The sequence below is a fragment of the Lachnoclostridium sp. Marseille-P6806 genome (assembly GCF_964238185.1).
Lineage (GTDB): Bacteria > Bacillota > Clostridia > Lachnospirales > Lachnospiraceae > Brotaphodocola.
This window is the reverse complement of the sequence record NZ_CAXSLG010000011.1, coordinates 1-57671: the sequence shown is the minus strand read 5'-3', so window position 1 is coordinate 57671 and position 57671 is coordinate 1. Positions and strand designations below refer to the sequence as shown.

The 57671-nt window shown below is 46.5% G+C and carries 49 protein-coding genes and 1 pseudogene; 41 read left to right on the top strand and 9 right to left on the bottom strand.

Features of this window, described 5'->3' with window-relative positions; translation table 11 throughout:
* Nucleotides 1-93 precede the first annotated feature (93 nt).
* The gene (gene cysK / locus ACESON_RS13770; protein WP_373110488.1) at nt 94-1026 is read left to right on the top strand and encodes a cysteine synthase A; all 933 of its coding nucleotides are present in this window, start codon (nt 94-96) and stop codon (nt 1024-1026) included.
* 14 nt (nt 1027-1040) lie between these two features.
* Nucleotides 1041-1571 carry a methylated-DNA--[protein]-cysteine S-methyltransferase gene (locus ACESON_RS13765; RefSeq protein ID WP_177959687.1) on the top strand — a complete coding sequence of 177 codons (531 nt, stop codon included), beginning with the start codon at nt 1041-1043 and terminating at the stop codon, nt 1569-1571.
* Here ACESON_RS13765 and ACESON_RS13760 read toward each other — a convergent pair.
* Complete coding sequence (locus ACESON_RS13760; RefSeq protein ID WP_373110486.1) at nt 1568-2419, bottom strand: AraC family transcriptional regulator; 852 nt, start codon at nt 2417-2419, stop codon at nt 1568-1570. The two genes, ACESON_RS13765 and ACESON_RS13760, sit on opposite strands and share 4 nt — an antisense overlap.
* 325 nt (nt 2420-2744) lie before the next feature.
* On the opposite strand from ACESON_RS13760, the gene ACESON_RS13755 reads away from it, so the two are divergent.
* From ACESON_RS13755 to ACESON_RS13705, 11 genes and pseudogenes are all read left to right on the top strand, one after another.
* Nucleotides 2745-4019, top strand: coding sequence for a sugar ABC transporter substrate-binding protein (locus tag ACESON_RS13755; protein WP_373110531.1), 1275 nt, complete (start codon nt 2745-2747; stop codon nt 4017-4019).
* A gap of 14 nt (nt 4020-4033) precedes the next feature.
* Nucleotides 4034-4915, top strand: a complete 882-nt coding sequence (locus ACESON_RS13750; RefSeq protein ID WP_373110484.1) for a carbohydrate ABC transporter permease — start codon at nt 4034-4036, stop codon at nt 4913-4915.
* Nucleotides 4916-4929: 14 nt separating this feature from the next.
* Nucleotides 4930-5763, top strand: coding sequence for an ABC transporter permease subunit (locus tag ACESON_RS13745; protein ID WP_177958611.1), 834 nt, complete (start codon nt 4930-4932; stop codon nt 5761-5763).
* A gap of 12 nt (nt 5764-5775) precedes the next feature.
* Nucleotides 5776-8013 (top strand): alpha-galactosidase, encoded by a 2238-nt coding sequence (locus ACESON_RS13740; RefSeq protein ID WP_373110483.1) that lies wholly within the window; start codon nt 5776-5778, stop codon nt 8011-8013.
* Nucleotides 8010-9848 (top strand): amylosucrase, encoded by a 1839-nt coding sequence (locus ACESON_RS13735; protein ID WP_373110481.1) that lies wholly within the window; start codon nt 8010-8012, stop codon nt 9846-9848. Before ACESON_RS13740 ends, ACESON_RS13735 begins: the two co-directional genes overlap by 4 nt.
* Nucleotides 9849-10093: 245 nt before the next feature.
* A pseudogene (gene glnA / locus ACESON_RS13730) lies at nt 10094-10546 on the top strand (glutamine synthetase); the annotation flags it as partial.
* A gap of 144 nt (nt 10547-10690) precedes the next feature.
* On the top strand, nt 10691-10927 hold the full coding sequence (locus ACESON_RS13725) for a hypothetical protein (protein ID WP_373110479.1): 237 nt from the start codon (nt 10691-10693) through the stop codon (nt 10925-10927).
* A gap of 641 nt (nt 10928-11568) precedes the next feature.
* Nucleotides 11569-12474 carry a quinolinate synthase NadA gene (gene nadA / locus ACESON_RS13720; protein ID WP_373110477.1) on the top strand — a complete coding sequence of 302 codons (906 nt, stop codon included), beginning with the start codon at nt 11569-11571 and terminating at the stop codon, nt 12472-12474.
* 6 nt (nt 12475-12480) lie between these two features.
* Nucleotides 12481-13764 (top strand): L-aspartate oxidase, encoded by a 1284-nt coding sequence (locus ACESON_RS13715; RefSeq protein ID WP_373110529.1) that lies wholly within the window; start codon nt 12481-12483, stop codon nt 13762-13764.
* Between the two features lie 188 nt (nt 13765-13952).
* Nucleotides 13953-14807 (top strand): carboxylating nicotinate-nucleotide diphosphorylase, encoded by an 855-nt coding sequence (gene nadC / locus ACESON_RS13710; protein WP_373110475.1) that lies wholly within the window; start codon nt 13953-13955, stop codon nt 14805-14807.
* A 43-nt stretch (nt 14808-14850) separates the two neighbouring features.
* Entirely contained in the window at nt 14851-15396 is a 546-nt protein-coding gene (locus ACESON_RS13705; RefSeq protein WP_373110473.1) for a transcription repressor NadR, read from the top strand.
* Nucleotides 15397-15413: 17 nt separating this feature from the next.
* On the opposite strand, the gene ACESON_RS13700 is transcribed toward ACESON_RS13705, so the two are convergent.
* A complete protein-coding gene (locus ACESON_RS13700; protein ID WP_373110472.1) occupies nt 15414-16376 on the bottom strand; it encodes a helix-turn-helix domain-containing protein in 963 nt (320 codons plus the stop codon).
* 231 nt (nt 16377-16607) lie between these two features.
* Here ACESON_RS13700 and ACESON_RS13695 point away from each other — a divergent pair, with 231 nt between their 5' ends.
* From ACESON_RS13695 to uvrB, 10 genes are all read left to right on the top strand, one after another.
* Nucleotides 16608-17993 carry an MFS transporter gene (locus ACESON_RS13695; protein WP_373110470.1) on the top strand — a complete coding sequence of 462 codons (1386 nt, stop codon included), beginning with the start codon at nt 16608-16610 and terminating at the stop codon, nt 17991-17993.
* 75 nt (nt 17994-18068) lie between these two features.
* Complete coding sequence (locus ACESON_RS13690; protein WP_373110469.1) at nt 18069-18938, top strand: amidohydrolase family protein; 870 nt, start codon at nt 18069-18071, stop codon at nt 18936-18938.
* A 39-nt stretch (nt 18939-18977) separates the two neighbouring features.
* Complete coding sequence (locus ACESON_RS13685) at nt 18978-19820, top strand: creatininase family protein (RefSeq protein ID WP_373110467.1); 843 nt, start codon at nt 18978-18980, stop codon at nt 19818-19820.
* A gap of 597 nt (nt 19821-20417) precedes the next feature.
* Nucleotides 20418-21857, top strand: a complete 1440-nt coding sequence (locus ACESON_RS13680; protein ID WP_373110466.1) for an ABC transporter substrate-binding protein — start codon at nt 20418-20420, stop codon at nt 21855-21857.
* 110 nt (nt 21858-21967) lie between these two features.
* The gene (locus tag ACESON_RS13675) at nt 21968-22903 is read left to right on the top strand and encodes an ABC transporter permease subunit (RefSeq protein WP_177275978.1); all 936 of its coding nucleotides are present in this window, start codon (nt 21968-21970) and stop codon (nt 22901-22903) included.
* Between the two features lie 12 nt (nt 22904-22915).
* On the top strand, nt 22916-23785 hold the full coding sequence (locus ACESON_RS13670; protein ID WP_373110464.1) for a carbohydrate ABC transporter permease: 870 nt from the start codon (nt 22916-22918) through the stop codon (nt 23783-23785).
* Nucleotides 23786-23867: 82 nt separating this feature from the next.
* On the top strand, nt 23868-25700 hold the full coding sequence (locus ACESON_RS13665; RefSeq protein WP_373110462.1) for a sensor histidine kinase: 1833 nt from the start codon (nt 23868-23870) through the stop codon (nt 25698-25700).
* Nucleotides 25693-27315 (top strand): response regulator, encoded by a 1623-nt coding sequence (locus ACESON_RS13660; protein ID WP_373110460.1) that lies wholly within the window; start codon nt 25693-25695, stop codon nt 27313-27315. Before ACESON_RS13665 ends, ACESON_RS13660 begins: the two co-directional genes overlap by 8 nt.
* 13 nt (nt 27316-27328) lie before the next feature.
* Nucleotides 27329-29326: a heparinase II/III family protein gene (locus ACESON_RS13655; protein ID WP_373110458.1), complete on the top strand. Its 1998-nt coding sequence runs from the start codon at nt 27329-27331 to the stop codon at nt 29324-29326.
* Between the two features lie 316 nt (nt 29327-29642).
* Nucleotides 29643-31652, top strand: coding sequence for an excinuclease ABC subunit UvrB (gene uvrB / locus ACESON_RS13650; protein ID WP_373110456.1), 2010 nt, complete (start codon nt 29643-29645; stop codon nt 31650-31652).
* Nucleotides 31653-31660: 8 nt separating this feature from the next.
* Here uvrB and ACESON_RS13645 read toward each other — a convergent pair whose 3' ends face one another.
* Nucleotides 31661-32623: a DUF5688 family protein gene (locus tag ACESON_RS13645; RefSeq protein WP_373110454.1), complete on the bottom strand. Its 963-nt coding sequence runs from the start codon at nt 32621-32623 to the stop codon at nt 31661-31663.
* 460 nt (nt 32624-33083) lie between these two features.
* Here ACESON_RS13645 and ACESON_RS13640 point away from each other — a divergent pair, with 460 nt between their 5' ends.
* The 4 genes from ACESON_RS13640 (at nt 33084) to ACESON_RS13625 (ending at nt 38032) form a co-directional block, all read left to right on the top strand.
* On the top strand, nt 33084-35558 hold the full coding sequence (locus tag ACESON_RS13640) for a hypothetical protein (RefSeq protein ID WP_177958243.1): 2475 nt from the start codon (nt 33084-33086) through the stop codon (nt 35556-35558).
* A 270-nt stretch (nt 35559-35828) separates the two neighbouring features.
* A complete protein-coding gene (locus tag ACESON_RS13635; RefSeq protein ID WP_177958242.1) occupies nt 35829-37121 on the top strand; it encodes a UDP-N-acetylglucosamine 1-carboxyvinyltransferase in 1293 nt (430 codons plus the stop codon).
* Between the two features lie 238 nt (nt 37122-37359).
* Nucleotides 37360-37737 (top strand): TnpV protein, encoded by a 378-nt coding sequence (locus ACESON_RS13630; RefSeq protein WP_004845313.1) that lies wholly within the window; start codon nt 37360-37362, stop codon nt 37735-37737.
* 13 nt (nt 37738-37750) lie between these two features.
* A complete protein-coding gene (locus ACESON_RS13625; RefSeq protein ID WP_004845314.1) occupies nt 37751-38032 on the top strand; it encodes a DUF6809 family protein in 282 nt (93 codons plus the stop codon).
* 518 nt (nt 38033-38550) lie between these two features.
* On the opposite strand, the gene ACESON_RS13620 is transcribed toward ACESON_RS13625, so the two are convergent.
* The gene (locus ACESON_RS13620) at nt 38551-39348 is read right to left on the bottom strand and encodes a helix-turn-helix domain-containing protein (RefSeq protein ID WP_373110451.1); all 798 of its coding nucleotides are present in this window, start codon (nt 39346-39348) and stop codon (nt 38551-38553) included.
* A 362-nt stretch (nt 39349-39710) separates the two neighbouring features.
* Here ACESON_RS13620 and ACESON_RS13615 point away from each other — a divergent pair, with 362 nt between their 5' ends.
* The 8 genes from ACESON_RS13615 (at nt 39711) to ACESON_RS13580 (ending at nt 46181) form a co-directional block, all read left to right on the top strand.
* A complete protein-coding gene (locus ACESON_RS13615; protein WP_009243218.1) occupies nt 39711-40004 on the top strand; it encodes a hypothetical protein in 294 nt (97 codons plus the stop codon).
* Complete coding sequence (locus ACESON_RS13610) at nt 39988-40293, top strand: hypothetical protein (RefSeq protein WP_004845318.1); 306 nt, start codon at nt 39988-39990, stop codon at nt 40291-40293. Before ACESON_RS13615 ends, ACESON_RS13610 begins: the two co-directional genes overlap by 17 nt.
* 101 nt (nt 40294-40394) lie before the next feature.
* A complete protein-coding gene (locus tag ACESON_RS13605) occupies nt 40395-40583 on the top strand; it encodes a hypothetical protein (protein WP_373110449.1) in 189 nt (62 codons plus the stop codon).
* A gap of 171 nt (nt 40584-40754) precedes the next feature.
* Nucleotides 40755-41999, top strand: a complete 1245-nt coding sequence (locus ACESON_RS13600; RefSeq protein ID WP_177959441.1) for a serine/arginine repetitive matrix protein 2 — start codon at nt 40755-40757, stop codon at nt 41997-41999.
* A gap of 48 nt (nt 42000-42047) precedes the next feature.
* The gene (locus tag ACESON_RS13595) at nt 42048-42704 is read left to right on the top strand and encodes a CHC2 zinc finger domain-containing protein (RefSeq protein WP_177959442.1); all 657 of its coding nucleotides are present in this window, start codon (nt 42048-42050) and stop codon (nt 42702-42704) included.
* Nucleotides 42661-44019, top strand: a complete 1359-nt coding sequence (locus tag ACESON_RS13590; RefSeq protein ID WP_009243215.1) for a virulence-associated E family protein — start codon at nt 42661-42663, stop codon at nt 44017-44019. Before ACESON_RS13595 ends, ACESON_RS13590 begins: the two co-directional genes overlap by 44 nt.
* Nucleotides 44020-44288: 269 nt before the next feature.
* Complete coding sequence (locus tag ACESON_RS13585) at nt 44289-44456, top strand: hypothetical protein (protein ID WP_164468434.1); 168 nt, start codon at nt 44289-44291, stop codon at nt 44454-44456.
* 72 nt (nt 44457-44528) lie between these two features.
* Entirely contained in the window at nt 44529-46181 is a 1653-nt protein-coding gene (locus ACESON_RS13580) for a recombinase family protein (RefSeq protein ID WP_004845326.1), read from the top strand.
* A gap of 81 nt (nt 46182-46262) precedes the next feature.
* On the opposite strand, the gene ACESON_RS13575 is transcribed toward ACESON_RS13580, so the two are convergent.
* A complete protein-coding gene (locus ACESON_RS13575) occupies nt 46263-47159 on the bottom strand; it encodes a LysR substrate-binding domain-containing protein (RefSeq protein ID WP_177959444.1) in 897 nt (298 codons plus the stop codon).
* Between the two features lie 125 nt (nt 47160-47284).
* Here ACESON_RS13575 and ACESON_RS13570 point away from each other — a divergent pair, with 125 nt between their 5' ends.
* The 6 genes from ACESON_RS13570 to ACESON_RS13545 all read left to right on the top strand — a co-directional run bounded on the left by ACESON_RS13570 (nt 47285) and on the right by ACESON_RS13545 (nt 52469).
* Nucleotides 47285-48520, top strand: a complete 1236-nt coding sequence (locus ACESON_RS13570) for an argininosuccinate synthase (RefSeq protein ID WP_087018074.1) — start codon at nt 47285-47287, stop codon at nt 48518-48520.
* Nucleotides 48514-49815, top strand: a complete 1302-nt coding sequence (locus ACESON_RS13565) for an adenylosuccinate synthase (RefSeq protein WP_177959445.1) — start codon at nt 48514-48516, stop codon at nt 49813-49815. Before ACESON_RS13570 ends, ACESON_RS13565 begins: the two co-directional genes overlap by 7 nt.
* Nucleotides 49812-50759, top strand: a complete 948-nt coding sequence (gene pyrB / locus ACESON_RS13560; protein WP_009243212.1) for an aspartate carbamoyltransferase — start codon at nt 49812-49814, stop codon at nt 50757-50759. Before ACESON_RS13565 ends, pyrB begins: the two co-directional genes overlap by 4 nt.
* A complete protein-coding gene (locus ACESON_RS13555) occupies nt 50753-51178 on the top strand; it encodes an aspartate carbamoyltransferase regulatory subunit (protein ID WP_004845331.1) in 426 nt (141 codons plus the stop codon). The genes pyrB and ACESON_RS13555 overlap by 7 nt, the downstream gene beginning before the upstream one ends.
* A 6-nt stretch (nt 51179-51184) precedes the next feature.
* Nucleotides 51185-51577 (top strand): PaaI family thioesterase, encoded by a 393-nt coding sequence (locus tag ACESON_RS13550; protein WP_004845332.1) that lies wholly within the window; start codon nt 51185-51187, stop codon nt 51575-51577.
* A gap of 106 nt (nt 51578-51683) precedes the next feature.
* Nucleotides 51684-52469, top strand: coding sequence for a DUF1275 family protein (locus ACESON_RS13545; RefSeq protein WP_177959338.1), 786 nt, complete (start codon nt 51684-51686; stop codon nt 52467-52469).
* A 60-nt stretch (nt 52470-52529) separates the two neighbouring features.
* Here the strand turns inward: ACESON_RS13545 and ACESON_RS13540 are convergent, their stop codons facing one another.
* The 4 genes from ACESON_RS13540 to ACESON_RS13525 form a co-directional block, all read right to left on the bottom strand.
* Entirely contained in the window at nt 52530-53648 is a 1119-nt protein-coding gene (locus tag ACESON_RS13540) for a 5-methyltetrahydropteroyltriglutamate--homocysteine S-methyltransferase (RefSeq protein WP_009243209.1), read from the bottom strand.
* 1 nt (nt 53649) lies between these two features.
* Entirely contained in the window at nt 53650-55932 is a 2283-nt protein-coding gene (gene metE / locus ACESON_RS13535) for a 5-methyltetrahydropteroyltriglutamate--homocysteine S-methyltransferase (RefSeq protein ID WP_009243208.1), read from the bottom strand.
* A 125-nt stretch (nt 55933-56057) separates the two neighbouring features.
* The gene (locus ACESON_RS13530) at nt 56058-56966 is read right to left on the bottom strand and encodes a LysR family transcriptional regulator (RefSeq protein ID WP_009243207.1); all 909 of its coding nucleotides are present in this window, start codon (nt 56964-56966) and stop codon (nt 56058-56060) included.
* On the bottom strand, nt 56963-57259 hold the full coding sequence (locus ACESON_RS13525) for a cysteine-rich small domain-containing protein (protein WP_173019868.1): 297 nt from the start codon (nt 57257-57259) through the stop codon (nt 56963-56965). The genes ACESON_RS13530 and ACESON_RS13525 overlap by 4 nt, the downstream gene beginning before the upstream one ends.
* Between the last annotated feature and the right edge of the window lie 412 nt (nt 57260-57671).

Sequence of the window (57671 nt, the reverse complement as noted above, 5' to 3'; positions counted from 1 at the left end):
CCGAAATATAATACCACCAAAGCAGGAAATGCCTGAAGAAAAATCCAGGGCAGAGAATTCTTGAACAAAAAAGAAAACAGGAGGATTTTGAAAATGGCAGATATTTATACATCCGTAGATCAGCTGGTGGGAAAAACACCGCTTCTGGAGCTGACAAATCTGGAGCGGCAGTTTGGCTTAAAGGCAAGACTTCTGGCAAAGCTGGAATATCTTAATCCGGCCGGTTCTGCAAAGGATCGGGTTGCAAAATACATTTTGAATGATGCAGAAGAAAAGGGAATTCTGACAAAGGATTCTGTGATCGTTGAGCCGACCTCCGGAAATACAGGAATTGGCCTGGCTGCAATCGCAGCGGCCAGAGGATACCGTGTGATAATTGTGATGCCAGATTCCATGTCAGCGGAGAGACGTCTTCTGATGACTGCTTACGGTGCAGAGCTGGTTCTGACTGAAGGAGCAAAGGGAATGGGGGGAGCGATTGCAAAGGCAGAGGAGCTGGCAAAGGAAATCCCAGGAGCTTTTCTGGCAGGGCAGTTTGTGAACCCGGCTAATCCCAGGGCTCATTTTGAGACAACAGGGCCGGAAATCTGGGAGGATACAGACGGAGAAGTGGATTTCTTTGTGGCAGGAGTAGGAACCGGAGGAACCATAACGGGAACAGGAAGTTATTTAAAATCTAAGAAGCCCCAGGTTCAGATTGTGGCAGTGGAGCCGTCGGATTCCCCAGTTCTTTCCCAGGGAAAGGCAGGCGCTCACAAGCTTCAGGGCATAGGAGCTGGTTTTATACCGGAGATTCTGGATACCACGGTTTATGATGAGGTGATTCCAGTGACCTCTGAGGATGCCTTTGAGACCGGGCGGATGCTGGGAAAAAGAGAAGGTGTTCTCGTCGGAATTTCTTCCGGCGCAGCGCTCTGGGCTGCCATAGAAGTGGCAAAGCGACCGGAAAATGAGGGAAAAACCGTGGTTGTACTGCTTCCGGATACGGGAGACCGGTATCTGTCTACAGAAATGTACGCAGAATAAGAAAGGAAAAGAGAATGAACGCTGTCAGCACCTATCAATCGCCGCTGGGGGAGCTTCTTCTGGCGGCAGATGAGGAAGGCTTAACCGGGATGTGGTTTCAGGGACAGAAGTATTTTGCAGCAGGGCTGGGAGAAGAAACGGAACCCCGGGGGCTTCCTGTTTTTGAGGAGGCAAAGCGATGGCTGGATCTGTATTTTCAGGGAAAGCAGCCGGATTTTTTTCCTGCGCTGCATATGCAGGGAACACCATTTCAGAAGCTGGTATGGGAGCTTCTTCTGCAGATTCCTTATGGGGAAACCATAACCTATGGGGAGCTTGCCGGACAGATCGCAGCGCAGCTGGGCAGAACCTCCATGTCTGCTCAGGCAGTAGGCGGCGCCGTGGGACATAATAAGATTTCTATTCTGATTCCCTGCCATCGCGTGGTTGGCAGGGATCAAAGCCTGACTGGATATGCCGGAGGGCTGGAACGAAAGAAATGGCTGCTGGAGCTGGAGAAGGGAAAACATCCGGTTTTTCCCTGGAACTGCAAGGGGCTCAGCTAGCGGCCGGTTTTATTTTCGGCTCTCCACTGACGGGGAGAGATACCGTAGACACTGCGGAAGGCCCTGGAAAAATGAAGCTGATTCGGGTAGCCCACAGCATTTCCGATATCGCCAATGGAAAGCTCTGTCAGCTTCAGCAGCTCCGTTGCTCTTGTCATACGGTAGCTGATTAGAAATTCCTGGGGGCTTTTTCCTACGGCTTCCCGAAAAATTCTTCCGAAATAGCTGCGGTTCAGATTGCAGAAAGCAGCAATATCTTCTACAGAAATATCATTCTGAAAATTTTGTTCAATAAAAGAAGTCGCTTCTCTGATATAAAAATCCCGGAGTGTTCCTGTTTTTGGAGGCTTTCTGCTGGAAGAAGAGCGAGTGATGCAGTCTAAAAGCAGATAGAGCTTTCCTATCAGATGCAGAGGCGGCATTTCCGGATGCTGGGCGATATAAAGAATCAGCTGCTTCAGCTCTGCAGAAATATCTCTGGCATTGGAATGATAGATGGGATGATCTGGAGAGAGGCCAGCTAAATCAAGAGCCTCCTTTACACGAAGTCCGTCAAATTCTACCCACGCATATTCCCAGGGGTGCTCCTGATCGGCGCAGTAGGTGGTAACCTGATGGGGAAAAATCAGAAAACCTTCTCCGCTTCGTACAGGATAGCTTCGGGAAATACCGCCGGAATCCTCGGCAGTAAGTACTCCTGTGCCGGATATCACATAGTGAAAAAGATAGTGATTGCGTATGTGAGGCCCGTAGGAGTGAAGCGGACAGCAGGCTTCCCAACCATATTGGTATAAACCAAGATCAACAAAGTTTTCATTGGGAAAGACGGAAAAGAGATAATCGGACATAACTGGGATCTTCCTTTCTGAAAAAAGTAAAACATCACAAAAATAAGGGCATCAGCTCCGAAAGATTGACGAATTTGTCATGAATCGGAGCTTTTTTTGTTGGAAAAATATGGATTAATCTTATTATATACCAAAATACGACTAGACATCAAGCAGAGAAGAAAAAAGTTGTATTTTGATATAAAAGTAGTAAAATCCCTGTATTTACGTCTGAGAGCGGGTCAGGTATCATAGATGGTAGAAAGAACGCGCGGATATTTCTCAATAATACGAATCAGACCACACTTACAGGGGGTATATGATGCATAAGAGAGCAAAAAAAGGAATGAGATTTTGTGCAGTCGTGCTGCTGGCACTCCTTTCTCTGACCGGATGTGGCAGCAAAGAAACTGCGGACGGAAAAGTAAAGCTGTCTTTTCAGATATGGGATACGGCTCAGAGAGCAGGAATGCAGGCAGTGATTGATGAATATGAGAAGACACATCCGAATGTAACGATTGATCTTCAGGTGACCAGCTGGGATGAATATTGGACAAAGCTGGATGCGGCAGCAGAATCCAACCAGCTTCCGGATATTTTCTGGATGCATACGAATCAGATTTTGAAATATGCAGACTATGGAATGCTGGCTGATGTGACTGAGCTTTATGACGATGAGGATCCAGAGTATTATGAGAAGCATTTTTCTGAAATTTCTCTGGGAAATGCCAGAGGCTCTGATGGCAGACTTTACGGAGTTCCCAAGGATAAGGATACCGTGGGACTGGTATACAACAGAGCGCTTTTTGATCAGGCAGGCGTAGCTTATCCAGATGAAACATGGACCTGGGACACACTTTGTGAAGCCTCTGCCCAGATCTATGAAAAGACCGGAAAATACGGCTACATGGCATACGCAGATGAGCAGCTGGGATACTGGAATTTTGTTTATCAGGCAGGCGGCTGTATTTTAAATGAGGACAAGACAAAGGCAGGTTTTCTGGAACTGGCAACCAGAAAAGCCATGGAATTCTATGTGAATCTTCAGAAGGAGCCATGGTGTCCGGACCAGAATTATTTTGCAGAAACAGCTCCGGGAAATGCCTTCTTTTCTGAACAGGGAGCGATGTATCTGGAAGGAAACTGGAATCTGATGTCTCTTCGTGAGAATAATGCAGAAATGGAAGGAAAGTGGGATGTTGCTGTGCTTCCAAAATGTCCGGATCCGGAAAAAGGCGACGGAAGAGCCACGATTTCCAATGGGCTTTCCTATGCAACAGGAGCTCATGGCAAAAAGCTTTCTCATGCCCTTGATTTTTTGAAATTCTGTGGTTCTGAGGAGGGACAGAGAGTGCAGGGACTGTCCGGTGCGGCGATTCCGGCCTATGAGGGGCTGGAGGATACCTGGATCAGCGCATTTGACAAATTTGATTATAAAATGAACGTAGAGAAATGCACAGAGATGTTTGCATATGGTGTTCAGAGCGTGAATAATGCATCCAGACCGAACTGGAAGACACAGGTGAATGATACGCTTTTGAAGATTTACAGCGGCAGTCTGACCCTGGATGAGGGACTGGCAAGGATGCAGCAGCTGGTAGATGAAGCGGCAGAGCCGTAAAGGAGGAAGGAAGCATGGGAAGAAAAAGAGGTTTAAGCGATGAGGCAAAATGGGGGTATCTGCTGGTAGCGCCCACAATCATCGGTCTGATCGTTCTGAATGTATATCCGTTTATTCAGACCCTGATTTTAAGCTTTTCCACCACCCATCCATTTGGATTTTATGAGATCAGCGGAATTGGAAATTATGTAAAAATGTTTTCCAGCCAGGAGTTCTGGAAAGCAACCTGGAACTCTGTCTATTTCTGTATTTTAACGGTGCCGGTAGGGATTTTTCTGGCTCTGGTAACAGCAGTGCTGCTGAATGCGAAGATTGCAGGAAAGACTGCCTTCCGCGCCATCTATTTTCTGCCGATGGTAGTTGCGCCGGCAGCAGTGGCTATGGTTTGGAAATGGATTTTTAATGCAGAATACGGTATTATCAATCAGATTCTGGGAAGCCGGGTGAATTGGCTGACCAATCCGAAGCTGGTGCTTCCGGCAACGGCAGCTGTGGCAGTGTGGAGCTCTGTAGGCTACGATGCAGTGCTGCTTTTATCCGGAATCCAGAATATTTCCAAAAGCTATTATGAGGCAGCTGATTTGGACGGAGCTACGAAAATTCAGCAGTTTTTTTCCATCACCCTTCCTATGGTTTCACCTACCCTGTTCGTGGTTTTAATTATGCGGTTGATGGCTTCATTGAAGGTATATGATTTAATTTATATGATGGTTGATCAGACCAATCCTGCACTGACCAGTGCGCAGTCCCTGATGTATCTGTTCTACCGGGAGTCCTTTGTAGCAGGCAATCGCGGATATGCATCTGCAATTGTAATCTGGACTGTGCTTTTAATCGGTATTGTAACGGCAGTTCAGTTTTGGGGACAGAAAAAATGGGTAAATTATGAAGTATAAAAGGAGGCAGCAGCATGGATTCCCTGCAGAAAAAGTACCGCAGAAATAAAATAATGATATATGGTGCCCTTACCCTGGGCGCAGTTCTGATGATCTTTCCGTTTATCTGGATGCTTCTTACCAGTTTTAAATCACCGGCAGAAAGCGTACAGATTCCGCCGACGATTCTTCCGTCCCGGTGGCTGGCGGAAAACTACACAAAGGCCCTGACCAGCCTTCCTTTTGTGAAACTGTATCTGAATACGATGCTTTTGATTGTATTTCGTGTAATTTGCGCTGTGGCCTTTTCTTCCGCAGCGGGTTTTGCCTTTGCCAAGCTTCGGTTTAAGGGGAAAAATCTTCTGTTTTCTATTGTTCTGGTGCAGATGATGCTTCCGTCTCAGATTTTTATTATTCCCCAGTACCAGATGCTGGCAAAGATGGGACTGACAAACACGATGTTTGCTCTGGTTTTTCCGGGACTTGTCAGTGCCTTTGGAACCTTCTTTCTCCGGCAGTCCTACATGGGAATTCCTGATGAGATTGGAGAGGCAGCCTGTCTGGACGGATGCAGCCAGTGGCAGACCTTTACAAAGGTTATGATGCCTTTGACAAAGGCTTCCATGGCGGCGCTGACAATTTTTACGGCAGTATTTGCCTATGGAGATCTGATGTGGCCCTTGATTGCCAATACGGATTTGGGAAAAATGACCCTGTCAGCAGGCTTGTCCACACTGCGGGGACAATTTACAACCAATTATCCGGTTCTTATGGCCGGTTCTATGCTGGCTATGATTCCCATGATTATTTTGTATCTGCTGTTCCAGAAACAGTTTATTGAAGGAATTGCCATGACAGGCGGAAAATAGGAGGAGAAAAAAATGGCGATTGTTGCAGAGAAAAATCTGTTTACCTTACATACGGATCATTCTACTTATCAGATGAAAGCAGACGATTTGGGTTATCTGCTGCATCTGTATTATGGGGAACGGGCAGAGGGCTCTATGGAGTATCTGCTTCACTATGGAGACAGGGGATTTTCCGGAAATCCCTATGATGCAGGAAGTGACAGAACCTATTCTCTGGATGCCTTACCTCAGGAATATCCAGTAAGAGGAAATGGTGATTTCCGTATGCCAGCTTTGATCGTGCGCCGTGAAAACGGCGCCGTAAGCTCAGATTTACGGTATGCCGGATATCGGATTCTGGACGGAAAGTATGAGCTTTCAGGACTTCCAGCAGTTTATGAGGCAGAACAGGATCAGGATGTACAGACGCTGGAGGTAGATTTAAAGGATATGGAAACCGGCCTTCTGGTTACTCTTTTATATGGGGTATTTCCTAAAAAGGATGTGATAACCAGGGCAGTCCGTCTTCAGAATGAGGGACAGGAGCTTTTGACTCTGGAATCTGTACAAAGCGCCAGTCTGGATTTGATTTACGGCGATTATGACTGGATCCAGTTTTACGGACGCCATGCCATGGAGAGGAATGTGCAGAGGATTCCTGCGGCCCACGGCGCTCATGTAATTGGAAGCAGACGAGGAACCTCAAGCCACCAGTATAACCCCTTTGTAATTCTGGCGGAAAAAGAGACAACAGAGGATTTTGGAGCCTGTTATGGAATGTCCTTTGTTTACAGCGGAGGATTTCAGGCCTTTGCAGAACGGGATCAGTATGATCAGACCAGGATGGGCATGGGAATTTCGCCGGAGGGATTTTCCTGGAGTTTGAAGCCAGGAGAGAGCTTTACAGCGCCGGAGGTAATCCTTTCTTATACAGGAAAAGGACTGGGAGAGCTGTCTCGCCAGTATCACAGGATTCTGCGCCATAATGTGTGCAGAGGAATGTACAAGGAGGTCAGACGGCCGATTCTCATCAACAACTGGGAAGCCACTTATTTTGACTTTAACGGAAATAAAATTTATGAGATTGCGAAACAGGCAGCAGAGCTGGGCGTGGAGATGCTGGTTTTAGATGACGGCTGGTTTGGAAAACGGGATTCTGATGATTCCGGGCTGGGAGACTGGCAGGTAAATGAAAAAAAACTGGGCGGCACCCTTGGAGACTTGTCAGAGCGAATTCACAGCCTTGGAATGAAATTCGGACTTTGGATTGAACCGGAAATGGTATCGGAGGACAGTGATTTATACCGGGCACACCCGGACTGGGCGCTGGCTGTGCCCGGAAAGAAGCCGGTTCGGAGCCGGTACCAGCTTGTACTGGATTTTTCCAGAAAAGAGGTGGTGGATTACATTTACGGGCAGATCAGCAGCCTTCTGGATACGGTTCCCATTGAATATTTAAAGTGGGATATGAACAGAAGCATTGCCGACGTATATTCCAATGGGGCGAAGCCAGAAGAACAGGGAAAGGTACTGCATCAGTATGTACTGGGACTGTATGATTTTCTGGAGCGGCTCCACAGAAATTATCCTCAGGTACTGATTGAGGGATGCAGCGGCGGAGGAGGCCGGTTTGATGCAGGAATGCTGTATTACACACCACAGATCTGGTGCAGTGATAATACAGACGCCATTGATCGGGTCTGCATTCAGTATGGCACATCCTTCGGGTATCCGGTATCTGCGGTGGGAGCACATGTTTCCGCAGTGCCGAATCATCAGAATGGAAGAACCACGCCTTTGAAAACCCGTGCCAATCTTGCAATGGCAGGAAGCTTTGGATATGAGCTGGATCTGAATCGGCTTTCTGAGGAGGATAAACGGCAGATTTCCATCTATAACCAGGAGTTCAAGGAGCTGTGGCCTTTGATCCACAGCGGAGACTATTACCGGCTGTCGAATCCGTTCTGTATGAAGCAGGATCAGGAGACTGCGGCCTGGATGCACGTCAGTGAGGATCAGAGAGAGGCTCTGGTATTTGCAGTTCTTTTAAATGCCCATGGAAATCCGTCAGTTCCAAGGGTACGGCTTAAGGGGCTGAAAGCAGACCGGATGTACTGCAGCAGAGAGACAGGTACTGTGTATTCCGGAGCAGCTCTAATGAGCGCAGGAATTGTGCTTTCTGATTTGAAGCAGGAATACGGCAGTATCCGGATTCATCTGACTGAGATGAAGCAGGAGAATGGGCAGAGCAGGGAAGGGGAAATACAATGACACGGGATATGGACGAATTTCTGAACCGCCTGAACCGGCATCTGGATGAACTGAGATGGCTTTATATGGAGCTTTATGACAATGGTTCCATGTTTGCAGAGCTTTGCAGCCAGATGGAGGCCTTTTACAAAGAGAGAGGGACGGAACTGAAAAAACGTGACAGAGAAAAGCTGGAGACACCAGAATGGTTTCAGAAGCAGGATATGCTTGGCATGATGCTGTATATTGACAATTTTGCAGAGGATTTAAAGGGAGTGAAGAAAAAGCTTTCCTATCTTCAGAAGTGCGGCGTAACCTGCCTTCATCTGATGCCGTTTCTCGATACGCCGGAGGGACGTTCAGACGGCGGATATGCAGTTTCTGATTTCCGAAAGGTTCGTCCGGATTTGGGAACTATGGAGGATCTGGAGGCTCTTTCCCGGGCCTGTCATAAGAAGGGGATCAATCTCTGTATGGATTTTGTAATGAACCACACATCGGAGGATCATGAGTGGGCGAAAAGGGCCAGACAGGGAGACGGCGAGTATATGAGCCGCTATTTTTTCTATGACAATGGGGAAATACCGGCTCGGTATGAGCAGACGGTTCCTCAGGTGTTTCCTACTACGGCTCCGGGAAATTTCACCTGGGTCGAGGAGGCAGGGCATTACGTTTTAACTACATTTTACCCCTATCAGTGGGATTTGAATTATAAAAATCCCCGGGTGTTTAATGAAATGATGTATCATTTCCTGTATCTGGCCAACCGGGGACTTGATATTATCCGGATTGATGCGGTTCCCTATATCTGGAAGGAGCTGGGAACCAGCTGCAGAAATCTGCCCCAGGTTCATACAATTGTGCGGATGATGCGTATAATTGGAGAAATTGTTTGTCCTTCAGTGGCGCTGCTGGGGGAGGTTGTTATGGAGCCCCAGAAGGTAGTTCCCTATTTTGGAACTACGGAAAAACCGGAATGTCATCTGCTTTATAATGTGACAACCATGGCAACCATCTGGCATACCGTGGCCTCTCAGAATACGGAGCTTTTAAAGCGTCAGCTTTCCGCTGTTTACAGTCTTCCGGATGTCTATACCTTTTTGAATTATCTCAGATGTCATGATGATATTGGCTGGGGTCTGGATTATGATTTTCTGAAACAGCAGGGAATGAGAGAAATTCCTCATAAGCGATTTCTCAATGAATATTTTTTGGGAATTTATGGGGAAAGCAGGAGCAGAGGAGAGCTTTACAATGATGATCCGGTGACGATGGATGCCCGTTTCTGCGGAACCACTGCTTCTATGTGCGGTATGGAAGCCGCAGCAGAGGAAAATAGCCGGGAGGAAATGGAAAAGGCACTGCGGTTGGATTTGATGCTTCATGCCCTGATGCTCTGGCAGCCGGGAATTCCCATGCTTTACAGCGGAGATGAGGTGGGGCAGCTGAATGATCCTTCTTATAAACAGGATCCCAAAAAGGCCGGGGACTCCAGATATCTTCATCGGGGACGCTTCCCCTGGAAGCTGGCAGAGGAGGCACAGAAAAACAAAGACAGCATTCCTGGACGTCTGTTTGACGGACTGCGGCACCTGGAGGAATTTCGCAGTCAGGAGGCGGTTATGGCCAAGGATGCCCGGTGCCGTGTTCTGGAAATAGAAAATCCTCATATTCTTTGTCTTCAGCGGGAAAAAGACGGACAGAAGTTGACGGGAGTGTTTAATTTTTCCAGTGACAGCCAGATGGTTTTCCGAAAGGATCTGGAAGGAAGCACGGACTGCTTTGGCAGAGGGAAAGAAACGGCGGAGGAAATATGGATGGAGCCTTACGGCTTTCGGATTGTAAAGCAGATCTGACAGCTGAAAGGGAGAGATTTACCTTCAGAAGGTAAATCAGAGAGGGAAGGGTAAGTCTTTCCGGCAGCTGTAAAGGGTGGATCGCTCTGTATCTGCTGAACGGATATTTTGTATTTTGGAGAGAGCTGTATCAGGCCTGTTTTACGCAGACAGGCTTTTGATATGGCTCTTGTTTTTATGGCTACGCCATGGTAGAAAACAGTGACATGGTATTTATCCCGGATATTGCCACGGCAGTGGTAGATCCCTTTATTGAGGCGCCGGTAACCATAGGCTACGCCATGGCAAACCGCAGCGCTGTTGTTCGGATCCCGGCCTATGTAAAATCCCCGGACAAGAAGCGGTTTGAGCTGCGCAATCCGGATGCAACCTGCAATCCCTATTATGCCTATGCCGCAATTTTGATGGCAGGTCTGGACGGCATTCGGAGAAAAATCGATCCGGCAGGTCAAAACTGGGGACCCTTTGACTTTAACCTGTTTGAGCTTTCTGAAGAGGAAAAGGCAAAGCTGGGTCATCTGCCTGCCAGTCTGGATGAGGTTCTGGATGCGCTGGAGGCAGATCACGAGTATCTGACAGAAGGCGGCGTTTTCCCAGAAAGCCTGATCAAGAACTGGATTCGAACCATGAGGGCAGACAGCAGGGAAATCAGCAGAATTCCTCATCCGGCAGAATTTGTCCGGTATTATGATTTATAGGAGGGAGAAGGATGCGAGGGTCTCGTTTGTCAGATAGGATCAGTTTGAAATCGTAGATATATACTGCGCGCAGGGGAAATGGCTGCTGATGCAGCCACGCTCCGGCGCAGGAAAATAGTTACGAATATTGGCTGAAAAAGTAGAATGGAGGGATTCTTTCTTGCACTTAGAAGTGTTTTAAAGAGTAAATCTGCAAGGATAATTATTTTGATTGCGTTTCTGGCAGTTTCTTTTTATTCACTTATTACAATTAGTGCGCATATATTATCAATTAAAAAAATTGTTGAGAACGATAAAAATAGAAAAACAGAGATTACACAGACTTATCCTGTAAGCACAGATGATATCGAAGGCGTGATAGAGGATGTGAAGCTTACATGATCTGTTGACAGAGAAAAGCTCTATTCTGAAGAGGAGCCGGAGCTTGTTTCGCTTTTGAAAAGGTATGACGCCACGCTATGAGCAAGTGGCTGTTTGAGCGGGGACAGCAGATAACAAATATTTATATATTTCCTGACAACCCTATTCTCTTTGTGACGCGTATCCGCCAGTTTTGCATGAAAGGCCGTTTTCGAAGAAAAATGCAAAATACACATTTATATAAAAAGCAGCGCTGCTCCATAGATGATTTCTCATCTAATTTGCAGCGTTGCTTTTTCCCTTTTTAAGGTTTTTGCTCTGTCTGACTGACTATACACCAATGATGCTGACACCGGGATTGGCACGACAGCTCCCCTTTTTTGCATCAAAAGAAGACAGAAAGATTTATAACTGTCTTGTCACATGACAAAACAAGTGGTATAATGCCAGATGTTGCGAAATTGTAACTGTTCAGGACGGGGCATCTTCTTGTCCGGCAAAGCCGAACAAGAAGTATCGGGGATTCCTCCGATGTGAGAACTGGCGAGAAAAGCCGCTTACAGGCAAGCCTGATACGGCTTTTCCCGCCAGTTCTCCCGCCGTCCTGAATAGTTACGCAAAATTGTAAATATTTCAGGGAAATGGGCATTATGGAGGGACTCATGTCAGTAATAGAAGAAATCAGGCGTTTGAAGGAAGAAAAAAATGCAGTGATTCTGGCTCATTATTATGTGCCGGATGAGGTGCAGGAAATAGCAGATTATATTGGAGATTCTTATTATTTAAGCAAGGCGGCTCAGAAAACAGATGCAGATATCATCGTGTTCTGCGGTGTAAAGTTTATGGGAGAAAGCGCCGCAATTCTGAATCCGGAAAAGAAGGTTCTGATGCCGGATATGGCGGCAGACTGCGCGATGGCTCATATGGTGCAGCTGGAAAAAATCCGTGAAATGAGAGAGAAGTACGAGGATTTGGCGGTGGTATGCTATATCAATTCCACAGCAGAGATTAAAACCTGCTCTGATGTGTGCGTGACCTCAGCGAATGCGGTCAAGATTGTAAAGAATCTGCCGAATCAGAATATTTTCTTTATTCCGGACGGAAATCTGGGACGATATGTGGCTGAACAGGTGCCGGAAAAGAATGTGATTCTCAATGACGGTTGCTGTCCCATTCATGCGGCTATGTCTGCAGAAGCGGTAAAACGGGAAAAGGAAAAGCATCCGGAAGCAAAATTTCTGGTGCATCCAGAGTGTACTGGGGAGCTGCTGGAGCTGGCAGACTACATAGGAAGCACTTCCGGCATTATTGATTTTGTTGCAGGAGATGAGGGAAAGGAATATATTATTGGCACTGAGGTGGGGGTATTATATGAATTAAAGAAACAGAATCCGGATAAAAATTTCTATATCCTTTCCGATAACCAGATCTGTGCTGATATGAAGCTGGTTACCTTAGAAAAGGTTCTGGAGGTTTTAAAGCAGGAGACAAACGAAGTAAAGGTTACAGAGAAAGTGAGGATTCAGGCAGGAGCACCGCTGGAAAAAATGCTGATGCTGGCCAAATAAGCAATGATGAAGACGGATGTTTTGATTGTAGGAAGCGGCTGTTCTGGTTTATATTGTGCGCTGAATCTTCCGACAGATAAAAAAATTACGGTGATTACAAAAGCAGGCGCCGAAGAAAATGATTCCTTTCTGGCACAGGGCGGCATGTGTATGCTGAAGGATGAAAAGGATTTTCAGAGCTTTTTTGAGGATACCCTGAAAGCCGGCCATTACGAAAATGATAAAACCTCTGTGGAGATTATGATTCGTTCCTCCCAGGCGGTTGTAGAGGATCTGCTGCGGTTTGGAGCAGATTTTCAGAAGGACGAGAAGGGAGAGCTGGTATTTACCAGAGAGGGGGCACATTCAGAAAAACGGATTATTTTTCACGAGGATGTGACTGGAAAGGAGATTACCAGCACCCTGTTAGCCCAGGTGAAGGAGCGGCCCAATATTACCCTTCTGGAACATACGGCCATGGTAGATTTGATTGAGGAAAACAATGTGTGTTATGGGGCTGTTGTTCAGAAGCCGGATGGAGAAATTGAGGCGGTGGAGGCAGATTATACGGTGATGGCGACAGGGGGAATCGGAGGGCTATACCGTCATTCGACTAATTTCCGCCATTTGACAGGAGATGCCCTGGCTGTTGCAATCCGCCATGGAATTGCTTTAAAGGATATTTCCTATGTTCAGATTCATCCTACAACCCTGTATGCAGAGGAAGAGAGAAGCTTTTTGATTTCGGAATCCGTGCGGGGAGAAGGAGCCGTGCTTCGCGATAAAAACGGAGATCGGTTTGTCAATGAGCTTCTTCCGAGGGATCTGCTTACAAAAGCAATTCTGGCACAGATGGAAAAGGACGGCACGGATTTTGTATGGGAGGATCTGCGGACGATACCGGAAGATGAGTTAAACCGTCATTTTCCCAACATTGTTGAACATTGCAGAGAAATGGGGTATGATGTAACAAAAGAGTGCATTCCCGTAGTACCAGCTCAGCATTATTTTATGGGGGGCATTCAGGTGAACCATGAGAGTAAGACCTCGATGGAGCAGCTGTATGCGGTTGGAGAGACTGCCTGCAATGGTGTTCATGGAAAAAATCGTCTGGCCAGCAATTCTCTTTTGGAGAGCCTGGTATTTGCAAAGCGGGCGGCCCTTGATATGGCAGGTCATGTCCAGGAAGTGAAAAAGAACAGCCGCCTGATTGAAGAAACGGATATGGAACCATACCGGGAGCTTTCCGGACTTTATGAAACCTATCAGAAGCTGGTGAAGAACGGGATTCAGGAAGCCGGAAGAGCTTAGAGGAGAATCGGAGAAGGCTGGAAAAGCTGGAAGTGGAAAAGAAAACGGAAGAGCTTAGAACGGAAGCTAGGGACAGAGGCCAGAATCGTAGTCCAGGGCAGAAATTTGGGACAGAGGCTCAACAGAATAAAAGAAACGCTGCGGCCCTGGAAAGAAAAACAGGGGCTGCGGGAAAGGGAGACAGAAAGATGTACGATCAGGTTACTTTAAAATTAAATGTGGATCCGCTGATTTTAAGTGCGCTGCGGGAGGATATTACAAGCGAGGATGTGTCTGCAAACAGTATTATGAAAAAACCTCAGGCAGGAGAAGTGGATCTGATTTGCAAGCAGGATGGGATTATCTGCGGACTGCAAGTTTTTGAACGGGTATTTACCCTTTTGGATGAGAATACAAAGGTTGAATTTTTTGCAGAAGATGGCGACGAAGTAAAGAATGGACAGCTTTTAGCTAGGGTTTTTGGTGATATTCGGGTTCTTCTGTGCGGAGAGCGGACTGCCCTTAATTATCTTCAGAGAATGAGTGGAATTGCCACATACACGCATTCTGTGGCAGCCTTGCTGAAGGGAACGAAAACAAAGCTTCTGGATACCAGAAAGACAACGCCGAACAATCGTATTTTTGAGAAATATTCTGTTCGCGTAGGTGGAGGAAATAACCACAGATACAATCTTTCTGATGGAGTTCTTTTAAAAGACAATCATATTGGTGCAGCCGGAGGAGTAGAAAAGGCAATTAAAATGGCAAAAGAGTACGCTCCCTTTGTCCGGAAAATTGAGGTAGAGGTGGAGACATTGGACATGGTAAAGGAAGCTGTTGAGGCTGGAGCAGATATTATTATGCTGGACAATATGACCCATGAACAGATGAAGGAAGCGATGGAATATATTGACGGACGCGCAGAGGTAGAGGTATCTGGAAATGTAACAAGAGAAAATATTTCACGGCTGACAGATCTTGGAGTGGACTATGTTTCCAGCGGCGCTCTGACTCATTCAGCGCCGATTATGGATATTTCATTAAAGAATCTTCACACAGTTTAACAGGTTTTATGGAGTTTAAGAAGAAGGAAGGCAGAGGGACAGGATGAGTGGTAAGGAAAGACGGGAACAGATTCTGAATATACTGAAAGACAGCGGGAAACCGGTTCCCGGCGTGGAGCTGGCAAGACTTCTTCAGGTTAGCCGTCAGGTTATTGTACAGGATATGGCGCTTCTGCGTGCTAATGGGATAGAGATTCTTTCCACCAACCGGGGCTATGTGGCGGTCAGGGAGAGCAGCTTTAGCCGTGTATTTAAAGTGATTCATGCAGAAGAACAGGTTGAGGAGGAGCTGAATCTGTATGTGGATTTCGGCGGAACAGTGGAAGACGTATTTGTATATCATAAGGTTTACGGAGTCATCCGGGCAGAGATGAACATCAAATCACGAATGGATGTAAAAAAGTATCTGCAGGATATCTCGTCCGGAAAATCCACACAGCTGATGAAGCTGACCTCTAATTATCACTATCATACTATTTCTGCAGAGAGGGAAGAAATTCTGGATATGATTCAGGAAGAACTGGAAAAGCGGGGATTTCTGGCCCAGCTGCAGGATTATGAGCCTGTGGATTTCTGGAGAAAGAACTAGGCTGGGCCAAGGCGTTTTTACGGATGAGAAGGAAGACGCTGCGATTCATGAAGCTTTTTGAACTGCAGAGGGGAAATGGAAAAGGCCTGTTTGAATGCGCGGTAAAAAGTAGAATAATCTACAAAGCCTACCTGTTCTCCGATGGATTCTAAGGGTTCTCCATTGAGAATCAATACCTTTGCTGCAATTAAGCGGCGCTGTGTTACATAGCGGTAGAAGCTGACATCCATTTTTTCGCTGAACAGACGGGAAACGCTTCGTTCACTGATGTAAAAATCAGCGGCAGTTGATTTTAACGTTATTTTTTCTGACAGGTGATTTTCAATATAGGCAATCAATTCATCCAAAAGCTCCCGCTTTTCTGTCAGTGGCTCTAAAACCTTACTGTGGGTGCAGGCTCTTGTTAAATGGATCAGCAGCTGAATTGCATTGGAAAAAATACAGCCCTGATATCCATCCTGCTTTGTGGCTGATTCCATGCATGCTGACTGAAAATAGGTTTCCAGATATTCCCATCCGCTGTCCTTTGTTCGCAGCAATACAGGGACTGATAAGGGCTGAAAGCCAAAATTTTCAGTCAGTGATTTTATAAAATCAGGATGAATCCACATGACATAGCGGGCGTAGGGCTCCACCAGACGATCCAGATACAGAGGTCTGTGACTGATGCCCGGAGGGACAAAAATGATATCGCCTCTGCGGACTCTGTATCGATCAGGACCAAGCAGATACTGAACATTTCCGCTTCGACAGTATAATACTTCATAGAAAGTATGACTGTGAAGCTGCACCTTATCTTTGGTATAATTGATGTCTTCCTGGCAATCTACGGTGTTAGAATTCATCTCTAATTCCTGATAAAAATTAGATAAAATAATGCCTTCGGCAATCAGTGTTTTCTGAACTTCTTCATTGCTGATTTCGGTGCCTTTCAGCGCCGAAATCAGCTTTTTATATTTTTTCGCTTCTGATAATTTCATTCATTTCTCTCCTGAAAGCAATGCATATTTTTTCAATAAAAGGTAAAGCTGACAGGAAGACTATAACTGAATTTGGCGATATTTGCAATATTATATGCGATATTTGTAATACAAATTGTAATAATGGTGTAGTATGCTTAATGCACCATGATACATGAGGCCTGAAACATCGTATCAAAAACTAAAAATCACAGATCAGCGGCTTTTTTGCTGCATCAAGGAGGAGCTAAGATGAATGAAAAATCTGTACGTCCTTTTGGCGTAAAGGACCAGCTTGGTTATGTCTTTGGAGATATGGCCGGAAGCTTTGTAAATTTATTTGTAGATGCCTATTTTTTAACATTCTGCACCTATATTCTGGGGATTTCACCAGGATGGATGGCTGGTTTATTTTTAGCAGCCCGTCTCTGGGATGCGATTAATGATCCGATTATGGGCTCTTTCCCGGATCGCTGGCTCATTGGAAAAAGCGGTGATAAATTTAAACCATGGGTAAAACTGTTTATGATTCCTCTGGCGCTTTCCGGTGTCCTTTGTTTTACCAAGGTTCCCTTTGAAGGCATTGCCCTTCACGCCTGGGTTGCATTTTCTTATGTTTTATATGGCATGTGCTATACAGGAACCAGTATGCCTTTCGGAGCAATGGCAAGTGTCGTTTCCACCGACCCGATTGACCGTTCCAAATTGTCCAGAGCAAGAAGTATTGGCGGAACTTTAGTTGGCTTTGGCGCTTTGTCAATTATTCCAGTTGTTTGTTTTGATAAAGAATCCAATATTCTTCCAGAACGTTTTACTATGGTTGCAGTTGTATTTGGAATTCTTTGTGTTGTTTCTTATATGCTTCTGTGCAACCTGACTGTTGAGCGTGTTCGTCAGACAACTACGGAAAAAGAACCCTTTCAATACGGCAAGGTATTGAAGGCAGCATTTAGAAACCGTCCATTAATCGGTGTTATGATTGCTACTGTGGGAAGTATGCTGTATATTACAGGATACAGCCAGCTCAAGAGCTACATTTACAAAGAGTTTTATCAGGATACCAGCTTTATGACTCTTGCAAGTCTTGGCTCTATTCCTGTTATGATGGTTTGTTTTGTTATGGTACCGAAAATCGTAGCAAAATTTGGAAAAAGAACGGTTATTCTGGTTATGAGTACCTATAATCTGCTAGTTTCTTCTTTTATTTTGTTTTTCCAGGTGAAAAGCCCTCTGGCCTATACGGTTCTGGTTTTGCTGGCCACTATTGGACAGACTGCCTTTACTATTTTGATTTGGGCGCTGGTTACCGACTGTCTGGATTACAGCGAATGGAAGATGAATTTCCGTGCAGATGGAAGTATGTATAGCCTGTATACCTTCAGCCGAAAAGTCGGTTCTACTATTGCGTCTGCCGGAGCGGCATCTGCACTTGCAGCGATTGGTTATGTAGCCGGAGCGGGAGCTGTACAGAGCGCGGAAACCGTAAACAATATTTACTATCTGGTAAATGCAATTCCGGTTATTACTTGTATTTTGGAATTGATTGGTATTGGAATTATCTTTAACTTAGATAAAGAGAAGACTGCAGAAATGTATGCAGAGCTGGAAGCCCGCAGAAAAGCAGCAGCTCAGAGATAAGATTAGGGATGGGAAGTGAGCTTCCGGTCGGGAAATAGGCTTTACAGGAAATAGGCTTTAGAAAAGGAGGCTTCTATGGGAAAAATTGATTTGCACCTTCATTTGAGTTTTCATTCTCTCCCCAAAGGTGATAAAATGTCTGTAAGCAGTTACCGGGAAATGCTGCCTCATTTAAAAAAATTGGGAATTGAAAAAGGTGTGCTTATGTCCAGCGGGGAAACCCCTTCCCTGCTGCCCATGGGAACCAATGAAGAAAATTACAGGATTGTGTCAGCAGATCCGGAGCATTATGCCTGGATGTGCAATCTGGATTATGACGGAAATCCAGAAACAATTTATGACAGGCTTCTGGCCTGCAAGGAGAAAGGGGCCGTCGGAATTGGAGAATTGATCATAAACCGCAGACTGAATGATCCATTTTTCCACCGGTTATTTGAAGCGGCCGGAAAGCTGAATCTTCCGGTAACCTTTCACATGAGTCCGGAAGTGGGGTATTCCTATGGTGTGGTTGATGAGCCAGGTCTTCCCCTGCTGGAAGACTGTCTCAGATGTCATCCGGATACCTTGTTTCTGGGACACAGCCAGACCTTCTGGATTGAAATAAGCGCAGATGCGCCTGTTGATAAAGAAGGCCGGAATCGTTGGGGCGAAGGGCCAGTCCTTCCAGGCGGTCGTGTTCCGCAGCTGTTTGCAAAGTATCCGAATCTGTATGGAGATTTAAGTGCAAACAGTGCAGGCTGCGCTATGATGAGGGATCCGGAATTTGGGCTGAATTTTTTAGAAACGTATTCAGAGCGATTATTTTTTGCTACAGATATGGTCAATACCGAAATGATTTTCCCTCTGGGACAATGGCTGGATGAACAGGCAGCGGCCGGAAAACTGACAAGGGCTGCCTATGAAAATATCTGTTTCAAAAACGCGAAGCGAGTGTTTGGGCTGTAACAAAGACAAGAGTATTTTGAAATGGGAAGGAGAGTATTTATGGAACTTCGTACACGTATTTTGCCTCGCATGTTAAACAGCGAGGTGGAAGCATATTTAGAAGAAAATGATATCATTATTGTTCCTGTTGGAACTGTAGAAATGCACGGCGGAATGCCTTTAGACAGTGAAACCGTCATCAGTGAGGCTTATGCCTTAAAGATGGCAGAGGCCTGCAATGGCCTGGTATTAACCGGACTTCCGTATTTTTATGCAGGTGCAACGGCAACCGGCCGCGGTACAGTGCAGGTTTCTATTCGTCAGGGAATTGATTATTTAAGCGCAATTGCCCATAGCCTGCTGCGTCAGGGCTTTAAACGTCAGATTTATATCAGCTTCCACGGCCCGGCTCATATGACCTGCAGCCCTATGGTACGAGACTTTTTTGATGAAACTGGTGTTCCGATTCTTTACATGGATTTGACCATGCAGATGCTGAAGAATGCAAAGGATCTGTTTAAAGGCATGGACAGTTTTCATTCTATTACAGTAGGGGCTTATCAGATTATGGGGCGTTTAGGGGATGTTCCGCTGATGACAGAATATTTCCATCAAAAGCCGCAGACATGCAAGGAATTTGACGATATTTTTGGTCTTGCCTATCAGAGCGCTGCCATCGGCTACTGCTTTGCTTCTCCGGAGGATCATATGAGTACACCTGCGATTCCTGATGAAGAAACACGTCAGCGTCTTGCAGATGAGGGAGAAGAACTGATTAAGGCCCTGGTAACCCGCATGGATCTTCCTCATGTTGCTGAGCAGATGCGGAATCTGGAAGCGTATAATCATGTAAATGAGGAAAAATATCCATGGATGCCAAGTGCATTTTATAAAAATATTTGAGAATACTGTTTTGAGGCAAAAGCTGTTTTAAATCCGGAGAGTATCGATCTCCGGATTTTTAATTTAATTTCCTTGAGGCCAGCATATCGTTTTATCAATTTCTCCGGTGTATTCCTCTTTATCTTCTGAAATAGTGAAAAAATGTTCTTGTTTATAGAATTCTGCTGTACACCGTTTTTTTGATATACATTTGAGGGTCAGGACAAAATGATTTTTTTCGCATGCTCTAGAAGGTGTTTACCGATGCTGGCACAGCGGGATTCCTGTTTTACAAAAATTCTAGCAATATAAGCTTCTTTCAGGCCGATAAAGCCATGTATGTTCTCCTCTATCTTTATTTCGAATCATTTTTTTATCTACTTACATTTTAATGTATACCATGATATTGTTTCCGGATATTATTTTCAATCTCATAGAGAAATTATTTTTCCTAATGAAAACTTCTTTTCTTTTTTTCAGCTGCAGGAGGAGAAGCAGGAACGCATCTATTTTACATAGAACATTAAATTTTGAACATGAAAACCTTATTTGTTGTATTCATTCTTTGTTCAAAAATGACTATAATGTGAACATTAAATGAAACGGGAGGAATTTACAATGAAGTTGAAAAAAGTGATGGCTCTTGTGATGACAGGTACTCTTGCGGCGTCTGCACTGACTGCCTGTTCATCTGGTAAAGATAACGGTAGTACAACACAGGCAGAAGCCAATGGAGGCACTGAAAAAGAATCAAGTGCTGAACAAGGTGCGGAAAAGACTGTGATTAACATTTGGACTAAGAATCGTCACGATGCAACGTATGTTCAGGCAAAGGTTGACGAGTATAATAAAACCAATACGGATAATATCGAAGTTGTTTACACGCTGTATACAGATAACTATAAACAGGCCGTAGATATGGCTGCGCAGAACGGGGAGTTACCGGATATTCTGGTTCAGCAGAACCAGGTGTTTGACAGCTATTTTTCAAATGGGCAGTGGGCAGATTTATATCAGTTTATGGATGATGATATGAAGGAATACTTCGCAGACGTGATTACTCCTGGATACAACGAGATTGACGGAAAATTATATTTTATTCCGACAACAGGTTCCACCTGCCGCTTATTCTATAATACAGAAATTTTTGAACGTGTAGGAATCGAAAATCCTCCGACTACTTTAGAAGAAATGGTGGAGGATGCAAAACTTATTACTTCTCAGCTGAAAAGTGAAGGTATCTACGGTTTTGCACAGAACATGAAGAGTGCAAGTTCTGCATTAGCCCGTTCTATGGTTGTTGGACTTCAGAGAGAAACCGGTATGCCCTGGGGATACGATTTTGCAAAGGGGGAATATAACTTCAATAACTGGGCAGATACATTAAATCTCTGGAAAGAATTGTTATCAGAAGAATGTGCATTCCCGGGATGCGAGTCTCTGGATATTGATCCACTGAGAACCCAGTTTGCTGCAGGAAAGATTGGTATGTATTTCTCATATTCTGCGGCAGAACCAGGTGTTTATGAAAATCAGTTCCCGATGGATTCCTCTAAATGGAATGCTGCTCCAATCCCCACAGTTGGAGGAAAAGAAACCGGAAAACAGGCATATGAGGGAACCGGTGCTTATCTGTTAAATGCAAAGAGTCCGAATCTGGAAAAAGCATTCAAGGTTTACAAGGACATCTTTACAAGTGAAGAATATCAGATAGGGTATTATGAAGGCGGATATGGTGTCAGCATCATTCCTTCTGTTCTTGAAAAAGCAAATCCGAGTGAAAACTATAAGAAGAAAGAATGGCTCCGTCTTAATCCAGAATATGATGCAATTCTTCCGAAGCCTCCGCACAGTGCATTTACGTCTGGTATGATTGTAGAAGGTGAAGATATGTACAAGACCTGCGAGTCTATTTACTATGGTGATGCTGATGTTACTTCTACACTTCAGGATCTGACAGACCGATACAACAAAGCATACCAGGATGCGGTTGCAAATGGCACAGGATATGAAATTAAGATTGATCATTATGATCCGAAGAATCCGACGATTGAATAACAGGTGATCAGATTCCTGCATAAGATATATAAGGGGGAACTGCAGATTCTGGCAGTTCCTCTTTTTTGCTCTTTTTTGAGGAAATTCATGGAAAAGAAAGGATATGGCCTATGAAATCAACAACTCAACCATCTGTCAGAAAGAAAAAAGTAATCCGGAAAAATCTGGAAGCGTATTCTTTTCTGATTCCAAACCTGATTTTATTTATCGGATGTTCCGTTTATCCTGTTTTATGGGCATTAAAATATGCATTTTATCAGTATGGAGGATATGGAACCGGAGCTCCGCGTTTTGTGGGACTGGAAAATTTTGCAAGGGTATTTCGAGATGGAATTTACTGGGAAAGCTTATTACGTACGTTTACTTATGGATTTGGAAAATTGCTGATCATTCTTCCGCTGGCCTTTTTTCTGGCTTTTTTGTTAAATACCCATCAAAAAGGTCACGGAGCCGTTCAAAGCATCATTTTTCTTCCAACGATTATGAGTTCTGCAGTTATGGGGCTTGTGTTCTATCTCTTATTTAATGCGTACAATGGTGAAGTCAATAAATATCTGATGGAAGCGCATATCATCAGCCAGCCAATTAACTGGCTGGGCAAAGAACACGCCATGAAAACTCTGATTTTGACGGCAGTTTGGGGTGGTCTTGGTAACTATATGGTATATTTTATTGCCGGTATTCAGCAGGTTTCCCAGGATGCCATTGAAAGTGCCCGAATTGACGGAGCAAACCGGCTTCAGTCCATCTGGTATATCATCATTCCGATGCTGGGGCCGATCTTAAAAATCATTCTGATGCTGGCAATTACCTCTGCATTTAATGATATCAGCAATGTAATGGTATTGACTGAAGGCGGACCAAACAATGCAACTATGGTGGCTTCTCTTTACAGCTACCGCTATTTCTTCCCGGTTTCTGCAACAGAAGCAGTTGTACCGCAGTATGGATATGGTGCGGCACTGAGTATTATTACTGCCTGTGTTGCCGGAATGGTGACAGTGATTTATCTGAAGCTTTCTAAGCGACTGGATGATATTTATTAAGGAGGAAATACCATGGAGCAAACAGTAGTTTATAAACCCCATATGACAAAAAAGAAAGCAGTTCTTGGTACAATTAAGTGGCTGTTTCTTGGGGTGATGATTATCTTTACCTTGTATCCGATTATTTATACCATTTTGGGTTCCTTGAAAACAAATGCAGAGCTGACAATGGGAGGTAATTTTTTTCCTTCAGAATGGCATTTTGATAATTATTATAAGGCTTTTGTAGAAGCAGATTTTCTGACTTACACCAAAAACAGTATTTTTGTCAGTTTCTCAGTTACGATTCTTGCAGTTGTGACCTGTTCACTGGCAGGATTTATTCTGGCAAGGCGGGAATTTGCAGGAAAGAAAATCCTGATGGCTATGTATATGTCTATGATGTTTGTTTCTCTTGGTTCGATTACTTTGTATCCAATTTATGAAGTGATGCATGCGTTGAATTTACACAAATCACCGATAGCATTGATTATCGCCCTGACTGGTGGACAGGCAACAAATGTATTTCTGGTTATGGGATTTACAAAAGCGATTCCTAAAGAACTGGATGAAGCAGCAATTATTGATGGATGTTCGATTTACCAGGTTTATTACCGGATTATACTTCCTCTGACCAAACCGATTCTGGCTGTAGTTGCCTTATTCTCATTCCGGAATGCATGGAATGATTACATTACTGGTTTGGTTATGACAATCACAGCGCCTGCATTAAAGACATTGACAGTTGCAGTTGTACAGTTAAAATACTCTGTCAATGCAGCCGCTGAGTGGAATATTCTTCTGGCAGGTGCGTCTATCGCGATTGTTCCGATTTTGATTGTATATATGTTTGCAAACAAACAGTTTATTGCCGGCCTTACGTCGGGTGCTGTCAAGGGATAAAAGTTATGATATAATGATTGCTGATTATTGAGGCTGCCGTTTGAAGCATGGCGGCAGCCAGATGACAGCAGGAGAGTGCATCATGAAATTACATGTTGAGAATTTAAAATTTCGTTATCAGATCATCGTATTATTTCTGATTCTGTTCCTTTTTTTATCTATGGGGAGTGGGATCAGTTTTTACTATCTTTCCGTAAAAAATGTTACAGATAACTTTTCCAACAGTGCCAGCAATACGGTGGGACAGATGAGAAATACACTGGATATCCGGATGGAGATTATCAGTGATCGGGCAAAATCCATGTTATTAAATAATGCATTTTCTGATCCGATTGTTTCCTATGTGAATAATCCTACTCTATATAATCAGGTAGTTGCTCACAGTGTTGTCAGTGATTATCTGAGTGATTTTGAACGGGGCGAGGCATTGATTGATTCTTCCTGCCTGTTTGCGGGAGGAGAATTGTTTGATGACTATGTGCGTATCAGAAAACCAGATTTCGAGTTCCAAAATTCCCTGTATTATACTATTTACCAGGAGAATCCTCTGGCGGTTCAGTGGATTCCGCCGATAGAAAATCCAGTTTATTATGGAGAAAATCCGGTCATTTCCTGTGAAAGAAGGTTTAAAGTTCCAGGATGTTCCGAATGGTTTTATTTTATTTATCACTTGGATTCCGAGCGTTTGTTTAACCTGATTACAGGACAGTATCCATTTTTTGATAATATTGTGGTTTTGGACGCAGATGGAAATCATATGATTGGCAATCAAACAATAGAAGCAGAAGAGCTTTTGGGATTGTGGGAAGAAAAGGAGACGGATACAAAGGAAATATTAAGTGCGGATCTGACGGTTCAGGGACAGGAATATCTGGTAAAAAGCTGTGATATTTCGACCAATGGCTGGAAACTGTTTGGTTTAAAGTCAAAAACGGAGTTGTTGGATAGTCTCAGAACGTTGCGGAGAAAAATTCTGGGAATCTCTCTTTTTCTTTTGATAGTTGGTCTAGTCAGTATCATTTGGGTATCTAGGCGTTTGACAGCTTCATTAAGCCGGCTGGAACGAAGTATGCGGAGCGTGCAGAATGGGGAATTTAATGCCAGATTTTTTTATCCTTATCAAAATGAGGTTGGCAGTCTTTCCAGAAGCTTTAACTGTATGATTGAAGAAATTCAGAGTCTCGTGAAAAAACAAGAACAGAGCATTGAAGATCTGATTGTGGAACGTAACCGAGTGGCTGAGATTCAAAAACAGAAGCGACATGCAGAGTTAAAAGCACTGCAGGCACAGATCAATCCTCACTTTCTGTACAATACATTAAACACTATTACTTGGCAGGCGGCGGATCAGGGAATATACGATGTCAGCCGGATGGCAAACTCTCTTGGAAAGTTTTTTCGATTGAGTCTCTCTCGAGGGGCAGAGGTAATCAGTCTGGCAGATGAAATTGAACATGTACGCTGTTATCTCAGTATTCAGCAGATTCGCTATCAGGATAAACTTCGTTATCGGATCGAAGTGCCGGAAGCATTGCTGGGATGCCGTGTTTTGAAACTGATCTTGCAGCCGTTGGTAGAAAATGCGATTTACCATGGAATTAAAGAAAAAGAAGGAATAGGTGAAATTGTTATTACTGCATCAGCAGAAATGAAGGATGGAAACAGCGTGTTGTCTTTGTATGTATATGATAATGGTGTGGGTATTCCGGAAGAGAAGCTCACGCAGATTCACAGAGGACTGCGTTTCGGGGTTAAGAATATGCAGGATGGATACGGTATTTATAACGTGAATGAGAGAATTGGACTTTATTATGGCGCGTCCTTTGGACTTTCTTATGAAAGCCAGGCAGGTGTCTGTACGAAGGCAATCATTACAATTCCCATGAAGAATCAGGAGGAGAAGATCCATGTATAAAGTATTGATAGCAGATGACGAAACGTTTGTCCGAAATCTTCTGGAAAAGAATCTGCGTGCCAGTGGACTTCCTATCGAAATTACTATTTCAGCAGAAAATGGACAGGAGGCGCTGGAAAAGGCATTTTTGTCTCCGCCAGATATTGTGATCACGGACATTGCGATGCCGATACAAAACGGTCTGGAATTGATTCGCAGCTTAAAGGATCATGGAATTTCTTCTAAAAATATCATTATCAGTGGGTATGATGAATTTGATTATGCAAAGAAAGCGATTGCACTGGGAGTTACAGATTATTTGCTGAAGCCTTTTATGCTGGAAGAACTGATATCCGTGTTTGAAAAGATCATACATGATCTGGACAGTCAGAAAATACTTCATCAGAATTTAAATCTTTTGATGGAGCAGGTGGACAAAAACAGGTTACACAATCGTTCTAATATGCTGCGGTCTTTGTTAGACGGAGCAGTTTTATCGAAGGAACAGATATCGCAGCTGGAATTTCCAATGGAAACACCTATTACAAAATATATGACTTGTCTTTTAAGTTTGATAGGAACGATATGGGATTTTCGACTTCAGGAAGAGGTGGAGTCTTTTTTCAAATTGATACAGACAGGATACTTTTCAGAAGCACTTATCTTCTATGTGGTAAGTCTAGAACCATCTAAGCTGATTCTTTGCTTCTGTTCTCAGATAAAAGACGAGCAGATTTTTCAAAATGAGATTTTAAAAGGAATAGAAAAGCTGTCAAAGAGTCTGATGCAGTATTACGATATTACGGTGTATGCTTCTCTGGGAAGAAGCTATCACGCGTTGAATGGTCTGAAAAATTCGTATGAAGATGCTCTGATGATCTGGAAAGAAGCATTGAATCCAGAAAAGAGAATTAGAATTTTTGGAGAAAACCAGGAAGAACTGAAGCTGGAGGAAAGCGATGTTTCTGATCAGATTAAGAATACCAAAAGTTGTATTCGCGGAGCTGTTATGAATGGAAACCGTGAGGAGGCATTAGGACTGACACATCAGCTGATGAATTTGTATGTTTCTATTTCCAATAAGGGAAGTGAATATATTCTGGTTTCTGCTGGAGAACTGATTTATGGTGTGGCAGATGATATGGAGAGAAATGGATTTGGCAAGGTAGAAAAAGATCATATGCCAGCTTTCAGCCAGAACATGGTATCAGCTTCTCTTTTGGAACTGCGAGGACTGTTGGAAAATTATCTGATCTATTGCTGCCAAAAGGTATCAGAAAATCTTTCTCAAAACCGTTCAGAAATTGCGGTTCACATGGTTCAGAATTATTTGGAAGAACATTTAAAGGATCACACCATTTCGATTGAAAGTGCTGCAAAAACAGTACATTTTAGTGTTAGTTATCTGCGGCAGATTTTTAAAGAAGTGACAGGAGAAAGTTTTAATGAGTATCTGATTCGGAAACGGATGGAAAAGGCTGGAGAATTGCTGCAGAACACCTCTATGAAAATTTCGGATATTGCGGAAAGCTGTGGCTATGAGAACCAGAGATATTTTGCCAGCAGTTTTAAAAAATTTTATGGATGTACACCGACAGATTTTAAATTACTTGTAGCAAAAGAACATTTATATTAGGAGGTATGGGGATATGATTCAGTTTACCAGTGAAGAAGTGGATAAATTAAGAAAAAAAAGCAAGGCATATCCGCTGACTATCGAAAAATTAAAACGCGATGTTGAGGAAGTATTTCATGGGAAACAGATCGTTCCGAAAACGGGAATTGCCAATTGGACGCTTTATTATTATTGTCCCGATTGTTCTGTTCAGCTTCAATTTAAGCGGGAAAGTCCGACAGTGCATATCTGCCCAAATTGTGGAAAAGCATGGACCGGGGAACCGTATGACAGTGCCTGGTGGGGACTGATTAACAGGCATAACTATGACGCTGTATTTGGTATGGCGATTATTTGGCTGTCTACAGGGGAAGAAGCTTATGCGAAGAAAGCCATTGAGATTTTAATGGCCTATGCAAAATATTATCCAGATTATGAAATTCATGGGAATATTCCCTACAATGGACCAGGGCGTTCCGGAGCACAGACGCTGGATGAAGCTAATTTCCAAAGAAGTTTTGCTATGGCTTATGATATTCTTTCAGAATGTATGTCAGAAGAAGAAAAAATATATATCCGTGATCGCATGTTCCTTCCAGGGGCACAGTTTCTTCTGGAACATCGTCACAAACAGCTTCATAACCATGAGGTTATTATCAATTCAGCAATTGCGGTTATTGGAATTTTGTTTGACCGTTCGGAGTTAGTCGAAGCCGCTCTTTATGAGGATTACGGCATTGTATATCAGTTAGAGCATGGTATGCAGCCCAATGATATGTGGTTTGAGGGATCATTTGGATACCATTTCTATGCCTTGACCAGTTTCTTTGCATTTGAAAAATTTGCACTTCATACGAAGTACAGCAATATACATCATAAAAATTACAAGGCAATGATGGAACTTCTCTGTGACTATATGGAACCGGATTACGGGATTCCTATGCTGAATGACACCAATTATGGACACTTGGGGAATATGAAAGATTTATATGAATTTCCATATCGAGAGCTAGGGGGCAAAAGGTTGGCGTTTGTCCTGAACACATATTATCAAAAGGAAAGCCGGGACAATCTGGAGGCTTTTTTATACGGAGCTGATACTATTGAAACGGATATGCTTCCACTGAAAAATTTCCATACGACCAAGGATAAGTCAGGTCATACTATCCTTCGAGGGCCGGAAGGACGTTACCTGTTGTTCAAACATGACCGCTATGGTGGAGAGCATGACCACTATGATCGTCTAGGAATCAGCTATCTGGCTTATGGAAAGCCGGTGTCCAGGGATCTGGGAACTACGGGCTATGGTGCAAAAATGCACTATGATTTCTACAAGAACACAGCTTCACACAATACGCTGATAATTGGAGAGGAGAACCAGTCACCAGTCAATGCAGAACTGACCCGTTATGAAGAAAAAGATGGTGTGATCTATGTGGAAGCAGAAGCAGACTGGACAAAACCGTATGAAATGCCAGACAGCTTTACTATTGTACAGTGGTCAGAAGAAAATTACCGTACAGTTACTATGAAACGCAAGATTGCCTGGACGGATCGATATTTTGCAGAGGTATTTCTGGCAGATGGAATTCCGGAAGGAAAAACATCAGACTGGATGATGCACTTCTCAGGAATACTGATTCCGGGAGAAGCAGATGAGGCAGTTATTTGTGAGAATCGTTTTGTAGGAAAAACTTTGGGGTATCTGCATGATATCAAAACCGATCCGATCAAAACGGAAGGTACTTATGAGAAAACATATGAGTGTGACGGAGTATTTACGAAGATCTATGGACTTTCCAATGGACAGACCGTTATGACAGCAACAGGACCGGATAATCCGTCTTCAGAAGAAATTTCTTACCTTGTGGAACGCCGTCATGGTAACAGGATTTTCTGTGCCCATTTGATGGAGTCCTGGACGAAAGAACCCTATGTTAAGAATGTGGAGTTTCAGGTGAGTGATGAGAAAATAACGGCAGTGGTAACTGGCTGCGATGGAAAAGAATCGGCTGTAATATTTGAATTATAAAAAGAAATCATGCCTTTATTAATATTCGTTTGGTCGGAAATGCCAGAACAGATGTTCACTGTTTCTGTACTTTTGAAATCGTTTGTGGTATACTAAAATCCAATGCCTGAGCCCTTTTTATATGGTTTGTTCCTGTTTCGTCCATATAGAATTACATGGGTACGGCAGGTTGCAAAAAAAGCAAATTGTGAACGGCATTCGTCAAGGACCGATTTTCTTCCGATTTGCAAAAATTCCTTGACGAAAATGAAAAGTTCCTTGACGAATTTTTGCCTTATAGGCGTCCTTTTTTACTTTGAAATCGGAGGTGGATTTTATGCAAAATGAACAAAAAATCTTCGAATTACATTCCGAATACGCCCCCACTGGCGACCAGCCTCAGGCCATTGAGGCGCTGGTCAAAGGGTTTCAGGAAGGCAATCAATTCCAGACTTTACTAGGGGTTACGGGTTCCGGAAAGACCTTTACCATGGCTAATGTCATTGAGAGACTGAATAAGCCGACCCTGATTATCGCACACAATAAAACTCTGGCAGCCCAGCTTTACAGCGAGTTTAAGGAGTTCTTCCCTAAGAATGCAGTCGAGTATTTTGTCTCTTACTACGACTACTACCAGCCGGAGGCCTATGTTCCCTCTACCGACACATATATAGAGAAGGACTCTGCAATCAATGATGAGATTGATAAGCTGCGCCATTCTGCTACGGCGGCACTTTCTGAACGCAGAGATGTGATTATTGTGGCCTCGGTGTCCTGTATTTATGGGCTGGGCTCTCCGATTGATTATCAGGAGATGGTGATTTCTCTTCGGCCCGGCATGATAAAAGACAGGGATGAGGTGATTCACAAGCTGATCGATATTCAGTATACCCGCAATGATATGGATTTTCACCGGGGAACCTTTCGGGTGCGGGGAGATGTAGTGGAGATTTTTCCGGCATATTCTGGAAGTGAAGCCTACCGGGTGGAATTTTTCGGGGATGAAGTGGATCGGATTACAGAGATTGACGGACTGACGGGGGAGCCGAAGCTGCAGCTGGGACACATTGCAATCTTTCCGGCATCCCATTATGTAGTTCCCAAGGAGAAAATGCTGCAGGCAACAGAAAATATTCTGGCAGAGCTGAAGGAGCGGGTGGCATATTTTAAAAGTGAGGACAAGCTTCTGGAGGCTCAGAGGATTTCAGAAAGGACGAATTTTGATGTGGAAATGATGCGGGAGACGGGATTTTGCTCCGGCATTGAGAACTACTCCCGCCATTTGACCTTTGGAAAACCGGGAGAGCCGCCGTGGACACTGATTGATTATTTCCCTGAGGATTTTCTGATTATTATAGATGAGTCCCATATTACGCTTCCACAGGTAAGGGGAATGTATGCGGGAGACCGCTCCAGAAAACAGACTCTGGTAGACTATGGGTTCCGTCTGCCTTCTGCGCTGGATAACAGGCCGCTGAATTTTACAGAATTTGAAAGTAAGATTGATCAGATGATGTTTGTATCTGCAACGCCTGGTCCTTACGAGGCAGAGCATGAGCTGATGCGGACAGAACAGATTATCCGTCCTACCGGGCTTCTGGATCCGGAGATTTCTGTGCGGCCAGTGGAAGGACAGATCGATGATCTGGTATCCGAAGTTAATCGGGAGGTGGCGGCTCATCATAAGGTGCTGATTACAACGCTGACAAAGCGAATGGCAGAGGATTTGACCGATTATATGCGGGATGTGGGAATCCGTGTAAAATATCTCCATTCCGATATTGATACTCTGGAGCGGGCTGAGATTATCCGCGATATGCGCCTGGATGTCTTTGATGTTCTGGTGGGAATCAATTTGCTGCGGGAAGGCCTGGATATTCCGGAGATTACGCTGGTGGCGATTCTGGACGCAGACAAGGAAGGCTTTCTTCGCTCAGAAACATCGTTGATTCAGACCATTGGACGGGCTGCCCGAAATTCGGAAGGCCATGTGATTATGTATGCAGACACTATTACTGATTCTATGCGTGTGGCAATCGAGGAAACGAACCGGAGACGTCAGATTCAGCAGAAGTATAATGAGGAGCATGGCATTACGCCGACTACGATTAAAAAGGCAGTGAGGGATCTGATTGCCATTTCCAAGGCTGCAGAGCGGAATGCGGCTTCGGAGGAAAAGGATCTGGAGTCTATGAGTCTGAAGGAGCTGAATAAGCTGGCAAAAGAGCTTCAGAAGAAGATGCATCAGGCGGCTGCAGAGCTGAACTTTGAGGAAGCGGTTGTTCTGCGGGATCGGATGCTGCAGGTAAAAACCATGCTGCTGGAACTGGAAGGACAGGAAAAATAAAAAAGAGACTAGGAGAGAGCGGCTGCTCCAACCGGCGGAAAGCTGTTGGAAACAATGCGGATCCGGTCATCGGATCGAGTATAGAGATAGACCTGATTGGACAGCTGATCTTCTAAGGGAACCTCCTGTGTGTTAATGGTTCGTACCATATTGCTCAAATCTTCATAAGAGGCATCGGGACTGTCCGGTGTCAGAAGGACTTCATGAACGCTGGATGGGAGGACAATCAGATCCTTCTCCAGCCGGGCAGCGAAGTCCTTTAATATATCCTGATAAATCATACAGGCAGCTCCATACAGACCAGTCTGGTTGGAGAGAACATAAAGAGGAATAGTTTCGCTGGGAGCCTGAAGGAGAAGATCGAGAAGCGATGGGTCACAGGTATCCTGAGAGGTATCCCGGGCCATGCTCTGCAACAGCTCCTGCATACTTTGAATTTCGGCTGGGAATTCCCGTGGGGTGTTTTCCCGGGCCAGTCTCCACAAATCTCTGGCACTTACCTTCCACATGCGGGCATGACTGTTGTGGATCATGGCAGTGACCTGACCTGTATCTGTGCGTTCCAGGGAGAGGAAAAAAATAATAGAAAGATCCAGATAAGGTATATGGGGAACGTCGGAAAGAAGTACCTGGTTGGATGCAGTGTGAATCATGCGGAACATGACCTTGTCTTTTAAATATTCGAAATCAATGACAGATTCGGCAGTCAGAGAGGCAGGAGGAGGTGTAGTCTGGTAAAGCTGAAGAATTTCTTCAACAATGGATTCCAGGGAGGAACCATGAATCAGTTTCTGGTAATAGGGATTCAGGTAAATCGTGGGAGCCAGATGGGCTCCGGGCCCCTGAAGCGTCAGTCCGTCCAGTGTGACACCATTATTGCGGGGAAGGGGACGGAGAATAAAGTGAAATTCTTCGCCAAGGGCAGCCTGCAGGTTCTGAAGCAGGCATTCTAAAAAAATTTCGTATGCCATAAAAGGATACCTCCATATGTGTAGTAGGGATAAAAGTAACTGTTCAGGACGGGGCATCTTCTTGTCCGGCAAAGCCGAACAAGAAGCATCGGAGATTCCTCCGATGTGAGAGCTGGCAGGAAAATTCCTTTATAAGCGAGCTTGACAAGAATTTTTTTGCCAGCTCTCCCGCCGTCCTGAATTGTTACGGATAAAATATAAATTTGATGTGGGAAACAGATTTGAAAATTCCGAAAACGGAATGAGACATAAGAATGTCTGAAGTGGTAGAACCTATTATAAAGGATTTTTCCTGGCTGTGCAAGGATATCCTGGAAATTTAAGAAAAGATTTGGTTGTAGTTTCCCGAAAAACCAGATAGAATATTTCTTGAGTTTCTGTGTGCTGAAGCTGGAAAAGCGGAAGAGAATCGGAAACCGGGAAGAAAATTCAGTATTAATTATGTAAGGATACAGACAGAATGAATCGAGTGATAAAAAGAGCGGTAATCCTGTTTGGAATTTTTGCTGCCGCTTTGCTGGCATATTTTTTTCTGTCCGGCAGAGACAGCGGAAAAGAACAGGTGGTGTATGTAGATATGGGAGAGGCTTCTCTTCCGGCAGTCAGTGTGGAAATGTTTGGTCGAAAGACTAATCCCATGGCCGGATATGTACAGGAGGTGGATAATCGGGCAGCAGGAAACAGTCTGACGGTATTGCCGGAGGATCGGGCGCTGGCGGTTCTGATTGAAAAGGGAGGAGATGCGGTTACAGGCATCAGCTATGAGATCAGAACCATGGATCGGGAACGTCTGATAGAGCGCACTGTGTTAGAACAGTGGGAAGAGAATGGAGAGGAACTTCGGGCAGTGCTTCCTATTCAGAATCTTCTGAACAGGGAGCAGGAATATCTGCTGCGTTTGGATTTGAATACGGAGAAGCATGGAATTGTTCATTATTATACCAGAATTCTCTGGACAGAAAATGAGGGAGTTTCTGCCATGCTGGATTTGGCAGTAGATTTTTCTGCCAGAACTTTTGACTATGAGCAGGCAAAAGAGCTGACTACCTATTTGGAGACAAGTTCTGCGGAGGACAACAGTTCCTTTGGAACAGCTACGATCCGCTCCAGCTTTTCTCACCTGACCTGGGGAGATTTGGGTATGCAGCCAGCAGGTCAGGTTCAGGTGACGCTTAAGGAATTAGACGGAATTATGAGCTGCGTCCAGTTATCGTATTTGGCGGAACGAAAAAACGGAGAGGACGAGACAGAATATTATCAGGTAGAAGAAAATTTCACTATGAAATGGAATTCCCTTCGGATTTATCTGATGGATTATGATAGGCAGGTAAACCAGATTTTTCAGGGAAAGCAGACAGATTACACGGGAAAACGGATTTTGCTTGGAATCACCAGAGATGAGCGGGTTGAGGTCAAAAAAAGTCCAGATGGAAACGTTCTGGCTTACCGGACAAACCGGGATCTGTGGAGCTATGATCAGAAGGAGCAGAGGGGAGCAAGGGTCTTTTCCTTTCGAAGCAGTGATATAACGGATCCCCGCAATTATTACGGGCAGCATGATGTCTCGATTCTGTCTGTGGCAGACAGTGGGGATGTGGATTTTCTTGTATATGGGTATATGAACAGGGGAAACCATGAGGGAAGCATGGGAATTGTGGGTTACCACTACGATTCCGGACAGAATGCGCTGGAGGAGCTTTATTACATTCCCTATACAGGATCCTATGAAACTCTGGAGGACGATCTGCAGCAGCTTGTTTACCGGAACGAGCAGGGAATGCTGTATCTGTATGTGGATCATGCCATTTATGGTATAGATTTGAAAAGCCGGGAAAATATTGTTGTGGCAGATGCCCTTGAGGAAGGCTGCTATGCTGTCAGTGCAGACAGAAGCCGCATTGCATGGCAGGAGGGAGGAAGCCGATATGATTCAGAAAGCCTCAGTCTGATGGATCTGAATACAGGAGAAAAACGGGAAATTCGAGGTGACTCAGGAAAATATGTAAGAGTTCTCGGCTTTGTAGGAAGCGATCTTGTTTATGGGACAGCAGACAGAGAGGATGTGTGGATGGTCAACGGACGTGTCCGGGATCTTCCGATGGAAAGTATTCGGATTATTAATGCTCAGATGCAGGAGGAAACCAGCTATGAAAAGCCCGGATACTATATTTCTGAGGTACAGGTAGAAGAAAGCCGGATTCATCTGAGCCGTGTTTCCAAAACAGGAGGAAGCTATATAGAGGCCCAGCCGGATACAATTGTATGCAACGTGTCTATGGGGCCTGGGGAATTAGAGGGAATTGGCTGGTATGCATCTGCAGATAAAGGAAAATTGTATTTTGTACAGCTTTCTCAGGAGATTCGCAGCACCAGAAATGTACGGATTTCTGTTCCCAGGAAGATCCGTGACAGCGAGTCAGATATACTGGAACTGAAATCCAATTATCAGGTGAAAAAGCTGGAGTTTTATGCCTACAGCGGCGGTCATCTGCAGAAAATCACCACAGATTTTTCTGAGGCGATGCAGAAAGCCTATGAAAAAATGGGGGTTGTTACAGACGGCAATCACAGGATTCTGTGGAGCAGAGTCAACCGTGGAACGGTAAAAAATATTAAGGATCCGGTTTCTGTCTTTGCTCTGGTAGAGCGGCAGCTGGAAAATTTTTCAGCCAGTTGTATTCTGGAGGACGGTCTGATGATTCTGGATGCAAGAGGCTGCAGTATGCAGCAGCTGCTTTATTTTATTGATCAGAATATGCCGGTTTTGGGATTTACAGAAAACGGCAGCTATCTTTTGCTGTGTGGTTTTGATCAGTACAATGTGACTGTGTATGATCCGGCTTCCGGTGAAACCTACAAGGCAGGACTCAATGACAGTACGGAATTTTTCCGCCGGCGGGGAAATGATTTTATCTGTGCAGTCCGGCTTCAGTAAGTAGGAATGCTCGTTTCTCTTTACAAATCGGATTTATGTGGTATAATCTATAAGACACTGGGTGCGCAGAAGACCTGGTGGTTGGAAAACAGACAGATTTCGATTATTTTGACAGCAGTTCAGTGTTGCAGTGTTTCCGCCGGAGCTTTGGAAGGAAAGAACGGGCCGTCCTGAACAGCTGTAATTTTTAGTAAATAGAGAACAGATAAAAGCTTCGGTTTTTGTTGATTTAGGAAGAGATTTAGGAAGAGATTTAGACAGAGGTGTGGGATGAATCAATATATTATGAAAGGCGGCAATCCCCTGGTTGGCGATGTAGTGATCAGTGGGGCTAAGAATGCTGCCCTTGGTATTCTGGCGGCGGCGATTATGACGGACGAGGATGTGATTGTGGAGAATCTGCCGGATGTTCGCGACATTAATGTGCTGCTGGAGGCCATTGAAGAGATCGGGGCATCTGTGGAGCGTCTGGATCGTCACAGTGTCAGGATCAATGCATCCACAATCCGTGAGGTTTCTGTAGATGATGAGTATATCCGGAAAATCAGAGCGTCCTATTATTTTATTGGGGCGCTGCTTGGCAAATATAAAAGCGCGGAGGTTCCCCTTCCCGGCGGCTGCAATATCGGCAGCAGGCCTATCGATCAGCATCTGAAGGGATTTCGGGCTCTGGGGGCCAAAATTGAGATTGAGAGAGGCGCTGTAGTAGCTCATGCGATTGATCTGGTGGGAAGCCATATTTATCTGGATGTGGTTTCTGTAGGCGCTACGATCAATATTATGATGGCAGCAGCTATGGCAGAGGGGCAGACCATCATTGAAAATGCTGCGAAAGAGCCTCATGTAGTAGATGTTGCCAACTTCTTAAACAGTATGGGAGCCAATATTAAGGGAGCAGGTACGGATATTATTCGAATCCGCGGTGTTCGCCGGCTTCACGGCACAGAGTATTCCATTATTCCGGATCAGATTGAGGCAGGCACCTTTATGTGCGCAGCAGCGATTACCCGCGGTGATATTACAGTAAAAAATGTCATTCCCAAGCATTTAGAGGCGATTACGGCCAAGCTTGTAGAGATTGGCTGCGAGGTTCTGGAGGGAGATGACGAGGTGCGCGTGGTGGGAAAACCGCGTCAGCATTCGACCAATATCAAGACCCTGCCCTATCCTGGATTTCCTACGGATATGCAGCCTCAGATGACAGTTACTCTGGCTCTTGCTGAGGGCACCAGTGTAATTACAGAGAGTATTTTTGAAAACCGGTTCAAATATGTAGACGAGCTGACCCGCATGGGCGGCAATATTAAGGTAGAGGGAACCGTAGCGATTATTGAAGGCGTCAGGGGCTTTACCGGGGCTCAGGTAGAATCTCCGGATCTGAGAGCGGGAGCGGCTCTAGTTCTGGCTGGTCTTTCTGCCAGTGGCTATACGGTAGTAGATGAGATTGGATACATTCAGAGAGGCTATGAGTGCTTTGAGGAGAAGCTGCAGTCCCTGGGAGCTGTGATTCAGGTTGTGGATTCGGAAAAAGAGGCTCAGAAGTTTCGGCTGAAAATCGGCTGATTTGCCATGACACCAGGAAGCAATTAATTTGAAAAAATTCAGGGATATGGGCGGTTCCATATCCCGTTTTTTGTTATAGGAAATTGCGTCCTATGACATAAAAACGCTCCGCGAGGATCGCCATGGGTTAGAAGAGATGTGCCATACTTGTTCGTGAAGAGTTCAGTTGCCTTGAATTTATCATGAACAGGGACACGATCAACTGGATTCTGAAAAAATTGAATACAGGAGGTCGGACATGGAGCATTTACCAAAGAAAATCCACCACAACGGCATCGGCTACACGCTGATGGGAGACTACTACATCCCCGACCTGAAACTGCCGGAGGAAAAACGCCCCATCGGGCGGTGGGGGCGGATGCACAAGGCGTTTCTGCAAGAACACTGCCCCGGCCAGTACAATGAACTGCTTCTGTCGGGAAAACTCTGGACATATCTTGCTGACCTGAACGAGCAGGCCGATGACCGGCTGGCGTGTATCATCTCGCAGATGCAGGATGCGGAGGGCGTCACCGAGGAACTGAAAGCCTGTGACCAGCTTGCATGGGTCGGAGCCATGAACAGCATCCGCAGTCGGGCAGAGGAAATCATCCTCTCTGAGATGATTTTTGCCTGAGGGAGGTGGACGCATGATTCTGGAAGAAATGTTTAACGGCAGGTTCTATCCTTGTGAAACGGTGGTTGCTGATTCACTGAGGTTCAAGCAGGCCACCAAAGCCAGTGCAGCTCTGATGGATACTTTATCGGAACACCTGAGCAAAGAGGACTATGCTCTGGTTGAAGAACTGCGGGAGCAAATGGCAATCGCTCAGTGCGAGGAAAACGAAAGCCACTTCAAATACGGCTTTTCGGCGGGGCTACTTGTCCAAAAGGAAGCCTATGAGCAAGTGGCGCAGAGAGAAAAAGAGTAGCATCCCCATTGTAGCCGTTCTCATTTTGAGTACGGCTACTTTACTCCCATAAAGTGGTGGTGGACAAAATGACCACTCCTACTTCATTGGAGTAAAGTGGTGGTTTCCATTTTGAGAACTACCAAAATCGAAACAACATCGGCTTTTGGCTGTGCCCATTTTGGGCACAACCACCACAACAGAATACAGCTTCATAAAGGTCATTTACCGCTCAACCGGTGGATGGCCTTTTTTGCTGCCCTTACAGCCGCCAACCGTGACAAACACGCCCGGTAGCTGTACTACAAGTCACTCTGATTCCGCCGTGTCCAGACCTATACTTTTTATTGTCGGAAGCGAATACCGAGTGATGGACTATGTCTACAAGACATAGCGAACTGCGTCTGCAAGGGACTCTGGAACCGGCGTTTCTTCCGCTAAACTGGAAAATACAGACAGGGATACACATAAAGCCGATACCGGCAGACTTACTTCTGCTTGCGCCTGGCCTTGCGGTTGAGCGGGATGGGGCTGGTCTTTCACCTCATATTGTTGGGATTTTTGAGTATCTTGGACAGGCTCAGTATCCGCAGGAACGCCGAGAAGTCCTCCGAGGAAATCTTCTCAAAGGGTATCTGCAACTTATCGCAAAATTCGTGGATCAGCATTTCTATATCGCTGCCCTGATGGATGGCCTGCTCAAATTTTTCCTTCACGTCATCCAGCGTGGGCTGCGGGTCGGCGGTGGTCTTGTCCTTGCGGTGTGCTTCCCGGATGTCCCGGACGATGCTGTCCAGATCATCGTGTATGACGTGGCTGTAATAATCGCTTTCCTGCACCTGCCCCAGTTCCAGCGTCCGCATATAGAGGTCATCTTCTCCGGGCGCATACTTGCTGAGGACGGCCTGCCGGGTGGCTTCCATCACCAGATTCATCTGCTCCACCCGCATATTGGCGATTTGGTCGATACAGATTTCCATATCCACCATCAGCCGCCGGAAGTTCGGGTGTGTAGCCAGTTCGCAGAGAAGCCGATTGTTGATTTTGCCGCTCCGTAAAAGTTCAATCATTTCATCGTTCAAATGGAGCGACTGTACATCGGCGTTGGGAACCTCTTTATTATCGGTCAGTCCCATCAGATAGTCGGCGGACACGCCGTAAAAATCCGCCAGCGTCGCAATCGCAAATGGGCTGATGTCCTTGTAGTCATCGGTTTCGTATTTCCCCAGCGCAGATTTAGACAGGCCGGTCTGCTCCGCCAGTTGTTCCAGCGTCAGGTGCTTGTCCACCACCCGCAGGTCTTTGAGCCGCTCCGGGATTGTCAGCTTTGCGTACATCCAAAGCCCCCTCTCTCGTTATGGTTTTTCAGTGATTACACCCATTATAGCACGATTCCATAAGCGTGGAAATATGCGGATTTCAAGCGTTTTTCCGACGTTTTGGATATACGGGAAAGGGCCTCTTTTTTCGGTAAACTGGTTCTTGCAGACAGGCACTGAACCTTGAAAATTGAATGACCGGCTGCAAGGGGTATGGCCTCCGGGGAAGTGACGCCACGACAGAAATCGAGCGCACCAAAGAGGCCGATACGCCGGGAGAAATTCCGGGCAGGAGCGGCTTGCAGGCAGACCGGCGGACAGAAACAAGTTTATCATGCGGGGCGCATGGCTCCGCAGCAAAGAAATGGAGGAATATCATTATGAAACTGAGCATGAAAGAAAAGAAGATTCTCTACGCTTACGGCTGTCCCAGCCACCACAATACGGTGACACGGCTGAAATGGCTGACGGCCCTGACGGTTGACCCGGAGGCCAAACGCCGGATGCTGGGGTTGGCCCGTAAGGTGGAGACGGAGGTGGACGAAAGCTGGTACGAGGATTTTTACCACCATCTGCGCATGGAGATGGACGAGTACCGCCGTCTAAAGCGCAGCCTGCGAGTGCTGAAATCTTACACTGATTATGAGGAGGATTTATATGAGGAAGCTGTCTAAATATGAGAAAGAAACCATCATCAACTGGAACGAGGCGGAGAACCTTGCCAGCGTCTACACCTTCAACGCCAGCTTGAAGCGCAGGCTGGCGGAGTTCAGCCGGAAGTACCCGCTGCTGTGCCGGTTGGAGCGCAGTACGCCGGAGGGCAGCGTGACCTATGTACTGGACAAGTCCCGGCTGTCGATCCGGTTCATCCCGCCGTACAGTGAGGAACGGAAAGCCGCCGCCAGTGCCTACGCAAAGGAGCATGGCTTTCAGGTGGTAGGGGCGGAAGAAAAAATAGCCTGAAATCGGGGAGATTACGGTCAAAATGCCGGGGCTGCACCTGATGTTTTGACCGGCAATCCCCGCAGGCGTATTCCGTATCCACTTCCAGCCGAAAGGCGTAAATGTGTGGATGTGGAGCCGGTGAAACTGGCGGCAACCGCTTCTGCGGCGGAAGCCAGCTTCGCCGGTGCGGGAGTACAGAGGGCGGCGAGCCCTCTGTGGCGGGGTGCAGGGGCGGCAGCGCACTGCTGGGGTCAAGGGGCAACGCCCATTGGGCGGGTACAGGGCGGCAGCGCCTGTGCGGAGTGTAGAGGCGGCGAGCCTTTACTCCGGTGTCCAGAGGTGGAAAACCTCGGCCCAGGGAAAGTTGATGCCTGCGTCAACTTTCCCTGGGTATTACCTGACGCAGACTTTCGCAGGATTTGCGGCTTCGCCGCCCTTCCCCGGCCCCGGAACATCTTCGCAGGAAGGAGGGAAATTGTTTGAAACTGACACGACACAACGGGCGCTCCGGCAAGCATGGCACCTACAATCCCCGCCACAATGACCGCCGGTTTGATGTGGAGAACAGCGAACACATCGACGCAGAGCGGGCCAGGCAAAACATCTACTGGGACTGCTACCGGGGCTTCACCACACACGAGTTCCGGGAGAACCCGGAGCAGCCGGATTTCAGCTTTGAGGAAATCGAGCGGATGTACTACTACGAGTATTATTCTGACCATGTGGAGGCGCAGAACGCCCGGAATGAGAAAACCCGGCACACCGAGCGCAACCGCACCGTGGAGGACTTGCTGAAAAACAACAAGACCTGCCCGGAGGAAAGCATCTACCAGATCGGCACGCTGGAAGAATCCGTCCCGCCGGAAACGCTCTTTCGCATCGTCAACGAGTTCTATGAGGAATTCGAGCGCCGCTTCGGTTCCCATATCCACATTTTAGATTGGGCGCTCCATCTGGACGAGGGGACGCCCCACATCCATGAGCGCCATGTGTTCGACTGTGAGAACCGCTACGGGGAACTGTGTCCCCAGCAGGAGAAGGCGCTGGAGGAACTGGGCATCCCTCTCCCGAACCCGGACAAGCCAAAAGGCAGGCACAACAATCGGAAACAGACCTTCGATGCGGTCTGCCGGACGATTTTGTTTGACATCACAAAGCGGCATGGGCTGCATCTGGATCAGGAGCCGTCCTACGGCGGACGGGAGTATCTGGAAAAGCAGGACTATATCCTGATGAAGCAGAAGGAGCAGCTGACGGCGCAGGAGCAGAAGCTGGAAGAACTGACGCTCAAAATCGAGGACGTGGAGACGCTGCTGGATGATGTTTCCGATGTGGCCTATGACAAGGCGGTGGAGGTGGTGACCGATACTGTCCGGCAGGAGACACACAAAGAAGATATTCGTTTGATTGAGGAAACAAAAAAGTGGGTACTTTCGCCGGAGCGGAAGGCCCCGCAGAAGGAGCGTGACTACGCCGCCGCCCGGCTGGATGGAGTGATTACCAAAATCAAACGTGTCATGCAGAGTGCCCTGGCAAAAATCCAGAAAACGCTTATGCAGCCGGAGGTCAAGAAGGCCGGTAAGGAGCAGATCAAGGAGAAAGCCAGAGAATCCATCCGGGATAAGCTGGCGAAAGGCAAGCTGGACGCTGACCGGGATAACCGGGAACGCTGGGAACGTGAGGGGCGGATCGCTCCGACTAAGAAACACGATATGGAGTTATGAGGCATCTGATTTTCTGCGGAAACCAGGTGTCTTTTTCTCTGTCTGGAGGTGAGAAAATCGAATGTATTTGAAGCGGTGAAGGAGTCTGTCACCACAAGGCAGGCTGCGGAATATTATGGGGTGCAGGTTGGCAGGAATGGGATGGCCTGCTGTCCCTTCCACGATGACAAACATCCCAGCATGAAGGTTGACCGCCGGTTCCACTGCTTCGGCTGTCAGGCGGACGGGGATGTGATTGATTTTACCGCCCGCCTGTTTGGTCTGAGCGGTAAGGAAGCGGCTCTGAAGCTGGCGGAGGATTTCTCTGTCCGCTATGACGCCAAAGGCCATGACCCGCCCCGCAGGAGGCCGGTCAAACGGAAAATCAGCGAGGAACTGCGCTACCGGCAGGCGGAGCAGAAATGTTTCCGGGTACTGTGCGATTACCTGCATCTGCTGGAACGCTGGGAGAAGGAATACGCTCCGCAAACGCCGGAGGAAGCATGGAATCCGCTGTTTGTGGAAGCACTGCAAAAGAAAGCACACACGGAGTATCTGCTGGATGTTCTCCTGTCCGGCAGCATGGAGGAACGGGCTTCCGTTGTCGCCCAGTACGGAAAAGAGGTGAGGAAGATTGAGCAGCGAATATCAGAGTTTGCCGCCAGCCACCCGGCAGGCCGCCATGAGCGCAGCCGAAGCCTTAGCGCCGGAGCAGAGCGCCTCTGAGGTGCGGGAAAGCCTCTCCGTCACCGAGAAGGGCCAGCCCGCCAACACCATCGGCAACTGCCGGACGGTGTTCTGCCATGACCCTCTCCTGCGCGGGGCGATCCGGCTGAACCTCCTGACTGACCGGGTGGACATTGTGCGGGATTTGGGCTGGCGCAGGAATACCAGCGCCCTGACGGATACAGACGTGAAGTATCTGCTTCTCTATTTTGAGCAGAACTATGGCTTGACCAGCGAGAAAAAGATGACAGCGGCGCTCTCTATCGTGGCGAATGAAAACTGCTACCATCCCATACAGGACGTGCTGAACGGCCTTGTCTGGGACGGGACGCCCCGCATCCGCTCCTGTCTCCATCACTTCTTGGGTGCGGACGAGAGCGACTATGTGGAGGAAATGCTGAAACACTTCCTGCTGGGGGCTATCCGGCGGGTATTCCGGCCCGGCTCCAAATATGAGGAAATGCTCTGTCTGGTAGGCGGTCAGGGCGCTGGCAAATCCAGCTTCTTCCGCCTGCTGGCGATCCGGGACGAGTGGTTTTCCGATGACCTGAAAAAGCTGGATGATGACCGGGTGTTTTTGAAACTGCAAGGACACTGGATTATTGAGATGTCGGAGATGCTGGCTACCAGCAGCGCCAAAAGCATTGAAGAAATCCGCTCATTCATCAGCCGCCAGAAGGAAACCTACCGGACGCCCTATGAAGCCCAGCCCAAAGACCGGCTGCGGCAGTGTGTGTTCGGCGGTTCATCCAACACGCTGGACTTCCTGCCCCTTGACCGGGCCGGGAACCGGCGCTTTTTGCCGATCATGATTTACCCGGAGAATGCGGAGGTTCACATTTTGGAGGACGAGGACGCCTCCAGAGCCTATCTTTTGCAGGTCTGGGCGGAGGCCATGACGATTTACCGCAGCGGCCACTACTCTATGAAGTTCAGCAAGTCCATCCAGCGCCAGCTGGTGGAGGTACAGAAGGATTTCATGCCGGAGGACACGGAGGCCGGGCAGATACAGGGCTTTCTGGAACACTACACCGGCAGCATGGTCTGCTCCAAACAGCTGTTCAAGGAGGCGCTGGGCCACACCTATGACGAGCCGAAACGGTGGCAGCTGCACAATATCAACGAGATCATGAACACGGTGGTGACGGGCTGGAAGCCGTTCTCCAATCCGAGGATGTTCGCCGGGTATGGCAGGCAGAGGGGCTGGGAACGGGACGTTTCCGGCAACGAACTGCCCGGCAACGAAGATGGATTTGTGGAGCTGACCGAGGAAGAATGCCGCCAGCTGGAACTTCCCAAAGAGTGGATCGCATAAAAATAGCGGTCTGTTGCCGGGATGGTTGTCACTTGGTTGCCGGGTTCGTTGCCGGGGATTTTCCGGTCTGGATACGGAAAAAGCCTGTAAATAAGGCATTTTCTAATATCTATCTCTATCTCCGGCAACGAAAGCAACGAGATTTTTCAAGAAAATTTAGAAAGAAAGATTTGCAGGCCAGACGGTAGTTTACAGGTTTTTGGAGGTTCGTTGCCGGACTTCGTTGCCGGTGTGCTATTGTCTGGCCTGCCACTCTATGGAGGTAGCCTATGGAAAAAAGCAAGCAGCAGAAAAATAAAGTCCGTTTTGTGGTGGTGCGGGAGTTCTCCGGGGAGAAATCCATGCGGGAAGCCTTTGAGCAACTGATCGAGCGCCAGACCTGCGAACACTTCGAGGAATGGCTGGAACAGCGTGAGATGGCGGAGAACGCTGCGTAAAAACGGTTGATTCAGGGACAGGGGCATGGTATTATAATGGTATCGTGTCCCTGTTCATAGAAGGAGAACGCTATGAGCAGGAAAAAACAAGTCTATGAGAAAATCACCGCTCTCTACTGCCGTATCTCTCTGGATGACGGCGGCGACAATGAGAGCATGAGCATCAGCAACCAGAAAATCATGCTTCGGGACTTTGCTGAAAAGCATGGGATGTTCCAGTATGAGTATTATGTGGATGACGGCTATACGGGCCGCAATTTCAACCGCCCTGCCTTCCAGCGTATGATCGCTGACATTGAGGCGGGGAAGATCGGCTGCGTCATCACCAAAGACCTATCCAGACTTGGTAGGAATTATATTGAAGCTGGCAGCTATATCGAAATCTTTTTCCCCAAACACAATGTGCGCTATATCGCCATCACGGACGGCGTGGACAGCCTGACCCGTCAGGAGATGGACATTACGCCCTTCAAGAATATCCTGAACGATATGTATAGCCGGGATATTTCTAAAAAGGTGCTGGCGGGCATCACGACCCGCTCCCGGCAGGGAAAGTTCTGCGGAGGGACGCCGCCCTTCGGCCTGATGCGTGACCCGGAGGACAAAGGGCATCTTATCATTGACCCGGAGACAGCGCCGATCATCCGTAAAATCTATGACTATGCCCTTGACGGGCTGGGCTGCATGAGGATTTCCAAACGGCTGATGGAAGAAAAAATCCCCATCACCCATGTCAAGGCCAATACGGAGTTTGACGCCAACTATTACTCTTGGGGCGGCGCAAGGATCAGCCATATCCTGCGGAATCCCTTTTATAAGGGCGCACATCTGGTCTTTCGGACACACCAGAAGGGCATCCGCTCCAACACTTATGACATTATCCCCCGTGACCAGTGGGAAGTGATCGAGGGCTGCCATGAGGCGATTGTGACGCCGGAGGAATGGGAACAGGTACAAGCTATCATTGACCGCAAACCACCTATCATGAAAGGCAATGCCTGCCCCTTTTATAATCTGTTCCACGGGCTGGTCTACTGCGCTACCTGCGGGAAGTCCATGCAGGTGCGGTATGAAAAGGTCGGCAGAACCGGGAAGAACCGGTTCACCGGCGAGATGCGGGAACCGATTGACAAGGCGTACTATATCTGCCAGACTTATAACCGCATGGGATGCAAGGTCTGCTCCAGCCACAAGATCGAGGCCAGAGATTTATACAATCTGGTGCTGAAAGACATTCAGGAGCTGGCGGCGCAGGCCATGAAGGACGCCGATGCGTTCTATCAGCACCTCAGCAGCCGGATGGAGCGCCGGTATCTGGTAGACGCTTCTCAGACCGAGAAGGAACGGAAACGGCTGGAAGCCCGGAATCAGGAAATTGATGTGATGTTTTTAAGCCTGTACACGGATAAGGCAAAAGGCATCCTGACCGAACAGCGGTTTATGAAACTGACGGCGGCGCTGGAACAGGAGCAGGAATCCAACCAGAAGCGTCTGCATGACCTGGCGATGATGCAGAGCCGGGCGGACGCACAGGAAAGCGAAGTCCGTACCTTTATCAAGGAAATCCGGCGCTATTCCGCTATTGAGGAACTGGACGAGGCAATGCTGAACCGGCTTATCAGCCGGATTCTGATTGGCGAGGTCAAGAAGGTGGACGGACAGAAGGTGCAGAAAGTCAAAATCGTTTATAACTTTGTCGGGGAAATCCCGGAGATTGCAGCATAAAGACAGTACAGCCCTCCCCGTACCGGGGAGGACTTTTTGATATTTGGAAAAGATAAAAATGTATGTGTTATTTATAGCATCCTAAAAGGCCATTGTTTCCAAAATACCGGTTTTAAGATTTTGAGCAGCAGCGCTCAATGGACGTTTCCTGTCATATACCATACAAATCTGACGTTCAGGGATTGTTTCCCGCAGATGAATCTGGACGATCTCACGTTGCTGAAGTGCTTCCTTCGCCATTGGTTCTGGAAGAAAAGCTAGCCCTAATTCCGCTTTTACCAAAGGTAAAATCTGATCTGTGGTAGCTGCTTCCGTGTCTGGTATCAACTCCAACCCGTGGGACAGGAACAATTTATGATAAAAATTCCAGGTCATAGTTTCTTTTCCGAGGCAAATCAACGGATAATTTTTTAGTTCGGCAAGTGTCAGCTCCTGGCCGCCCAGTGCCGTAAAAGTTTTGCCGCCCACAAGAATTTCACGGAAGGGCCGCAAATGCAATTCCTTCAAAGGGGTATCCACGTTGGTCGGCGTTGATACAACAGCAAAATCAACTTCACCGTTTTTAACAGAGCGGATGGCTTGCGGAGTGGAATGGTTATATATTTTCAAGCGAATACCGGGATGCTTCATGTGAAAGGGCTTCAATATATCCAGCAGGTAGATATTCAATGCGGTTTCGCTGGCTCCGATTGAAATACTTCCATGCTCCAAACCACTGTGCGCATTTAGTTCGGTTTCGGCTGTTTGTATCTGAGAAATGGCAGCTTCGACATGAGTGAACAACATTTCTCCTTCTGGGGTCAGTTGAACACCTCGATTGGTGCGTATAAATAACGTACAGTGCGTTTGCTGCTCCAGGCAGTTCATGGCGCGGGTAACGTTGGGCTGTCCGCTGCCCAGTGCATGAGCCGCTTTTGTGAAATTCTTGTATTTGGCTACATAATAAAAAACCTTGTAATATTCAAAGTTGACATCCATCCAGGCATCCTCTTTCTGATATGCTAATTGCTGATGATCACTATATCAATAATACTTTTTACATATTCCTGCCTGTCCAGTATAATAGATTTTGGTTCCAAAAACAAGTGAAGGAGTGCTTTAGTATGAGTGAAATCAAAAAAGTTGTGCTGGCATATTCCGGTGGTCTGGATACCTCCGTTATTATCCCGTGGCTGAAAGAACACTATGACAACTGTGAAGTGATCGCTGTCTGTGGAAATGTTGGACAAGACGATGAATTGGATGATTTGAAACAGCGAGCAGTGGCTTCTGGAGCCAGCAAACTTTATGTCGAGGATTTAACGGATGAGTTTGTTAATGAGTTTGTTATTCCTACTATGCAGGCGGGAGCTGATTATGAAGGGTATTTATTGGGAACCAGCCTTGCCCGCCCTATTCTGGCTAAGCGTGTCGTGGAAATTGCAAAGGCAGAGGGGGCGGATGCTGTTTGCCACGGCAGCACCGGAAAGGGCAACGATCAGGTGCGATTTGAGCTGGCCATTATGCACTTTGCGCCGGAAATGAAAATCATTACACCGTGGCGGGAATGGGATATTCAAAGCCGCAATGAGGAGATTGATTACGCCGAAGCCCATCATATTCCTTTGAAAATAAATCGAGAAACCAATTACTCAAAGGATAAAAATCTTTGGCATCTTTCTCATGAGGGATTGGATTTGGAGGACCCAGGTAATGAGCCGCAGTATGAAAAAGAAGGTTTTCTGGAAATGAGCGTTTCTCCACTGAAAGCGCCGGATACTCCTACATATGTGGAGCTGGACTTTGAAAAAGGCGTACCTGTTAAGTTGAACGGCAAGGCAATGAAATCATCAGACATTATTTCTAAGCTAAACGAGATTGGCGGCTGTAATGGTATTGGCCTGTACGATGTGGTGGAAAACCGTCTGGTTGGTATGAAAAGCCGAGGAGTGTACGAGACACCGGGCGGAACCATTCTGTATAGAGCGCATGAGATATTAGAAACACTGACATTGGACAAAAAAACTGCCCATAAGAAAAAGGAATTGTCTATTTGCTTCGGTGAGTTGGTTTACGACGGACAGTGGTTTTCTCCGCTGCGCAAAGCGTTGTCTGCATTTGTGACAGAGACGCAGCAGACCGTCACCGGAAAAGTACGTCTGAAGTTATATAAGGGCAACATTATCAATTCAGGTGTGTGGTCCCCATATTCTTTGTATAGCGAGGATATTGTCACATTTAATGAAGGAGAGGGCTATCAGCAGTCCGATGCTACTGGCTTCATCCGTCTTTTGGGGCTGCCTACCCGTATACAGGCGTCTGTAAATGCCCGAAATAGAAGGGAGGCAGAAAAATGCTGACTGCGGTGACAGGTATCAACTGGGGGGATGAAGGGAAAGGACGGGTTATTGATCTGCTGGCAGAGCGGGCGGATATTGTCGTGCGTTACCAGGGGGGAAATAATGCCGGGCATACGGTCGTAACCAAACAGGGAAAATTTATTCTGAATCTGCTACCATCCGGGATTCTTCATCCCAATGTGGTGTGTGTTCTTGCGGATGGTATGGTAGTTGATTTAGAGCATCTCTCCAATGAAATTGCCGATATTCGCGGCAAAGGGGTGTCTGTAACACCTCAAAATTTCAAACTGTCCGCTCGTGCAACCATCTCCATGCCGTGGCATCGGATACAAGATGATTTGGAGGAAGAACGTCTTGCGCAGAGCGGAGTTGCTTTCGGCTCTACTCGCAGGGGAATTGCTTATGCCTACAGCGATAAGTATCGCAAAAAAACATTGCGTTTAGGTGATCTGCTTCATTTAGATGAGCCATATATACAGGTTCGTCTAAAAACCATGCTGGAAGCAAAAAATTTGGAACTGGCAGGCTGCTATCATCAGGAGCCAATGTCTTATCCGGCCCTGCTTGCCTGGTGCCAGAAGCAGGCAAAGGAGTTTTTACCCTATATCTGTGATACCGGAAATTATTTGGATACAGCGTTATCGTCAGGAAAACAGATTGTTTTGGAAGCGCAGCTTGGCGCTATGCGTGATATTGACTATGGCATTTTCCCCTACACTTCCAGTTCTACAACGATTGCGGCCTATGGGCCGATTGGAGCGGGAATTCCTGGCGTGCAGCCTGACCATGTGGTCGGTGTGTTAAAGGCTTATTCAACGTGCGTTGGTGCAGGCCCATTTGTGGCCGAGAACGCTATGCCTGAAGAATGGAAGGAATCCCTGCGCAAGGCCGGCGGTGAATATGGCGCTGCAACAGGCCGCCCACGCCGGGTTGGGCCATTTGATGCGGTTGCAAGCCGGTACGGCCTAAAATGCCAACGCGCTGACAAAATCGCATTGACTAAGTTAGACGTACTCAGTTATATGCAGGAAATTCCCATCATTACGGGATATTTGTACAAAGGCAAAGAAACAGACACCTTTGTTCCTACGGAAAATCTGGAAGAATATCAACCGGTTATCAGCTTCATTCCCGGCTGGAAACAGGACATTTCCGCTTGCCGTCGCTGGGAGGAACTGCCGGATGCTGCAAAAAATTATATCAAAACGCTGGAAAAATTACTTGATCACGAGATCCAGTTTATCTCTGTCGGCGCAAAGCGCGAAGAATATCTGATAAAGGGGGAATGGCTGTGAGACACCTGATTGAACCAACCGATTTCAATGACGATGAAACGATGGCAGTCCTGGATTTGGCTGATCGAATTGCCGCCGCTCCGGAGATGTATGCGCATGTGGCTGACGGCAAAAAGCTGGCGACCTTATTTTATGAACCCAGTACGAGAACCCGGCTTTCTTTTGAATCTGCCATGCTAAGTCTGGGCGGGCAGACGCTCGGCTTCTCCGGAGCAGAACAGTCCAGTGCAACCAAAGGAGAAACGGTTGCTGATACAGCTCGCGTAGTCAGCTGCTATTCCAATATTATAGCTATGCGCCACCCAAAAGAAGGTGCTCCGCTTCGCGCTTCCATGTTTTCCAAAGTTCCTGTCATAAATGCTGGTGACGGAGGCCATAATCATCCTACACAAACTTTAATTGATTTGCTGACGATTCGCCAGCGCATGGGACGGTTGGATCATCTGACCGTTGGTTTTTGCGGTGATCTGAAGTTCGGCCGGACAGTGCATTCTTTGGTCAACAATCTTGTTCGTTTTTTAGGAAATCAGTTTTATTTTATCTCGCCAGAGGAACTTCGCATTCCCGAATATTTGAAGGAGGATACATTGCACCCGGCAAATTCCTTATATTGGGAGGTCAGCAGTTTGGAGGACACACTCCCTAAGCTGGATGTGTTATATATGACCAGAGTGCAGAAAGAACGTTTTTTTAATGAGGAAGATTACATTCGGCTAAAGAGCATCTACACGCTTGACCCTGAAAAAATGAAATTGGCTAGGCCGGATATGCCTGTGTTGCATCCACTGCCTCGTGTCGATGAAATTACTCGGACGGTAGATGATGATCCCCGTGCCGCTTATTTTGATCAGGTGCAGAATGGCGTTTATGTTCGCATGGCACTAATTATGGCTCTGTTGGGAATTGCCGATCCTGTGACTGGAGAGAAGGTGTTAAAATGCTGAAGGTAGAACCCATTCAAAATGGTGTGGTTATTGACCATATCCCCGCTGGGCGCGGTATGGAAATTTACCGGCTGCTCCATCTGGAGAGCAAACATCAGGCGGTTGCGCTGCTGCAATCTGTGCGCAGTGAGAAATATGGAACAAAAGATCTGATTAAGATCGAAGGTTCAAACCTTCCGGAGCGGCTGGAGATTTTAGGCTATCTGGATCGGCGAATTACACTAATCTATATCAAAGACGGAGTAGTGGAGCGAAAATGTCAGCCTGATATGCCAGAGATATTGCGAAATGTGGTTAAATGCACAAACCCACGATGTATTACCAGTATTGAGGCAGGATGCGACCATATTTTCAAACTGTCTCCTTCTGGGAAGTACCGCTGCCTTTACTGTAATCAGGAACTGCCGGTACAGAGGTGATACCATATGGATTTTTCTGCATACGAAAAAGGCAATCCTTTTATGTCTTATAACCATATTCAAATATGCAAAGTTGACCCGGATTGCTGTGTGGTAAAGGTAAACTTGGTTGCCGAATCTATGAATCTTCATGGACACGTACATGGAGGATTGTTATATGCAATGGCAGATTGCGTGGCGGGAATTTTTGCCAGAATGGATGGTAGAGATTATGTAACGCAAAGCGCACATATCAATTTCCTGCATAACGTACAGTCAGGGACAATCTTTGCAAAAGCTGAAATCATAAAGCGCGGTAAGCACATGGCTTACTTTCATATCAGCATTACCGATCAAGATGATCATCTTCTTTGTGATGGTATGGTTGATATGTATTGTATTTCAGGATGCCAAACATAGTCAGGCTTCTGCTATTTTGAGAATACATACATAGAGGTATCTTTAGTTATACATCAAGGAGTGAACACATTTGCATGGAATTATAAAATGCCAGCATCAGGGACAAATGTCCGAATCTTTCCCAACTGTCGCATTTTTGTCAATATCAGGCGGCCTGCAAGATGCCTATACCTATGTGTTCCGGGGCAAGGTGTTCGCCAATGCTCAGACCGGGAATATCGTATTACTTAGTCAAAACATCTGTGAGCGTAATTGGTTGCAGAGCGCACACTACTTTGTTCCGTTGGCAGCATTTGCAATAGGCATCATTGTTGCAGAGCAGATACGGGGAAAATATCAGAATGTGCAGAATATCCACTGGAGGCAGATTGTCCTGCTACTGGAAATGATTCTGCTGTTTTTGGTAAGCTTTCTTCCGCAAAGTCTTGATATGCTGGCTAATGCACTGGTATCTTTTTCCTGCGCTATGCAGGTGCAGACATTCCGAAAGGTGAATGGTTACGCGTTTGCCAGCACCATGTGTATCGGAAATATGCGTAGCGGCATGGAAGCACTTTCTGCATACATCAGAACACATGATAGAAATGTTTTAGGGAAAGCTTTGCGCTATTGGGAAATCATTTTCCTATTTGCTGTTGGCGCTGGAATCGGCGGTCAATTTGTTGTTCTGTTCGGAGCGCATACGATCTGGTTTTCCTGCCTGCTTCTATTGGTCAGTTTTTGCCTGATGTTTATCAGAGAAGAAATGAAAGAACACCCGGAAATTAGCGTCGAGGAAGAAACGATACAGAAAGATCTGTGGGACATTGAAAAGCAGATAAAGAATATAGGTCACCAGGTCGGGGAAGATATATCGGTTATGAAATCACCGCATAATAAAGATTCTCAATAACAAATTAAATCGCGGCGTCGAATGAATAAAACTCCGACGTCGCGATTTTTACAGAAAAATTTAGCCCCAGACTTCCTCAGCAATCTCTTTAACCAGCGCCAGTTTCGCCCATTGCTCTTCTTCAGTCAGCTTATTGCCGATCTCGCAGGAAGCAAAACCGCACTGCGGGCTGAGATACAACCTGTCAAGAGGGATGTACTTTGCAGCTTCATGGATTCGGGCAATCACGGCCTCTTTATTCTCCAACTGCGGCTGCTTTGTGGTAATCAGTCCGAGAACCACTTTCTGTCCGCTTCCGATTTTTGCAAGAGGCGCAAAGCCACCGGAGCGTTCATCATCAAACTCCAGATAATAGGCACTTACATTTTCTTCGCCGAACAAAACGTCGGCCACGGAGTCATAGGGGCCACTGCTGGCATAAGTTGAATGGTAATTGCCCCTGCAGACATGGGTGGTGATGTTCATCCCCTCTGGCGCTCCGTTAATCACCTGGTTGTTAATATCTTTATAGGCATTCTGGACGGCCAAAAGCCCTTCTTTCGTTGCGGCGTGCATTTCCTGTCCATTTTTATCCGCCAGCATTCCCCATGTGCAATCGTCAAACTGCACATTCCTGCAGCCTGCATCGTACAGCTGATGCAGTACAGCAATGTAAGCCTGTGCAATGTCGTCCATCAGCGGCTTGGCAGAACTGTAAAAGGCCTCTGTGTGTTTTCTGGCAAAGGGCATCCAGAATTGTGCCAGCGTCTGAGCAGGGGCGGGGATTGTCTGTTTTGCTATAGTCTTTTCGTCCTCCAGCGCCTTCACATACCGAAAATGATCCACAAAGGGATGCTCACCGGACAATCCGATCCTGCCGGTCACAAAAGTATCATCGATCATCGCCGCCTCTCCGTGGAAGGGAAGGCCGGTGTTCGTTTTCTTATGGCCGACGCCGTCGAATCCCCACATAAAATCCAGATGCCAGGTAGCGCGGCGGAACTCGCCGTCAGTAATAACATGGTATCCGGCCGCTTTCTGCTTCGCCACCAGTTCGGTAATGCACTGATCCTCCACAGCTTTGAGCTGATCGGCGGTAATGGCTCCTGCTTCATAATCGGCGCGGGCCTTTTTCAGTTCTGCCGGACGAAGAAAGCTGCCCACGTAGTCGTAACGGAACGGTGCGTATAAATTACTCATATCAAATGTCTCCTTTGCATTCGTTTCTTATATTTTTCGCCGCCTGGACCATATTTTTCAAACTGGCAACGGTTTCGGTTTCCCCTCTGGTTTTTAATCCGCAGTCTGGGTTGACCCATAAATGATCTGCCGGGATCTTGTCCAGCATCAGCCGGAGGGCGGCTTCAATTTCTTCTACACTCGGAATGCGGGGGGAATGGATGTCGTAGACGCCGGGACCCACCTCCGTTTCAAAATGATGCGCCATCAGGCTGTCCAGAATCGTAAGTTTGGAACGGGACGCCTCAAAGGTAATCACATCGGCGTCCATTGCGTCGATTTCCGGGATAATGTCCTCAAACTCGCTGTAGCACATATGGGTGTGAATCTGCGTTTCCGGTTTTACCTTTGCGTGGCAGAGACGGAATGCCTTGATCGCAAAGTTCAGATAGTCGCTATGCCAGTCGGCGCGGCGGAGCGGCAGCTTTTCCCGGAGCGCGGCTTCGTCAATCTGAATAATACGGACGCCTGCAGCTTCCAGTTCCAGAACCTCTTCCCGGATTGCAAGGCCGATCTGATACATCATCTCCTGCGTGGAAATATCTTCTCTGGGGAACGACCAGTTCAAAATCGTGACTGGTCCTGTCAGCATTCCCTTCACATCCTTATCCGTCAGGGAATTGGCATAACGGATATAATCGGTAGTAATGGACTTCTTGCGTTTGACGTCCCCGAACACAATCGGCGGCTTTACGCCCCGTGTACCGTAAGACTGTACCCAACCGCCTATGGTAAACACATAACCAGACAGATTTTCGCCAAAAAATTCCACCATGTCGTTGCGTTCAAATTCGCCATGCACCAAGACATCCAGACCAATGTTTTCCTGTAAAGCGATGCAATCCCGGATGAATCCCTTTGCATTATTTCGGTATTCTTCTTCGCTGATTTCGCCTTTTCGGAATTTTGTTCGGTTCTGCTTGACTTCCTTTGTCTGCGGGAAAGAGCCAATCGTTGTCGTGGGCAGCAGCGGGAGATTCAGCAGTTCTTTCTGCGTTGCCTGCCGTTCCTTTCTGGGCACCCTGCGGGTAAAATCCGATTCAGTAAGTGCCGCAACCTGTTTCTGTACCTCTGTGTCGGTTCTCAGCTCACTGGTTTGGAACAGTTCCTGATTTTGCAGATAGCGCCGGTCACAGGAATAGTCTGCAAGTTCAGCCAGGCAGCAAAGCTCACGCAGTTCATCCAGCTTTTCATACGCAAAGGAAAAATGCCGGATAATTTCGGTGGAAAGCTGCGGCTCATTCTTTACAGTATACGGCACATGGAGCAGGGAGCAGGATGTACTGAGTACAATGTGGTCACAGCAGCTTTTCAAACCGGCGATTCGCTCCAGTACGTCTTTATAATTAGTACGCCAGATGTTTTTCCCATTTACAAGTCCCGCAAACAGGATTTTATCCTTCGGGAAACCGTTTGCTGCTACAAGTGCTGCGGTCTGCTTTCCTTCCACAAAGTCAAGGCCAATGCCGTCAAAGGGCAGTTCACATAGCTGCCGGTAACAATCCCGCACATCGCCAAAATAAGTTTGGAGCAGCACCTTCACTGTGCCTTTTTGTTCCAGCAGCGTTTGGTACAGCTTGCGGAAAAGGGCAACATCCCCCATTGTTAAATCCATGACCAGATACGGCTCGTCAACTTGCAGCCATTCCACGCCGTTTTCTCCACACCGCTTCAAAATATCTGCATAGGCAAACAGAATATCATCTACAAAATCAGTGGCGGATTTATTGCCGGTACAGCGGGCCAGCTTCAAAAAGGTAAACGGTCCGGCGACCACGGGCTTTGTCTGAATGCCCAGAGAACGCGCCTGATGAAAGCCATCCAGAAAAGCATCTGAGCGGAGCTTCAACTCCATATCATCATCCAGCTCTGGTACCATGTAGTGGTAGTTCGTATTGAACCACTTTTTCATGGTAAATGCTTTGACATCTCCCTGCGCCCCCTGATACCCACGGGCCATGGCAAAGTATGTGTCTATATCGGAAAGCCTCAGATCGGCATACCGCCTTGGAATGGCGTTCAGCATATAAGCGGTGTCCAGCATCCCGTCATAAAGGGAAAAATCATTGGACGGGATAAAGCCGGCACCTGCGTCCCTCTGGCGTGTCCACTGCTCCATTCTCTGCTGAGAGACAACCCGTTTCAACTCATCGGCATCTATTTCGCTGCGAAAATACGCTTCTGTTGCGAACTTTAATTCTCGGTGGATCCCGATACGCGGAAATCCAATAATTGAATAGTCCATAATGTGTCCTCCTCGGGTATGATCGTTCTTTTTCAGTATACCTGCGGGAAAGGGTTCTGTAAAATACGGAAAAGCAGCGGTTTGCCATAGATTGAATCTATAGCAGACCGCTACTTTATGTTCTGTCATTCCTGTGCGGAAGCATATCGTTTCAGAGCTTCGATATACAGAGTTCCAAATTTACCCGGTCCGACCTTGCTGTGAGTGATGTAGCCGATTTCCATGTAATCATCCACAGCAAGGGGGACAGCAACAATATTTTTCCCATTTAGTTCTTCGTTGATAACGCCGCTGCAAATGGTGTACCCGTTCAGACCAATCAGGAGATTGAACAGCGTGGCCCGGTCAGAAACCATAATGTCTTTCTTGCTTTCCAACGTACTTAAAATTTCCTCAGAGAAGTAGAAGGAATTGTGTTCTCCCTGCTCATAGGACAATCTCGGATAGGTTGCCAGCTCATCCAATTCAACAATTTTCTTCTTTGCCAGAGGACTGAACGTACTGACAAAAACGTGAGGCTTTGCGATAAATAAACGATGAAATTTCAAATCATTTTCCCGCATGGTCTTGCGCAGGACAGCTTCATTGAAACTATTAAGGTAAAGCACACCCACCTCGCTTCGCAGCTTTGCCACATCTTCAATCAACTCATAGGTCTGCGTTTCACGGATGCGGAAGTCGTATTCTTCACCGCCATACTGTTTCAAAAGCTCAACAAATGCTTCTACCGCAAAAGAATAATGCTGCGTGGACACACAGAACTGATGCTTGACAGGGGTCTTCCCTAAGTATCGTTCTTCAATCAGATTTGTCTGTTCAATCACTTGACGGGCATATCCTAAAAATTCTTCTCCCTCCGCCGAAAGCAGGATGCCTTTATTGGTACGTTTGAAAATAGTAATTCCCAGTTCATTTTCCAGTTCCTTGATTGCGGAAGTCAGGCTGGGCTGGGCGATATAAAGCTGTTTTGCCGCCTCGCTGATCGTTCCGGCCGCAGCAACCGTCACAATGTATTTCAGTTGTAAAAGGGTCATTCGTCATCCTCCTGATCTGGATATGGAATTGCCGCAAGGATTTCTCCATAGCGTTCCGTAATTACACCATAATTCTCCCGCAGATGGGGAAACAGACAGCGGCTGCAGTCCTTGTATCCGTTGGGAAGGTAGGCAAACTTTCCGCCGCAGCGATCTCCCAATACATACAGAGGGCAATAGCAGAATAGGCAATTAAAATTTTCCGGGTCGGCACCCTTATGGCAGGGGAAATATTCACATTCCCGGTTGCAGAAATAAGCATAGTGCTTATTTTCCCAATACTGATTACGCATGAAAAGACTCCTTGCAAAAAAGGGATTTATTTTATACATAGGAACCGTAAGAAAAAAGCGCATCCAAACAGACACGCTCAACAAAGCACAGCTTCCTGCGCCTAAAAAACGTGCTTCCGGTTCCGGCAGAAGCACCATACGCTCCCACGTATCTGACTTACCTTTCCCTCAGGAAAGTTTCACAGTGACCGACTCGCCGGGACTTGCACCCGATTCCATGTTCCGTCTTTGCGGATGGAGCGATATGATGATTCAATTTTCATCTATCATTATAATCCAAACACATAACGTTGTCACGTGCTGCTTTATGCGTAAGTGCCAAATTCTCAAAGTAATTTGAAATAAGGCTACCGCAATCCCACTGGCTTTAGACGGTGGGTTAAGGTAGCCAAAAGCTGAGAATTATTGTATG

What these genes read in the sequence shown, in the direction of transcription:
- cysK (WP_373110488.1), top strand. Translation starts at nt 94, where the DNA reads ATGGCAGATATTTATACATCCGTAGATCAGCTGGTGGGAAAAACACCG.
- ACESON_RS13765 (WP_177959687.1), top strand. Translation starts at nt 1,041, where the DNA reads ATGAACGCTGTCAGCACCTATCAATCGCCGCTGGGGGAGCTTCTTCTG.
- ACESON_RS13760 (WP_373110486.1), bottom strand. Translation starts at nt 2,419, where the DNA reads ATGTCCGATTATCTCTTTTCCGTCTTTCCCAATGAAAACTTTGTTGAT.
- ACESON_RS13755 (WP_373110531.1), top strand. Translation starts at nt 2,745, where the DNA reads ATGAGATTTTGTGCAGTCGTGCTGCTGGCACTCCTTTCTCTGACCGGA.
- ACESON_RS13750 (WP_373110484.1), top strand. Translation starts at nt 4,034, where the DNA reads ATGGGAAGAAAAAGAGGTTTAAGCGATGAGGCAAAATGGGGGTATCTG.
- ACESON_RS13745 (WP_177958611.1), top strand. Translation starts at nt 4,930, where the DNA reads ATGGATTCCCTGCAGAAAAAGTACCGCAGAAATAAAATAATGATATAT.
- ACESON_RS13740 (WP_373110483.1), top strand. Translation starts at nt 5,776, where the DNA reads ATGGCGATTGTTGCAGAGAAAAATCTGTTTACCTTACATACGGATCAT.
- ACESON_RS13735 (WP_373110481.1), top strand. Translation starts at nt 8,010, where the DNA reads ATGACACGGGATATGGACGAATTTCTGAACCGCCTGAACCGGCATCTG.
- ACESON_RS13725 (WP_373110479.1), top strand. Translation starts at nt 10,691, where the DNA reads ATGGAGGGATTCTTTCTTGCACTTAGAAGTGTTTTAAAGAGTAAATCT.
- nadA (WP_373110477.1), top strand. Translation starts at nt 11,569, where the DNA reads ATGTCAGTAATAGAAGAAATCAGGCGTTTGAAGGAAGAAAAAAATGCA.
- ACESON_RS13715 (WP_373110529.1), top strand. Translation starts at nt 12,481, where the DNA reads ATGAAGACGGATGTTTTGATTGTAGGAAGCGGCTGTTCTGGTTTATAT.
- nadC (WP_373110475.1), top strand. Translation starts at nt 13,953, where the DNA reads ATGTACGATCAGGTTACTTTAAAATTAAATGTGGATCCGCTGATTTTA.
- ACESON_RS13705 (WP_373110473.1), top strand. Translation starts at nt 14,851, where the DNA reads ATGAGTGGTAAGGAAAGACGGGAACAGATTCTGAATATACTGAAAGAC.
- ACESON_RS13700 (WP_373110472.1), bottom strand. Translation starts at nt 16,376, where the DNA reads ATGAAATTATCAGAAGCGAAAAAATATAAAAAGCTGATTTCGGCGCTG.
- ACESON_RS13695 (WP_373110470.1), top strand. Translation starts at nt 16,608, where the DNA reads ATGAATGAAAAATCTGTACGTCCTTTTGGCGTAAAGGACCAGCTTGGT.
- ACESON_RS13690 (WP_373110469.1), top strand. Translation starts at nt 18,069, where the DNA reads ATGGGAAAAATTGATTTGCACCTTCATTTGAGTTTTCATTCTCTCCCC.
- ACESON_RS13685 (WP_373110467.1), top strand. Translation starts at nt 18,978, where the DNA reads ATGGAACTTCGTACACGTATTTTGCCTCGCATGTTAAACAGCGAGGTG.
- ACESON_RS13680 (WP_373110466.1), top strand. Translation starts at nt 20,418, where the DNA reads ATGAAGTTGAAAAAAGTGATGGCTCTTGTGATGACAGGTACTCTTGCG.
- ACESON_RS13675 (WP_177275978.1), top strand. Translation starts at nt 21,968, where the DNA reads ATGAAATCAACAACTCAACCATCTGTCAGAAAGAAAAAAGTAATCCGG.
- ACESON_RS13670 (WP_373110464.1), top strand. Translation starts at nt 22,916, where the DNA reads ATGGAGCAAACAGTAGTTTATAAACCCCATATGACAAAAAAGAAAGCA.
- ACESON_RS13665 (WP_373110462.1), top strand. Translation starts at nt 23,868, where the DNA reads ATGAAATTACATGTTGAGAATTTAAAATTTCGTTATCAGATCATCGTA.
- ACESON_RS13660 (WP_373110460.1), top strand. Translation starts at nt 25,693, where the DNA reads ATGTATAAAGTATTGATAGCAGATGACGAAACGTTTGTCCGAAATCTT.
- ACESON_RS13655 (WP_373110458.1), top strand. Translation starts at nt 27,329, where the DNA reads ATGATTCAGTTTACCAGTGAAGAAGTGGATAAATTAAGAAAAAAAAGC.
- uvrB (WP_373110456.1), top strand. Translation starts at nt 29,643, where the DNA reads ATGCAAAATGAACAAAAAATCTTCGAATTACATTCCGAATACGCCCCC.
- ACESON_RS13645 (WP_373110454.1), bottom strand. Translation starts at nt 32,623, where the DNA reads ATGGCATACGAAATTTTTTTAGAATGCCTGCTTCAGAACCTGCAGGCT.
- ACESON_RS13640 (WP_177958243.1), top strand. Translation starts at nt 33,084, where the DNA reads ATGAATCGAGTGATAAAAAGAGCGGTAATCCTGTTTGGAATTTTTGCT.
- ACESON_RS13635 (WP_177958242.1), top strand. Translation starts at nt 35,829, where the DNA reads ATGAATCAATATATTATGAAAGGCGGCAATCCCCTGGTTGGCGATGTA.
- ACESON_RS13630 (WP_004845313.1), top strand. Translation starts at nt 37,360, where the DNA reads ATGGAGCATTTACCAAAGAAAATCCACCACAACGGCATCGGCTACACG.
- ACESON_RS13625 (WP_004845314.1), top strand. Translation starts at nt 37,751, where the DNA reads ATGATTCTGGAAGAAATGTTTAACGGCAGGTTCTATCCTTGTGAAACG.
- ACESON_RS13620 (WP_373110451.1), bottom strand. Translation starts at nt 39,348, where the DNA reads ATGTACGCAAAGCTGACAATCCCGGAGCGGCTCAAAGACCTGCGGGTG.
- ACESON_RS13615 (WP_009243218.1), top strand. Translation starts at nt 39,711, where the DNA reads ATGAAACTGAGCATGAAAGAAAAGAAGATTCTCTACGCTTACGGCTGT.
- ACESON_RS13610 (WP_004845318.1), top strand. Translation starts at nt 39,988, where the DNA reads ATGAGGAAGCTGTCTAAATATGAGAAAGAAACCATCATCAACTGGAAC.
- ACESON_RS13605 (WP_373110449.1), top strand. Translation starts at nt 40,395, where the DNA reads ATGTGTGGATGTGGAGCCGGTGAAACTGGCGGCAACCGCTTCTGCGGC.
- ACESON_RS13590 (WP_009243215.1), top strand. Translation starts at nt 42,661, where the DNA reads ATGAGCGCAGCCGAAGCCTTAGCGCCGGAGCAGAGCGCCTCTGAGGTG.
- ACESON_RS13585 (WP_164468434.1), top strand. Translation starts at nt 44,289, where the DNA reads ATGGAAAAAAGCAAGCAGCAGAAAAATAAAGTCCGTTTTGTGGTGGTG.
- ACESON_RS13580 (WP_004845326.1), top strand. Translation starts at nt 44,529, where the DNA reads ATGAGCAGGAAAAAACAAGTCTATGAGAAAATCACCGCTCTCTACTGC.
- ACESON_RS13575 (WP_177959444.1), bottom strand. Translation starts at nt 47,159, where the DNA reads ATGGATGTCAACTTTGAATATTACAAGGTTTTTTATTATGTAGCCAAA.
- ACESON_RS13570 (WP_087018074.1), top strand. Translation starts at nt 47,285, where the DNA reads ATGAGTGAAATCAAAAAAGTTGTGCTGGCATATTCCGGTGGTCTGGAT.
- ACESON_RS13565 (WP_177959445.1), top strand. Translation starts at nt 48,514, where the DNA reads ATGCTGACTGCGGTGACAGGTATCAACTGGGGGGATGAAGGGAAAGGA.
- ACESON_RS13555 (WP_004845331.1), top strand. Translation starts at nt 50,753, where the DNA reads ATGCTGAAGGTAGAACCCATTCAAAATGGTGTGGTTATTGACCATATC.
- ACESON_RS13550 (WP_004845332.1), top strand. Translation starts at nt 51,185, where the DNA reads ATGGATTTTTCTGCATACGAAAAAGGCAATCCTTTTATGTCTTATAAC.
- ACESON_RS13545 (WP_177959338.1), top strand. Translation starts at nt 51,684, where the DNA reads ATGTCCGAATCTTTCCCAACTGTCGCATTTTTGTCAATATCAGGCGGC.
- ACESON_RS13540 (WP_009243209.1), bottom strand. Translation starts at nt 53,648, where the DNA reads ATGAGTAATTTATACGCACCGTTCCGTTACGACTACGTGGGCAGCTTT.
- metE (WP_009243208.1), bottom strand. Translation starts at nt 55,932, where the DNA reads ATGGACTATTCAATTATTGGATTTCCGCGTATCGGGATCCACCGAGAA.
- ACESON_RS13530 (WP_009243207.1), bottom strand. Translation starts at nt 56,966, where the DNA reads ATGACCCTTTTACAACTGAAATACATTGTGACGGTTGCTGCGGCCGGA.
- ACESON_RS13525 (WP_173019868.1), bottom strand. Translation starts at nt 57,259, where the DNA reads ATGCGTAATCAGTATTGGGAAAATAAGCACTATGCTTATTTCTGCAAC.